Below are 57,671 nucleotides of genomic sequence, written 5' to 3'. Positions count from 1 at the left end.
CGTGCCGATTAGTGCGCCGCTGCCGCCGCATCGCTGGCGGTGCTACCACCGCCGCTCCCGCCGCCACCGGCCGGACGATTCCGCTTGGTGATCCAGATCAGCGGAATGATCAGCAGGAAGATGATGGCCGATATAAAGAAAATATCGTTCAGCCCCATCATCGCTGCCTGCGCGCTCAGATTGAAATCGAACAATCCGCGTGCCTGCGCCTCGTTGATATGCAATACCTGTTGGGATTGCTGCAGCGACTGCTGGAACGTCGGATTATAAATATTCGCCTGTTCCGTCAGTCTCTCGTGATGCAGTGCGATGCGATTGGTCCACTCATTGCCGGCGAGTGACGTACCCACCGCACCGCAGAACACGCGCACGAAATTCGTCAGCCCCGCGGCCGCTGGAATCTTGCTCGGAGGCAGGCCGCTCAAAGTGATTGCCGTCAATGGGATGAAGAACATCGCCATCGGAATGCCTTGGAGCAGCGTCGGTAATACGAGATGGTATGTGTCGATCTCGAGCACGTAGTTCGAGCGCATGAAGAAGACCACCGCGAAACCGGCAAATGCCGCGGTCGCCAGAATTCGCGCATCCATTTTGGGCAGAATCTTGCCGATGATCGGTGACATGATCAACGCGAATATCCCCAATGGCGCCGTGACGAGACCGGCGTCCACCGAGCGGTAATTCAGATACTGCTGCATCCATTGCGGCAATAGCACGAGATTGCCGAAGAACAGGCCATAGGCCACCCCCACTGCGGCCGTTCCGCCAAAGAAGTTACGTCCGGCAAACAGACGCAGGTCGACCACCGGGTTCTTGTCGGTCAACTCCCATACGACAAAGAAAGCAAAGCCGATGGCGGCACAGACGGCGAGCGCACAAATCACCGGCGACGAGAACCAGTCGAGATCCTTGCCCTTGTCGAGCATCACTTGCAGCGATGCCACCCAGGCTATCAGCAAGCCAAGTCCAACGAGGTCGATCGGCACCTTGCGCGTGGGCGTGTCCCGTTTCCGGTACAGCGCCCAGGTGACGCCCGCGGAAAAGATCCCGACGGGGATATTGATATAGAAGATCCAGGACCAGCTGTAGCTGTCGGTGATCCAGCCGCCGAGCGAGGGGCCGGCAATCGGCCCGACCACGGCGGTCATCCCCCATAGCGCGAGCGCCATCGAAGACTTCTCCTTGGGATAGGAGCTCAGCAGGATCGCCTGCGACATCGGGATCAGCGGCCCGGCAACGGCACCTTGCAAGACCCGCGCTGCCAGCAACACCGGCAGATTGGGCGCCAGGCCGCACAGCCAGGACGAGATGACGAACAGGATGATCGAGCTGACGAAGAGCTTCACCTGACCGAGGCGCTGCGTCAGCCAACCGGTCAGCGGGATCGAGACCGCGTTGGCGGCGGCGAACACCGTCACCACCCAGGTGCCTTCGTCGACCGACACGCCGAGATTGCCGGAGATCGTCGGAATGGCGACGTTCGCAATCGACGAGTCGAGCACGTTCATGAACGTGGCCAGCGCGACGGCAATCGTTGCCAGGACCAGTTTGCCGCCTGTAAAAGGCGTGGGTGCGGCGGGGGCGACTGGTGGGGCGCCGGCGCCGGCTGGGGGGGATGCGGGAGGAGATGCGCTCATAAATTGAGATAGACCACGGACCACGGAACGGCGTAAGTGTGACAGCTTTGCAGGGATGCTGCACGGGCACGGCGGCGATGCCCGGTCGGCGCGCAAGGATATCTATCCCATGTCATGACGACACGGTAGTGCAAGCGATCGATACGACGCTTTTAGGACAAACAGGGGAACATGAAAACAGGGAGGGGATGATGCGCCCGCGGAGGGGAGAGACGAACGACAGAACAGCAGCGACGAGAGGGGAAAATGCTTGGGCGGAAGAACCAGTCAGTCATCAGGCGCACAAGCGATTATTCGGTCCCAACGGGTCATGTGCGGCAATAATGCCGCACACGATCCATCGGCGACCTAGGGCAGACCCCGAGAGCGCGCTCTTAGGGTGGGCTGTCCGAGCGTACCGGGTTCAGGCCGGCGTGATGTTCGACGCTTGCTTACCCTTCGGGCCTTGCTTCACGTCGAAGTTGACCTTCTGGTTTTCCTGCAGCGACTTGAAGCCATCTGCACGAATTTCCGAGAAGTGTGCGAACAGATCTTCGCCACCGTCGTCAGGCGTAATGAAGCCAAAACCCTTCGCGTCGTTGAACCACTTAACAATACCGGTTGCCATGTTTCATCCAAGTTGTGCATTGAGACGGACAGCGCGGAACAGTCGAATGGAAAGCGCGCCGCCACAAAATGAGTACTGCGTGTGTATTGTTGGCAAATGTCTTTGAGCCGTCAATAAGAAAATGCGAAGGCTAGCCATCCGGGTAGTCGTGTTAGCGGCAGAAACTCTGAAATTCTTGTAGGACGATTCGTACAAACATCATGCCTTTCTTATGCAAATCGATGAATAAATTGAGATAAATATTTTTACGAATTGCGAAGCCACGCTTGTTTTCGGACATATCTTTTTTTCGTAAATGCAAAGCTGGCAGGGCCAAATTTCTCGTTTTGGACGGTGCGCGGTGTCGAAACCGCGGGTTTGGCGCGTCGGCGGAAAAAAATAAAGTCGCGCTGCGCCATTCGGTGTCAGCCAAGGTCGGTGCGCGATCATGTCACCGTGATGACCCGCAGCGATATTTATCTCGAATATCACGGTCAGCGTTCGGCGCGCGATTCACGACGCTTTAGGCGGACTCGACGCGCGTCTCGCCGTCGCCAGGGCGACGTTCGATCGTCGCAGTCAGTGCGGGCAGGCACAGTGCCAACGTCACGCTGCGCGCCGTGAGGAATACGATCAATGCGGCCCACAGCCCATGGTTGCCATAGCGCGGGTAGGCGATCCAGCAGGCCAGGCCGAACAGCAGCAGGGACAATGCCATCGAGCCCAGCATCGGTCGGGTCCGCGTGGCGCCGATAAAGACGCCGTCCAGCACGAAACCCAGCACCGACGCCAACGGCAGTACGTCGACCCAGACAAGGTAACGATACGCCGTCGTGCGCACGTCGGGATCGCTGGTCAGGCTGTCGACGATCGCCGCACCGGACAGATGGTAGGCGAGGCCGAAGAGCACGGCCGTGACGGAGGCCCACACCGCGCAGACGACGATGCTGCGACGGAAGACGGCGCGCTGCCTTGCCCCGACGGCGGCGCCGACGAGGACTTCGGCGGCCTGCGCGAACCCGTCGAGGGCATAGGCCATGAAGGTCTGGAAATGCAAGAGGATCGCGTTGGCGGCCAGCACGACGGCACCTTGTTGCGCACCGGCATGCGCAAACCAGCCGAACGCCACTTGCAGGCACAGCGTACGACCGAAGATGTCGCGGTTCAAGGCAAACATCCGTCGCCAGGCCAGCCAATAAAAGATCGCCGATGCGTCGGCCGTGTTTGCGCCGGTATCAGCGTCAGCGTCAGCGCCGGCCGGGGCAGGATCGCTCGCACGGTGAAGGATGTTTTCGGCGCGCCGATGCCGATCGGCCTTCCGATATGCGACGGCCGCTTTGATCGGGGGGCAGACGATGCCGAAAGCGCAGGCAAAGCCAACGATGTCCGCACAAGCCGTGGCGGCGCCGATGCCCGCCACGCCGGCGTGGAAAACGTAGACCGCCAGCAGCACGGCGATGAGGTTCACCGCGTTGACGATCGCTTGAAATAGCAAAGCGAGACGCATCCGCTGGAGGCCGAGCAGATAGCCGAGCACGACGTAATTGAGTAGCGCGAACGGCGCTGCCACGATGCGGGCGCGACTATAGACAAGCGCATCGTGTGACACGACATCGCCCGCATGCGCGGCCCCGAGTGCCCGAAGGCCATAGTGCAACAGCGGGGCATGCACGGCCCAGATGGCGAGGCCGAGCGCCGCCGCGAGCAACAGGCCACGCAACAGGATGACGTGAAGCGCCCATTGCGGATTGTCGCGCGCACGGCCGTGAGCCATGTCGGGCCGCGCACCGCCGGTCCCGGCCGTCACCGTGTTGGAAACCGCGGCTGCCACGCCATGCGCTTGGGCGATCAAGCCGGTTGTGGCCATCCGCAGGAAGCCGAAGCTCCAAAAAACGAAGCTGAAGAACAGGCCGCCCAAGGCCACGGCGCCTAAGGGGCCGCTACCGCCTAGGTGTCCTGCCACGGCGGTGTCCACGAGCCCCAGGATGGGCTGCGTCAGGTTCGCCAGCATGACGGGCAATGCCAGCGCCCACACGCGTCGATGCCATCCGGAACTGCTCAGCACGATATCGATCGACCCGGTCGTGCCGGCAGTCCGGGGCACGCTGCGTCATGGCGCAAGGCCGCGACGATATCGGCATGCGCCGCTCGGATCGCCGCTTCGAAACGGGGCAAATGCATGGCAAAACGCGACGTCGGCACGGCTATCGACAAGGCGTGCGGGCGTATGCCCGGGACATCGATGGCGATCGCGACGGCACAGACGCCTTCCGCATGTTCCTCGCGGTCGTAGGCCAGCCCGGTTCGACGGACATCGGCCAACGTCGCCAGCAACCCGTCGCGTTCGACGAGCGTATTCGGTGTCAAGCGCGGCACCAGGGGAGCGTCGGCGTCGTCCAATCCGAGAAGGCGGCAGGCCGCGCGGTCGTCGAGCAGCGCCAGCAAGGCCTTGCCATTGGCCATCGCGTGCAAGGGGCGCGGCTTTTCCGACGTCGGCACCACGCGCAACTCCTGCTGCGAGATGACGTGATCGACGAAGGTTACCTCACGGCCATCGCGGCAGGCGATATCGACCGATTCCCCCGTCAACAGGGCCAGACTTTCGAGATAGGGACGCACTTGCTCGGTGATGCGGGTCTGCGCGACCTGGGCCAAGGCCTGGATGCCCCACCCGAGTCGCACGCCGTCGGCGCCCGCTTCCAGCAGATGCTCGTGCGCGAGCGCATCGACGATGCGCTGCACCGTCGAGCGGGGGAGCTTGGTTTCCCGGGCCAGGTCGCCCAGACTGACGCCGTCGCGGCCCACGGCGCGCAGAATTGCGGCCGCGCGGGCAATGACCTGAATACCGCTTGCTTCCTTGTTCATCGATTATCGCTGTTTTGTCGTCTAAAGCGCGTTGCATTGTAATGCGATACACTGCTGTACCGCAAAGCAGTGCACTCACTTTTTCGCGTCCGAGCGGGCGGCCGCGGCAGGTGGTTCGATGCAGAACAAGAAAACCCTGGCACCCGACGGTGTCTTACATTTGCTGTTTCTCGGCGCGCTCGCCGCGCTTGCGCCGGTGGCGACCGATATGGCATTGCCGGCGATCGGCGACATCGCGCGCGGGTTGACAACGACGCCCAGTCGCGCTGGCCTGACCTTGGGACTCTTCATGTTCGGCTTTGCGGCGGGCCCGATCGTCTATGGACCGCTTGCCGATCGACGCGGCCGTCGCCCGGCGCTACTGGCCGGCTTGCTGCTTTTCTTCCTGGCGAGTCTAGCGTGCGCCGCCACGCCATCGATCTGGTTGCTGTTGCTCGCGCGCGTGGTGCAGGGCGCCGGTGCCGGCGCGGGCATGACACTGGCCTTCGCGATGGTCCGGGATCTGTTCGAGGGACAGGCGGCACAGAGCCGCATGGCGGTGATTACGATCGTCGCGAATGTCGCGCCCATCCTGTCGCCGGCGTTGGGAACCTTGCTGCTGGCCGGCATCGGCTGGCGCGGGATCTATCTGGTGATCCTTGGCTATGGCTGTCTGCTGACGCTGATCGCCTGGCGGGGTATCGGCGAAACCTTGCCGTCCTTGCGTGCCGCCCGCGTGTCGTCAACGGCGACGATGGACCGGGTGTCGGCGGGTTCTCAGCATGATGGCGATTCGGCCCGGGGCAAGGGACTATGGGCGAACTATCTGACGCTGGCGCGGCATCCGGATGCGCGTGCACACATGCTCGTCAATGGTTTGGGTTTTGCCTGGATGTTCGCCTATGTCAGTGCCTCGCCGCTCGTGCTGTTGGGGCGATTGCAGGTGTCCGGCACCGTTTACTCGGCGATGTTCGCATGCACGGGGCTCGGTATTGTCGTCGGCGCGACGCTGGGCGAGCGGCTGTCGCGTCGCGGCGTGCGCGGTTCGGCGTTGATCTTGACGGGGATCGTATTGGCCCTCGTCGCCTCGGGGGGCTTGCTGGCGATCGGCTTGTCGCATCACGAAAGCCTGCTCGACGTCATGCCGATGTTGGTGCTTGCCACCTTTGCCTTCGGCCTGGTCGCGCCCAACGCGGCGCATGGCGCATTGTCGCCGCTGCCGCATATCGCGGGTCAGGCAAGTGGCGTGATGACGTCGGTGCAGATGATTTGCGGGGCCGTATCCAGCGTCGTGGTCGTGACCCTGTTTCCCGCGCTGCAACTGCAGGCGCTGAGCTTGACGATGGGGCTTGCTGCATTGATTGCGCTGGCGGTGTATCTGCCGGGACGCATTCGCGGCGCGGCCGCGGCAACAGCGCAATCCTGAATGGAACCGCCATGAAAAAAGCCCGTCCGAGCTTTCACTCGGACGGGCTTCCCCCGTAACGCTGGAGCGTCAAACCACCTCAGGCGATCCCTCTCGGCGCAATCGACACGACCGTTCCGGTTCAACGGACGGTCGCTTGCAAGGTCCGCAACCCGTGCTGTCGCATGGCGCCACGCAATGCATGAGTGAGAACCCGTTCACGCACTGCCTCAGGCATCGCTTTTCGCCAAACCAAAGACGCTCGCTGGCGCGTCACGCACACCGCCTTACTGCATGACGATGCATCCTACAAGGCGCCAGTGGAACGGCGCCCTTGAACCCTTACTGACCGCCGCCGTACATCCGGCTGTTCACGCGTTGTTGCGCGTGCTGAATGTTCGACGGGTAATAAATATCGTTCTGAGCAGGGTTATAGCCTGCATTTTCCAACTGGATCAACTGCGTTTTGACATCCTGACGCGTGAGCGGACCATTATCCTGCGACTGTGCCATGACCAAAGCTGGTGCTGCCAGAAGACCCGTAACTGCCAAGATAGAAATCAGTTTGCTTTTCATCGAAACTCTCCCGTTGATGTAAGACGGCTAGCCCGGTAGGCTTGCCGCTTCGGAAACGGGCACCGACGGAACCCGATAAGGCGCCAGCGGTGTCTCGCTGCAATTAATTTGTTTCCTTGACTTTTATTTTAGGCTTCTTTAAGCGGATGTCACGATCCTTTCGGGTAAAAGACTATTGCGCGAGGAGGGCACAGTAGCGCGCGATATCGACATTGCCACCGCTGACGATGATGCCCACTCGCTTACCGGCCCATTGCGCTTTTTCCGCCAGCGCGGCGGCATAGCCCAGGCATCCAGTGGGTTCGACGATCAGCTTCATATAGCTGCCCAGGTCGCGCATCGCGGCGACCAGTTGCGCATCGCTCGCCGTCAGCACGTCGTCGACATTCTGGCGTACCAGCGCGAACGTGTATTGGCCCAGATGCTGGGTCTGCGCCCCGTCCGCAATCGTCTTCGGCGTCTCGATATGCACGATCTTGCCGGTGCGGAAGGACTGCTGGCCATCGTTGCCGGCTTCCGGCTCGACACCAAAGACCTTGCAGTCCGGCGCCAGTGCGCGCGCTGCCAGGGCACTGCCGGAGAGAAGGCCGCCCCCGCCCATGCAGACGAACAGCGCATCGAGCGGGCCCACCTCTTCGAACAGTTCTTTCGCGGCGGTGCCTTGGCCGCTGATGACGTCCGGATGATCGTATGGCGGAATCAAAGTCAGGTTTCGGGCGGCGGCCAATGTCCGGCCGATCGCTTCCCGATCCTCAGTGTAGCGATCGTAGAACACCACCTCCGCGCCATAGCCTTTTGTCGCCTGTACCTTGATCTCGGGCGCATCCTTCGGCATCACGATGGTGGCGGGTATGGCGAGCAGCTGCGCGGACAAGGCGACTGCCTGTGCGTGATTGCCCGACGAAAATGCGATCACGCCGTTCTTGCGTTGTTCTTCGTCGAAACGCGATAGCGCATTGAAGGCACCGCGAAACTTGAATGCGCCGATACGCTGCAGGTTTTCACACTTGAAAAAGAGCTGCATCCCGGAAGCATCGTTGAGGATGCGCGACGTCATGACCGGTGTGCGATGCGCATGGCCGGCGATGCGCGCGCTGGCGGCAACGACGTCGTCATACGTCGGGAGGGTAATCGGTGCGGATGCGGCGGAGTCGGACATGGCGGGCGTGGTTGGCAAGTGGAGTCGATTGCCGATTGTAGACGAGTCCGCGACCTTATTGAACGCCTGTCACTGCGCGGCCGGACGCGCCGCCATCGTCATGCCGCCGTCCGCATCACTCGCCTGTACATGGCAATATGCGGCCACTTGCGAAGCGGGCATGGCGCGCGCGTAGAGCCAGCCCTGACCCAGCGGCGGCGGATGCAGCTGTTGGAACCACAGCGCTTGTGGCGCATGTTCGATGCCCTCGACGATCAGATCGAGCTTCAATGCGGCGACCATCGCGGCGATCCGAGAAGCGACCACGCCGACTTTCTCGTCTTCCGGCAAGCCGCGGCAAAAGGACTTGTCGAGCTTGACCGCGGTCACCGGCAGCGCCGATAGGTAGGACAGACTCGAATATTGCGTGCCGAAGTCGTCGATATAAACGGCATGGCCGTTATCGCGCAGGCGCTTGATGCCACGCGCGAGTGCCGTATGCTCGGCGGTCGATCGTTCCGTGATCTCGAAGGCGACCGACGCCGGCGCGACCTGCGCCGCACTCAGGCGTTGCGCGACCCACGTCGGGAACGCGGACGTCAGGACATCGGTCGCCGAAATATTGATCGCCACCGTAAAGTCGGGATGCGCACGCAGGGTGTCGCCGAGTTCGTCCAATACCCGGATCACGACGTATCGCGATACCTCATGAATGAAGGCTTCGTCCTCGGCCAATTGGATAAAGAGGTCGGGATTGATTTGTCGTCCGTTCGTGTCGGACCACCGCAGCAGTGCTTCGGCGCCAACCCATCGGCCATCCGACAAGCGCACGACGGGCTGGTATTCGAGCGTCAGCTTTCCCTGCTTTAAGTCGCGGCGCATACGTCGCGCCATCGAGTTGGCACGGCGCATGACGGACCACAGGCCCAGCCCGATGCCGAAGCCCGCGACCGCCCCGAGGAATAGAAAGCCGAGCAGTTCAGGGCTCAGCCAACGTGCGCTCCACGTGGACGCGGCGCGCACGCGGGCCAGAATGCATTCATCGCCTGCAGCGGTGCAGCGGACCTCGTAGCGTCGATGGGCGATCCGCACCGGCATGCCGTCACGCAAATCGCGCTGCGCCGGAAGGACATCGCTGCCAGACGTCGCCAACAGAAAGCGATGATTGTCTTGAATGCCGACACCCAGATAGTCGAAGCGGGGATCGACGACGACGTCGTATGCCGGATAGTGAATCGTGATGGCGGCGGTGCCCTGCCGAATGACGATGGCTTTCGCGCCCTCGACGCCGGCCTCGTGCGTATTGAGCAGGAACTGCTGGCCCTTTTGATTGACGAAGTCGACCGGCGCCATGGTGATGTCGGCATCGGCACGGCCGCGGGTCGAGGTGCAGAGGATCTTGCCGTCACGTTCGCGTGCGGCACTTTTCAGGAAACGCGTCGTCAGCACGAGCTTGCGCAGACGGTCGATGTCGGCGTCGGAACAGATCGGCAGCGACGAACGATCGATCTCGGCCAATGTCTGGTCCGCTTCGACGCTGATTTCGCTGGCGCGGCGCACCCATAGTTGCGCCAGCAGCCCCGCCTCGGCGCGCTGTTGGGCGACGACAGTGGCCTGGCCAATACCAGTGCCGATGGCCGCGCCGGCCAACGTGCAGAATGCGACGATCAAAACAAGTGCGATCGTCGCAGGGGTACGCAAGAGCGTGCGGGGCATGCGGCAGGGCACTACGAATGATTTTAAAATCCGTGCGGACGGTCAGGGACCTCGCCCGACGCGCGGATCCCGACGGCCAGACGCGAGAACGGGAAGCCGCAACGTCGCTATCGCACGATCGCGGGATACAGGCGGATTCTACCTGTATCCCGCCATTTCACGGCGCAATCCGTAGGAATTTCCGGCCGCCGATTGCATCCGGCCGGCGATTGCCATCGGTTTCGGTCAGAAAAACGCCCTGTCGAGGCAGATTCGCCACAGTACGAGACGGCAACGCGCATGGTGAAGCGGAAGCAAGCATCCTATAATTACGCCAAGCGGCAAGGTATCGTGCGGTCCACAATCCGCGCGCCCGGCGCCAGCGTCTGAAGTCCGACGCGCCCGAGCGGCGCATCTCGGCGGTAAAAAAGGAGTGCGGGTGGCCATCAATTTGCTGAATGCGATGCAGGTTTTCGTTCGCGTGGTGGAAACCGGAAGTTTTACCAAGGCGGCAGACGCGCTACAGATGGAGGTCCCGAGAGTCACCCGGGCCGTGCAATCCCTCGAGGCGCATCTGAACACGCGGTTATTGAACCGCTCGACGCGTCACGTCAGCGTCACCGAGCACGGCAAGCGCTGTCTTGAGCATTGCAGAGCCGTCCTCGAGCATCTGCATACGCTCGAGGACGAGATGATCGATGCGGATGCGTCGCCGCGCGGCGTCTTGCGCGTCGATCTCCCCGCCATCCTGGCGCATCACATCGTGATCCCGGCCTTGCCCGACTTTCTCGCGCGCTATCCAGAACTGCGCGTCGAGTTGAGTACGACGGACCGCCGGGTGGACCTGATCAAGGAAGGGCTGGACTGCATAATCCGGACGGGCTTGCTGGACGACATCGATCTGGTCGCCAAACCGCTTGGCGCCTCGACGACGATCGTCTGTGCGGCGCCGTCGTATCTGGCCGAATATGGCACGCCGTTGACGCTGGCGGATCTTGCCCGGCATCGCGCGGTGAATTACCGCTCGGCGCAGACCGGCCGCATCCGCCGTTGGCCACTCGTCGACGACACTGGCACCGAAGTCATGATCGATATGCAGGATGCCGTCGTGGTCACGGACGCCAATGCCTTCCTGCAAAGCGCCTTGTCAGGTCTGGGACTGGTGATGACGTCGCTGTTCGCCACGCAAGCGCATTTGGAATCGGGCGCATTGCATGAGGTGCTCGCCGAGCATCGGCCGGCGCCGCGACAAATCTGGCTGTTGCGCGCGCCGGGGACGCCGTTGCGTAAAGTCGCGGCGTTTTCCGACTGGCTCGCGGAACGTTTTCTCACCATCCCGTCCTTGCAAGGGCAGGGGATGCCAGGCCGGCCCGACACCCACGGGTCCTCATCCGCGTAAGTCGGCGTGACGCTGCGCATCGTTTCGGTGCGATGACCCTACAGGCCGTTCGGTCGATGCGTGAACGATAGAAATGCCGGGCGTGTCTCACGGTTTCTGCGCACGTTGCGCGAAGACGGGAGACATCGCATGCGCATCACGCCTCAGGCGCCCCATACGCGGCCGTTGCGTTGGCCGGCGTCCGCCGCGTCGCGCGCCGAGGGCACCGCGGCCGCTGGTTCGTCTGCTTGCACGGGTCGCTTCTCCTCGTTTTTATGCGGCTCGTCGGGCATTGCGCCAACCCTGTCCTCCGCGCGGTCCTCCGTAGCGCGGTTGGATGCTCGCAATGTCAGGTCTGGCACTAGCGGCGCGGGCAGCGACTTGCCCGGTGTCGAACCCGCGCCACCCCTTTTGTACGGCGACGCGATTCAGTCAGTCTCCGATCATGTTCGGGTCGTCATCGGGCTGCGGGCGCCGAACCCGACCGCCACGCCGTTGTTGCGGCAGGGATATCCGGCAAAAAATTTCCATCTGAAGGCGAAGTCGAGCGCGGATGGCCCCACGGCGGGATTCGTTCCCGTTAAGGCCGAATATGCCAAGGTGGCAGTCGAGCATCGCGATGCCCACGCTCGGGCGGTAGTCGATGCGCTGCGTAGCGGTGCGCGCGCGATACCGCTGGTACTGACCGGGGGACAGATCGACACGTTGAAGCGGCGCGCGAAGATTGTCGAAGTGCGCCCCCGCCACTATGTCGCGGCCTATCACGGCAAGATGAAAGCGTTCAGCATCGATCGCAGGGGCCGCGTGTTGGACGAGCACGGGGCGGCTGTCGAGGTCTTGTCGAACCCGCAGACAGCGGAGCAATCGAGCGCGGCGCTCGCGATCGTGCCGCGTTCTGGCTTGCCCGCCGATGCCCCCGGGATGACAGCGCCGCCTCGCGCCATGCGTGCGATCGTGACGCTGCCGCCGGTGATGCCGGTAACGGTGGATTACGATCTCTTTACGCTGATCCCGCTGCGCGGACAGGCGGCCAACCAGCGGCCGGTGCCGTTGCGTGCGAAGATGCAAGAAGGGCAGCTCGCCTTGCCCGGGGGCGCGGTGCGTCGCTGGCGCGGCACCGGCGGGTTTTGTCTGATCGGCGTCGATCGGCGCGTGCGGCATGATCCGGCTGCCTCCGAAGATCCCGACATGGGCAATGTGCACCCCTTCGGTCGCAGAATCATCAGCATGTTGAACGATGCCATCCGGCGCAGCGGTTATCGCGGCGGCGATCTGGTCTGTCATAACGACGAGACCGGCAACCCGTTCAGCAACGGTTTCGATCCGCACGACTGCCCGATCTTTTTCGTCCCGGGCGAACCCCATCCCTTTCACCTGCCCTATGTGCCGGTCAGGCATGAAGGCAGAGGGGCGGTCGCCGTGTTCCTGACGCGGCATTTTGCGGGACAGCGTCTTCGGCGCTTCTACGACTGCCTGCGCGCACGGGGCTTTGTCCCAGAGACCAGTGCGCTGTTCGGCATCTAAGTTTTTTACGCGAGGGTAAAACCGACCATGACGGCAAAGGTGTTCTCGTCGCTCTCTCGACATCGTCTGGTCGTGGCGGACACGGTGGCGCTGATCGTGTTTTTCACGACGACCGGTCTTCTCAACGAGCGTTTTATCGCAGGGATGCGCTGGGATCAGGTCCTGCACGCGCGGCTCCTGGGCGCAGCCTTGATGGTGCCGGTCGGACGTCCCTATGGCCTATGGCGCGATTACGTGATGCGCCGGGCCGGCGTCGGCCGTCTTTCGCAGATCATGTGGGACAGCATTGCCTTAGTGACATTCCAAGTGCCGATCTATGCGCTGATCATCGCCGTGAATGGTGCGGCCGGACGAGGGCTATGGATGGGCACACTCGGGGCGACGGTGATGATGCTGGTGCTGGGGCGTCCCTATGGTGCGTTTCTCGCCATCGTTCGCCGCATGTTCGGGCTGCCCGCGGCCGTGGAAGGGGCGGTCCGACCGATGAGCCTTAATTCGTAGGCGCGCGCGCGTTCAACGGCTTGTGCCAGGCACGGAGACGAGACTGATATCGATGCCGGCGTCCTGCAGGCGGTGGGCGGCGGCGTCGGCAAGCGCGTCGTCGGTGATGATCTGGTCGAACTGCGCCAGCCCGGCAATCCGGTAGGTGCCGAAGGTGCCGTACTTGGAACTCGTCGTGACCAGGATCTTGCGCGACGCCGTTTCCATTGCCGCGCGCTTGACTTCGACCTTGGGCGCCGAGGGCGTAGTCAGGCCGCGCTGCAAGTCCCATGAGCTGCTGGACACGAAGGCGACGTCGCTGGCCAACTGACGCAATGTCGCCGCGGCCAGCGGCCCCACGCTGGATCGATTCGGATGATCGAGGACCCCGCCGATATGAATGACGTTCACGTGCGGCGCCTCGACCAAGGCCTCGACGACCGGGAAATCGTTGGTGATGACAGTCATGTCCTGGAGCGCGATGATATGCGGCACGATCGACAGCGTCGTCGTGCCGGCATCCAGATAGACGGTCATGCCAGCGTGCAGCAGCGTGGCGGCATGCGCCGCGATGGCCCGCTTTTGCGCAAGCTCGACGATGGCCTTGACCTGATGACTGGGTTCGGTGCTCAACTGGCTGGCGATGCGCACGCCGCCCGGTACCGAGTAAGCCCGTCCCTCCTGCTCCAACACGGAAATGTCGCGTCGCACCGTCATATGCGAGCATTGGAACATCTCGGTCAACTGATGGACGCTGAGGACGCCATGGCGCCGCAACTCCCGCAGAATCGATTCGCGGCGTTGATCCGGGATCAATACGGGCGGTGCGGTCTGAGGATCCATCTCGTTGCGCGGGCGGTCGGTGGCGTGTTCTTCGGACATCATGCTTCGGGGCGGTTTCGGGTGGCACGACGCGCGCGCGATTGGGTGCGTAAGCGGGAAGGTAAAACCCCATCCCGACGGTCGTTAGCGGTCCGCATCGTGTCCGCGGCGCTAGATTACGCGATGACGGCCTGAATGAGCAAGACGCCTGCCAGGCCCAGCAGCGATTGCAATGACAACATAACCGTCCACGTGCGCAGCGTCTGGCCCACCGACAACTGGAAATACTCCTTGAACAACCAGAATCCGGAGTCGTTGACGTGTGACAGCATGACCGCACCCGAGGCGGTGGCCAGGACCAGCAACTCGGGCGACATGCCGGGATGCAAGCCGACCAGCGGCGCCGCGATACCAGCCGCCGCCAACGTGGCGACCGTCGCCGAGCCGACGCAGATCCGCAGCAGCGCGGCGATCAACCAGGCCAGCACCAAGGGATCGAGCGACAACGTCGAGAGATGCGACACGATCAGGGTGTCAAGATGCACGGCGGTGAGCATATCCTTGAAACCGCCGCCGGCGCCGAGAATCAGCAGGATCGCCCCCAGCGGCGCCAATCCCTTGCTCGCCATCTTTTGCACTTCGGACAGGCTGTGTCCCGCCTTCAGGCCCAGTGCGAAGAAAGCGAAGATCACGGCGACCAGCAAGGACAGTATCGGATCGTTCAACGCCTGGAATACGGTATAGGCGGTCGAACCCTTTGCCGTCTGGCCCAGCCCGATCGTGCCGACCAGCATCAATGCGGGCGGCAGCAATACCGACATCACGGCCATCGGCAACGAGACGCGTTGGGCGCGCTCGTCCGCATCACGGGCGCCTACCGGCCCAGCGTTCAAGTCCGGTGCCGGGCCGAACCAGCGGCTGGCGAGCTTCGTGAACAAGGGGCCGCAAATGATGGCGCTCGGCACGGCGATCAGCAAGCCGTACGCGATGGTCAAGCCCGTGTTGGCGTGGTAGGTCACGACGGCGGCCATCGGTGCCGGGTGAGGGGGCAACAGCCCGTGCGCCGTATAGAGACCCGCACCGAGGGGCAGGCCGATGTAGAGCAAATGCGATTTGGTCCGCTTTGCAACGGTGTAGACGAGCGGCGCGAGCATGATGAAGCTGACGTCGAACAGGTGCGGCATGCCGATCAGCAAGGCCGCGGCACAGATCGCCCACGGGATCGTTTTCACCGGACGTTGACCGATGAAGGCATTGGCGATGCGGTCGGCCCCGCCCGAACCGAGCAGGATGCCACCCAGCAAGGTGCCCAGTCCGACGACCGGGCCGGTCTTCGCCAAGGCGCCGCCGAAACCCTTTGTAAAGGCGTCGACCACGGCCACCGGCGCGAGACCATGTGCCAAGCCCAGGCCGAGCGAGGTCAACATCAACGCCAAAAACGGATTCAATTTCAAGCGCGTGATCAATAGGATCAGCACTGCGATGGACAGAACCGCCAGGACCACCGAATACATATCATGCGTCATGCTCGTCTCTTTTCTCTGCCGCGTGCTGTTGTAAGCGTTTTCTTTCGCGCCCTTGAAATGGCCGGTCACTTGCGCGTCGACGTAATCCGCCTTGCGCGCAGGTGCCAGCCGCCTCGATCAGCGCGTTACTGTGCGCGCTTCGGGGCGATGCCGATTTGCCAGGCGTCGTGCAGCGCCGGGTCATAGCCTTCGATGTCGCCGATGCGAAGCAGCTCGCCGGCAGCCAAATCGCGCTTGGTGGTGGCATGTGCCGCGAGATAGAGCGGTGCGACATCGCTCGGCACGTCGGTACGCGGACACAAGACCGCCTGTACGCCTGTCACGTCATGATGGTGGCCGCCCATCGTCAACCGTGTGCCGGCCGGGATGGCTTCTTTGGTACGGCCGGCTAGCACGACACATTGCGACGGCTTGTCCGAACCCGATGCCCGACCATGCAGCACCGCGTTCAACAGCGAGATCGGCGTTTCCACGCCCATGAAGTGATACGGCAGATAGAGGCAGGCATAGCGACCATTGCGGCTTACCACGTGGCCCTTTTGCTGCAGCAACGCCCAGGTGGGACCGTCGGTCGTGCGAACCACCACGAACACGCCGCCGGCGAAACTCGCTTCGTCCGGCAGGCGCAGCACGTTGAAAACATCGATCACGCCGCCGCGACGCAGCACGCCACCGTCTTCCTGCAGCGCATAGATGTCCGCCAATTCCGCGGTGCGTGCGATTGGGTAGTGCATCAGCTCCGTGTCGGTGACCAGGCCGGTATTGGTGCCGACGACCGACATCTCGCAATAGTCTGCCGTTGCCGACGTCTTCAGGCCGTTCAAGGCGGCACGTCGCGCGGCGAGCGTGGCGGGAATATCGTCGCCCAATTTCAGCAAGCCGCCCAAATCCGGGGCGTCGATGACCTGATCCAACTGGGTGACCTTGCCCGATGCGGGATCGAATACCAGATCGTATTCGCTGGACTTGCCGGCGGCGACGATATCGAGTCCGAGTACGCGTGCCCAACTGACCCAGCCGATCAAATTGGCGGGTTGATCGCCATCGGCTGTCGTGTAGACCACGCCGTGTTGGCGGGCGAGATCGGACAGCGCGATGCCGGAGACCGCGTCGACTTCCTTACTCACCATCGCGATATGACGCTTCGCCTCGATGGCCGTGGCGGCCGTGCGATAACCGATCGCCGGATTGCCTGTGGCCTCGACGAGGATGTCATAGCGACGCGTATCCAACAACGTCACATCGGCGATCAGCACGATCGCATCCGCAGGCGCTGCGGCAACCGCATCGGCGTTTTCGCAGATCAGCAGCGACGATTGCGCGAATCCGAGCTCGATGCACAAGGCGCGCAGTCCCGTGACGTCCAGATCACACAAAATGGCCGGAACCAATTTCGGCATCAACCGCGTCTGGGCCAACAGCGTGCGAGAGAAACCGCCTTTGGCGCCGGTGAGTGCATAGCGCACCACGCGATCAGACTCGGCAGCGAACAGTAATTCGAAATTCATCGCATTCCCCACGGATGGTTTGGCGCCGCGCGACAGCTCGTCACAGCGCAATGCTGCGAATGTTATTTGGAATATCACCAGAAGGTCAATGAAATTCACACAAATTCACATCAAGGTAAACGCTAGGTCACGTGGGCATTTCGCCATATCATGGCCTGATAAATAGTATTTCGTGCTTAACTTTCGCCGAGACCGACAATGTCGATGTGAAATTTCGTGTAGCATTTCGCCTATACGTTGCGTGTCGATCAATGTCTGCCGCGCGCCACGCACAGATATTCACATTGATTCACGCCCCTATCTTATTTCCGCTGTCCTGATGACGGAGACTGTATGAGCAACGCCCCCCGTCCTTTGCTGGGATGTATCGCCGATGATTTCACCGGCGCCACGGACTTGGCCAATATCCTCGTACGAGGCGGCATGCGCACGGTCCAGACGATCGGCGTGCCTGAGGCGTCGCTGGCCAATGCGCTGGATGCCGATGCGATCGTCATCGCATTGAAATCGCGCACCGCGCCAGTGGCGCAGGCCATCGATGCCTCGCTGCGCGCCTTGGCGTGGCTGCGCGAACAGGGCTGCCGGCAGTTCTTCTTTAAGTATTGCTCCACGTTCGACTCGACCGATGCCGGCAATATTGGCCCAGTTGCGGAGGCCTTGATGGCGGCGCTCGGGACCGACTTTACGATCGCCTGCCCGGCGTTTCCAGCTGCGGGGCGGACCTTGTTTCGCGGTCATCTGTTTGTCATGGACACGCTGTTGAGCGAGTCCGGCATGGCGCACCACCCGTTGACGCCGATGCACGATGCGAATCTCGTCCGTGTGTTGCAGCGCCAGACCACGCGCAACGTGGGACTCGTGCGTCAGGACGTGGTCGCGAAGGGGGCCGCCGCGGTGCGCACGCAATACGCTGCGTTGCAAGCCGACGGCGTGGGCATGGCCATCGCCGATGCCATCGACGACGCCGATCTGATGACACTGGGCGAAGCCTGCGCGGCCATGCCGCTCGTGACGGGCGGCTCCGGCGTTGCAATGGGGCTGCCAGCAAATTTCCGCAAGGAAGGCTTGTTGCGCGAGGGCGATGCGGCATTGCTGCCCTTCGTCGACGCCCCGACGGTGGTGCTGGCGGGCAGTGCATCGCAGGCGACGCAACGACAGGTGGCCGCGTGGCTGGCGGCCGGTCATCCGGCGTACCGTCTCGATGCGATGTCGCTCTCGAAAGGCCAGCCGGTGATCGCGGCCGCGCTCGCCGTCGCGCGGGAAGCGATTGCCGCGGGCAAGGTCGCGCTCGTCTATGCGACCACGACACCGGACGATGTCAAGGCCGTGCAGGCCGCCCTCGGTGTCGAGGCGGCCGGGGCGATGATCGAGGATGCGCTCGGCAAGATCGCCAAGACCTTGCTCGATGAAGGCGTCGGACGATTTATCGTCGCCGGCGGCGAGACCTCGGGCGCGATCGTCAATGCCTTGGACGTCAAAGCGCTGCGTATCGGTGCGCAGATAGATCCGGGCGTGCCGCTAACGGCGACGTTGGGCGGCGGCCGAACCTTGTCGGTGGTGCTGAAATCCGGCAATTTCGGCAGCGACGACTTCTTCGAGAAAACGGTGCGATTGGTGGCTGCAGACGGCGCGAATACGGCAATCGCAGGGAGCGCGAAATGAGCCAGGAATCGCGCTTGCGCGAGGAAATATGCGATGCGGGCCTGAGCTTGTACAGCCGCGGGTATACGGTCGGAAGCGCCGGCAATATTAGTGCGCGCCTCGACGATGGCTGGCTGATCACGCCGACCGATGCCTGCCTCGGTCGCCTCGATCCGGTCGCCATCGCCAAGGTGTCGAGCGCGGGCGAATGGATTAGCGGCGACAAGCCATCGAAGACATTGCAATTACACCGCCAAGTCTATGATCGAAATCCCTCGGTCGGCGGCGTCGTGCATACCCATTCGACGCATCTCGTCGCATTGACGCTGGCGGGCGTGTGGCGCGCCGGCGATGACGCCACCGGTGGTGCGAGCGACATTCTGCCGCCGTTGACGCCGTATCAGGTGATGAAAGTGGGGCACATCCCGTTGATTCGCTATCGTCGGCCGGGCGCGCCCGAAGTGGCCGAGCAGGTCGCGCTGCTGGCGAATCAGGTACGCGGTGTGATGTTGGAGCGGCTGGGCCCGGTGATCTGGGAACAGTCGGTGCTGAAAGCCTGTTATGCGCTAGAGGAATTGGAAGAAACCGCCAAGCTCTGGCTGATGACCACGCCGAAGCCGGAGCCGCTCTCGGCGGAGGCCCTCGCCGAATTGAATCAGGTCTTTAACGCCAACTGGTAAGTCTGCCAAGTACGTTCGATCGCGCGCCTAAAAAAAGAAGCTAAAGCGCGATGCGCGTACTCTGTGCTATCTTGCGGCCCGCACGCATTCAGTGGCATCGATGATCTGGTGTCGCGAACAATGAATCAACGTGGTTGGCGTCATCCACGAACGATCATCTTCAGGATGCGTGTCTTCGCACGGAACGATGGCCGTCCTTTGCCGTTGTCTCAAAACGACGACAATTCAGCAGTCGGATGCTGCCTATTCCGCGCGGACGACGCATAATCAATGCGTCTGCAATAATCGGTAATGCTGGGGCGGCGCTTCGATACTGACCGGTGGTCGTTCGGACGCGTTGCATGCAACGCAAGAGCCACGGACCAGGCTCTCGGACAAGCTGACCCCTTGTGCGCACGCCGCCTTGCTTACCTTGACGAACCACGCATCGGGCTCTACACGTGGCAGAGAATCAAGTGTTTCATGCCTGCTCCGGCAGGCAGTCGATCGGTCCTTATCGGCAGCCGCATGTCCGGCGATCCATGGCCTGGGCAAGAGGCATCATGCTGACCTTGACGCTGACCTTGCCGTTGGCGTGTGCGCTGGCCGCACCTTCCGCCAATCAAACGTTCAATCCAAACGGTGCATCGAATAGTGTGTCGGTTGGGGCGCAGCGCAACGCCGCCATGACGCCGAACGTCGCATTTTTCTATGGCGCGAATCCCCCCGTGGGCGAGTTGCAATCGTTCGATGCAGTGGTCCTCGATTCCCGTACGACATTCGACCCACTGGCGCATCCGTTGCGCCACACTACGTGGATCGCGCACGTCGCGGGTACGGCGGCGAACCAGAACGTCCTGCAATCGATTCAATCCTTATGGCAACGCGGATTCCGCGGCTTCATGGTCGACAGCGGCGTCGGTGCCGACACCGTGACGCGCATCCACGCGCAATATCCGGATGCCAAGTTGATGGTCAGCGGCGACGATGCGGTGGCGCAGTCCGCTGCGTTTGCCGGATCGCTGTATGCCGTCGTGGGGCCATCCCTGTTGCTGCAGGCTGGCGCGGACGGCGCATTGACGCCGGTCGCCGATACGGTACGCACCCAACGTCTGGCCGCCGCGCATGCATTCACGGCTCAGACCGGCGTGCCGGTGATCGATATCGAATATTGCGACGCCGTCGATCGCGACTGCGCGCGTCGTGCGGCCAGGCAGGTGGTGGCGGCAGGCGGACTGCCCTATGTGACGGACCGCAGCGTCGACGTCGTCGGTATCGGCAAGATCGAAGTGATGCCGCGCAGAGTATTGGTGGTTCAGGACCGAAACACGCACGAGGCGCTGGATCTCGCCGTGCGCGTGCACAACATCGCCGGACCGCTGAACTATTTGGGATACACCGTCGAATACGCCGATCTCGATAAGCCGTTCCCGCAGGATATCAATCCGGATCGCTACGCCGGGATCGTCGTCTGGATCGATGATGAAAACGTGCCGAACGTACAGGCCTGGCGCGAATGGATCGGCAGCCGGATCGACGCGCATGTACCGATCGCTTTCTTGGGGCGCTTCGGCTTCGATCTGAACGATGGGGCCGGCCAGGCACTCGGTCTGCGCTCGGTGCAAGGGCCGTTCAGCGGTCCGGTCAACATTGTGCAAAGCGATCCGTTGGCGGGCTTCGAGATCAAACCGAATGTCGATCCGCGCGATATTCAGGGCGTGCGCATCATCGATCCCCAAGGGCAGACGCTGCTGCGCTTCAACGCGAACGGTCAGCAGGTCGACGAAATCGGCCTTATGCCATGGGGCGGCTATGCGCTCGCGCCGTACAAGGTCGTCTCGCTCAATGGCATCGAGTTGCAGCGCTGGGCGATCAACCCGATCAGCTTCTTGACCCGTGCCTTGCGGCTCGCACCGTTGCCCTCGCCGAGTCTGACGACGGAGAACGGTCTGCGGCTGTTCATGACGCACGTCGATGGCGACGGGTTCGCATCGCGCGCGGAGTTCCCGGGGCCGGACTACTCGGGCCAAGCGTTGTACGATCGCATTTTCTCGCGCTACAAAGTGCCGATGCTGCTGTCGGTGATCGAAGGGGAAGTCGGGCCCACGGGGCTGTATCCGAAGATCTCGCCGCGTCTCGAGCAAATTGCAAAGGCAATGTTCGCGTTGCCGAATGTGCAAATCGGTAGCCATACGTATTCGCATCCTTTCCAGTGGGACGAGGTCGACGCGGAAACCGGTGCGAAGACCGATGCCGGCGGTAGCGATGCGGCTTTCTCGCTGAACATCCCTGGCTATAAATTCGATCTGGATCGGGAAATCAGCGGCTCCATCGACTACATCAACACGCGTCTGGCGCCGCCCGGGAAGAAGGTAGAGGTCCTGCAATGGTCCGGCGATTGTCATCCGCCGGCACTTGCCATCCGCAAGGCCTATGAGGCCGGTGTCTACAACTTCAATGGCGGCGATACCGTTATCACCAAATCGGCGAACAGCTGGACGAATATCTCGCCGGTAGGCGTCGACAAGGGGCCGGGTGCCTATCAGGTCTATGCGCCGAACCAGGACGAGAACGTCTATACGAACGATTGGCAGGGCCCGTTCTATGGATTCTCCCGCGTGCTGGAAACCTTCGCGATTACCGACGCACCGCTGCGCTTCAAGCCGATCGACATCTACTACCATATGTACACCGGCACGAAGGAGGCATCCTTGCACGCTCTGGAGCAGATCTTCGACACCGTGTTGAAACAGCCGGTGTTGCCGGTCTACGTCACCGAATATATTCAGAAGGTGCTTGATTGGCGCACCTTCTCGGTGGCGCGTGACGTGCAGGCTGATGCGGGTAGCGGCTTGGCGGGGTGGCATTTCCGCGGTAACGGCGCGATTCGCGAAGTGCACTGGCAGCCGGGTGGCGCGCCCGATTTGCGCAACGCGTATAACGTCACCGGCTATGCACCGGGTCCGGATGGCATCTACGTGCATATCGAAGACGGCGATGCGCGTGTCGCGTTCGACGCGAGCGCCGCGGCGAGACCAACGCAGCCCTATATTTCATTCGCGCGCGGTTTCGTCAAGGATGCGGTGGTGCGTCCGAATGGCTTGCAATTTGCCTTTGCTGGTCACTACGCGCCCTACGTGCGATTCGAAAACGCCGGGCAGTGTTCGGTGACCGTCAACGGGCAGCGGCGCGACATGCACCGCGAGGTCGGCGTCGATGGCACGCCGGGCAGCGCTTTGCAAATCGATCTGCCGGCGCAGATGCCGGAGAAGATGCAGTACGACGCGATAGAGTTGCACTGTGGCCACTAAACGCTTGCGCATCGCGCCCACCTGGCTCGTCGGCGTCATGTCGGTCTCGGTGGTCGGCCTCCTGTACGTCGCGCATCCGCGCGGCGGCATCCAGGGGCGTCTGGCGACGATGAATGCCCCGTCGGCGCTGAGTATCGCCTACCTGGAGGCGCTTCTGCGTTCGAAGCCGACCGACATCGATCTGCTGACCTTCCTGGGCAACCAGTATTACAAGGTGGGGCGCGATGTCGAGGCGCGCAAGATCGCGAACCGCATGGCGGCGATGCCGGGCGACGAGATTCAGCGCGCGGCGATGCTGCTGAAACTCGACGTCGATGTTCGGACGGTGAATGCCTTGCCCGATGGCGACCCCGCGCGTGCCGCGCAGCTGGAGGTGGTGCGTTCGGAGTTGGTGGATGCCGCGCGTCTGCAGTGGTCGATCGCCGATACCCAGCGTCTCGCGGCCACGGCGGCATCGACGAATGCACAGCAAGTGGCAAAGCAGCTCTACGCGCGGCTCGAGAAGCAGGATCCGGCGAATGCGAAGCGGTGGAACGCCGAGGTCGTACGCTATGCGATGTATGACGCCGACTATCGTACCGCGGCCGACGGCTGGTTCCGCGCACAGCAGATGTCGAACGATATCAACGAGCAGCGTCGTTGTTTCATTGCCGGCATTCGCGTGCTGCAATCGGGCAATATGCTCGATGCGGCATTGACCGCTGCCGACCGGTATGGCGGCGCGTTCACGCACGACCGTCAAGTGCTGATCGTCTTGCTGAACCTGGCACGGGCGGCGCGCGCGACCGATCGCGTCGATCGCTATGCGAAGGCGCTGGCAGGTTATGCGCTGGCAGAGCCGGCCCCCGATGCAACCGTGTTGGCGGCGATGCCCGAGGTTCGATCGGACGATGCGGGGCGTCGTCTGATCGTCATGCCGGATGCCTGGTATGAAGCGCTCGGGCTCGATAAGCCGATCCAGCATCTGGCGGCCATCGACGAAAGCAAGCGCGCCACCGCGGCGGGCGGTCCGCGACGCGCCGCCTATCGCGGCGCGCGCGGCGTAAGTCCGCAGGGCGACGCGACGCAAGGCGAATTCGAGCAGGCGCCGGGCGCGGATCGTTTCGGAGGCGGCATCGTCCGGGTGCAATTCGTGATCGATCCGCGCAATCCGAATCGCATTCGTGCGGCGAAGGATACGTCGAGCGATGGGCCGGTGAAGCCGCAGGCGGCGTCGGCGGTGCCGGGCGCGACGCCCGCTCAGACGGGCGCGACCAAGCCGACCGCGGCGGCCGATGCCGCCCAAGCCGGTGCCGCGCACGAGGGCGATGTGCCGTCCTTGCTGTATCAGTCCTTCCTGGAGGCGGGGGATCTCGCCAGTGCGCAACGGATGGCCAGCGAGCAGTTGGCCAAGTCGCCGAACGATCCGGTATGGACGCGACGCCTGGCCCAAGTGTCCGAGTGGAACGGCGCGGCGAGCGTGGCCTTGCAGATGTGGACGGCGTATGCCGAACGCACGCAGGATACGGAGGGCTGGCAGAACGTCTTGCGACTCGCGCCGATGTTGAACGACGACAAGGCCTATCTGGCAGCGGTGACGCGCGCATCGAATTCGCGTCCCGACGATACGAAGTTGCTCGACGCGGTGACCTCGACCTATGAGCGCTTGGGGCGCCCCGACGACGGTATCGCCTACCTGAAGTCGCGGGTGAATGCCACGCGCGGGGCGACGTCGCTGGCGGCCGAGTCGCGGATGGCCACGTTGCAGACGCGTGCCGGGCGAGACGACGACGCAATGGCCACGTACCGCGACCTTATCCGCAAGGAGCCGGGTAATGTGGAGCATGCCTTGCGCATGGGCAATCTGCAGTATCGGCACGGCGACTATGCCGCGGCACTGAAGACGCTGACCGATGCGCGCGTGAGCGTGACGGACAAGAGCGACAATGCGGCCATCTACTGGCGCGCGGTAGCGGAGTTGGCGCGGCTGCAGCAGAAGGACGATATCGCGAACGATGCGTATCGGAACCTGCTGGCCACCGGCAAGGTCGTTCCGGACGACCTTGCCGCGATGACCTTCTTCTACGATCCATTCCCGATCGATGCGGCACGGACCGCCGAGGCGCAATATCGGCTGAATCATTCGACTACGGCGTTGCAGGCAGCCTTGCACTATTACACGGACGCGCGCGCGCTGGATTCGGCGAAGGCCTTGCTCGACAGCATCCCGCCCGCCGATCTCGCGTTGCAGGAGCAGGACCCGCAATTCCTGCGCGTGCGCTCCGATTACTATCGCGCGATCAATGCACCGGACAAGGCGCTTGCCGATCTGAGTCGCGCCATCAAACTGCCTGGCGCAACGCAGGACGTGCAGGTGTCCTGGCTGTGGTCGCTTGTCGACTACGGCACCAATGACGACATCCGTCGCGCGCTTGCCACCTGGCCGGATGGCGTACAGGCCGCACCGGCGTTGTGGGGGCCGTTTGCCGCGGCCCAATTACGTCTGAACCGTCCCGATGCCGCGCTGCGCTATCTGCGATTGCAGGCGGCGTCGCTGTCGCGCGATCCCTTGTGGCTGATGGCCTATGCGGAAGCGCTCGATCAGGCCGGGCATGACGAACAGGCCTGGACGCTGCGCCGCACCGTGTGGCGCGGCATGCAGGCGGCGGTGGAGAACGGCGGCGACGGTACCGGTCCGCTCGGCGTAGTCCGGACGGCCGACCCCAACGCGCGGCAGACATCGGGGCGCATCGCCGCGGAAGCCGAGGCACGTGAACAAATCGCGGGGCAACGTGCCTCGCTGGCCACGATCTTCGAGAGCGCCGACGCGTCGCGCGCTTTGCTGCGCGATGTACTTGACAGCGATGCGGGCCGGCGCGACACCGGTCAGGCGCGCGCGTCGATGATCGGCGATCCGCCGGGTCTGGCGCCGTTGCGCGAGGCCTTGCGCGGGACCAGCGATGCCCAGGTTGGCGCGAATGGCGCGCGGGGCGCCGACGGTACGCCAAGCGATAAGTTGACGTCCTCGGTCGCGAAGGACGTGGCATTGGCATGGGCCTTGTCGCACGAAGGCAATGGTATTGCCCGGCGCTGGCTGGCGCGCCAATACGCGGGCGCCTTGATGGTGCCGCGCGAGCAGGCGATGGTGATCGCGCTGGCCGATGACGATAAGCCGCGCATCGAACAACTGCTCGATCACGGTAAGGGCAGCCTGTCTGTGACGGGGGCGATCGATGCGTCCATCGCGCTCGATCGACCGCAGCAAGCGGAGGGGCTGGCCTATCGCGGCCTCGACGGCGCGACCGCCTCGGATGTGCTGCACAACCGTCTGCTCGATACGGCGATGAGCTGGCCCCAATCGGTGAGCACCGGTGTCGAGATTACGACGCAGCATCCGTTGAGCACGATCGCGCAAAGCGCGGCCGGCAGCGTCAAGATCGGCGACCACTATATGGTCGGCGTCGACAGCGTGCAGAAGTTCCAACGTTCCGCCGATAGTACGCAGTTGACGAATGTCCCCGGGCTCGACAGTACCGTGGACGTCTATCTCCGGCGGCAGACGCAGACGACGGCGATTCAGGCCACGGTGGGGCGTCGGAAGGGCGTCGAGACCGTCTATCCGATGTCGCTGTCGGGCGAGCTCAATCGCGGCGGCGCCGTGTCCGGAGAGGTTCGGATCGGGCGCGACCAGGCGGCGAACGAATCGCAGCTGCTGGCGGTGGGGGGCGTGAAGGACAACGTCTCCGTCAGCGCCCGCTGGAATGCGACGAACCGGATCTACGCGTCGGCGACGTTCGAAGCGGCGCGCTATTACAGTCAGGCCCGCAACAACGTCGGCAGCGGGACGAATGTCTCGGCGGAGCTGGGATATCGCGTGCGTACCACCTATCCTGACTATACGGTGCGGGTGATCGGCGTACGCGGCGATTATCACGCGAGCGGCACGCCCGACGGCCTGCTGAGCCGATTGATTCCAGCCGATGCGGGAACGCCGACAGCGGCGACGGTGATGCCGCAGAGCTATACGCAATACGGTGCCTTCATCGGTTTCGGCACCGATTCGCAGAACACGTATTCGCGCGCATGGCGGCCGTATGTCGATGTCGGCATCGTCCACGATTCGAATCAGGGCTGGGGTCCGCAGGCCAGTGCCGGCATCGGCGGATCGGTGCTTGGTGGCGACCGACTGGTGTTCTATGTATCGCGTCAGCAAGTTTCGGGCGTGGGTACGGCAGTGACACTGATGGGCGTCAACTACATCTATTTTTATTGATTCAAGAGCGACGTAAGTGACGATAAGCGAGGAAGGCGAGATCATGATGAAGAAACTGATGCAGCGCGGCGCGAAGGCCGCAACGGTGGCCGCGCTGGCCCTCGTGCTCGCCGCGTGCGGTACCGTGCGGCAGAGCGGCACGCCGGCAATCACGAGCACGGACCAGGTCGTCCTGGCATCGATGGCGAATTTCACGGAAACGCCGGATGCCGGGCGTAGCGCCGAATCCATCGCCGCCAATGCGCTGCGCGCCTCCGGCGTCGATGTGCGCCTGCCGCCGCTCGCCACCGCGAATGGCAGTGCCAGCGCGCTGTTCAGCTCGAGCTCGCGCGCCGATGTCGAGCGCACGATGACCTGGGCCCGTTCGCAGAAGGCCCGTTATGTGTTGAGCGGCGCGGTGGAAGAGTGGCGTTACAAGACCGGCGTCGATGGCGAACCGGTGGTAGGCGTCACGTTCGAACTGACCGATGTCGATTCGGGCAAGGTGGTGTGGAGCGCGACCGGAACGAAGAGCGGTTTCAGCCGTTCGAGCCTGTCGACCGTGGCAACGCGTTTGATTTTCAATACGCTGGCGCCGTTGACGCGTCATCGCTGATCGGCGAGCACGCGACCGGTGATACGACAGGATTCAAAGGAGTAGACGGCACATCATGGCAATTTCCAAGCCGCCTCGGGTGTCCAGGAAGGGTGACGACCACGTCGCAGATGCCACGGTCGGCGCTGCGTCCGGTGTCGGCACGGCTGCGGGCGCCTTCGAAGGTAGCGCACAGCGCAAGACCGCGGCGTACGGCAACGTAGGTCGGATCCGACGCATTATCGCGCCGGCCGCCGCGCGTCCGTTCGCGCTCGTGGAAAGCGCGATTTTCATGGTGATCGTCCTGGCGATCCTTGGTGTCCTGCGTCCGGCCGATCCGCTGGCGTTGACCAGCCCGTTTCCGTGGATATGGCTCGCGCCGCTGGTGCTTGCGCTGCGGTACGGGACGCTGATCGGCCTGTTGGGCGGTGGCATCATGCTGGCGGAGTGGGTCTTTATCGGCCATAACGGCGTGCGCAGCGGCGCCTTTCCGGTGGCATTTTTCGCCGGCGGATTTATCGAGATCATCGTCGTCGGCCATTTCGGCGACACGTGGGGCGCGCGGGCGATTCAGGCCAGTGCAAAAAACGATTACCTGGCAGATCGATTGGTCGCGCTGACGAACAATCATTACTTGCTGCGCTTGTCGCACGATCGTCTCGAAAAGGATTTGTTGTCGCAACCGACGACCTTGCGCGACTCGATCGTCGAACTGCGGCGCATGTCGGTGCAGGGCGGCTTGAAGGATCCGGGCGAAAGCGCCTTGGCCGCGGAGCATCTGCTGCGCTACATCGCGCCGATCTGCCGTCTCGAGCAAGCGGCTTTCTATCCGGTCAGAAATGGGCGTATCGGCGTGCAGGCGATGGCGATCTTCGGCGAGCCTTTCGATCTGGCGCCCAACGATGCGCTGATCACGCACGCGCTGGAAAACGGCGCGCTCGCCCATTTGAAGATGGAAGAGGGTGAGCTGCCGGACAGCCTTTATCTGGTGTGCGCGCCGCTGCTCGCGGCCGACGGCTCGACGCGCGGCATGCTGGTGATTCGCCGCATGCCCTTCCTGTCGCTGACCCTCGACAACCTGCAGTTGATTCAGGTCTTGTTAGGCTATTTCGGCGACGGCCTCGAATACGCGGAGCTGGTGCGGCACGTGATCGATATCGTGCCGGATTGCCCTGTCGAGTTCGCGCTCGAACTCAGCCGTCTCGGACGGATGGCGGGGCGCACCGGCGTGCATTCGTCGCTGGTATCGCTGACCTTCCCGCGCTCCGAATCCAGCGATTCGCTGTTCGAACACGTGTCGCGACGCCGTCGTGCGCTCGACGTATTCTGGGAAATCCAGACCGCCGAACATTCGATCGTCGTCAATTTGATGCCGGTCACCGATATCGGCGGCATCAATGGTTATCTCGCGCGGATCGAATCGAGTCTGCGCGCGCAGTTCGCGACCGATCTGGAAACGGCGCGCGTCGCCGTGCACACGCAGTTGCTGGGCGATCTGGACCCCGCGCTGGTATTGCAACGTATCCTGACTCTCAGCGGCGTCGATGACTGATCCCACGACTTCTGAAAACAGTGCTGCAGCGGCTGCGTCGTCGGACGCGGCAGCTGTCGGTACGGGCGAACGGACGGGCAATGACGTGCCGGACGGGGCGAACGTGCATCGTCTGCGACGTCTGTTGATCGCGCTGGTCGCCTTCGTCGTCACGGTGATCGCGCAGACCGGCGCCGTGCTCGCATTGAAGCAGGGCGGCGCCGATGCGACGGGCGCCGGGCCTTTTCTCATTTACCTTGCCTGGCAGTGCGTGGCCGGTTTTGCGGAAGCGGTGATGTTTCGCGAATGCCTGCCGTACGAATACCGTTTTCCGCGTAAGGCGACCTTGCTGCTGTTATGGCTCGCGTGCACGTTGGTGCCCTTGCTCGGTGGCTTCATCATCCTGTTCGCCTGCGGTTGGGCGAGATGGTTCCCCGGCACCGTACGGAGTCCGCAGATCGTCATCGTGCCGCGTCCGACATTCGTGTCGAATCTCGTGTCGCAGGTCACGCACGGCAGCGGCGCGCGGCTCCAGGCGCGCGTCTCGAACGTCGCGGTACCGGCGCCCGATCGGTTGTCTGCGTTGGTCGCCATCCAGCAGATGCCGACGCGCACCACCAGCCCCTTGTTGCGCGAGCTGCTGACCGACCCCTTGGAGGACGTGCGCCTGATCGCGTATGGCCGGATGGACCAAGCGGAAAACGAGATCATGCAGAAGATCTTCGCCGCTCGAAAGCAGATTGCCTACGCGGCAAACGATTCGCAGTTGCAGGCCTTGCATCGGCTGCTGGCGGAGCTTTACTTCGAGCTTGCGTATCAAAATATCGTGCAGGGCGCCGTGCAGACGCATGCGTTGCAGCAAGCGGACCAGCACGCGCAGGAGGCGCTTGCCATCCGGGGTGGCGATGCCGCCTTGTGGTTGCGGCGAGGACGTTTGGCGCTGGTCAATAGCAATCCGACACTGGCGCGTGAGTCGTTCGAGCAGGCCCGCAAATTGGGCTTCCCCGCCGATCGATTGGCGCCATGGATGGCCGAGGCGGCGTTTCTCAATGGCGATTACGATGCCGTGCACACATTGCTCGAGCCGTTGCGTTCGCATGCCGCGCTGCCTGTCTTCAAACCCGTGGTGGAGTACTGGTCCACATGAAACCACTCCCTGAACGCCGGTCCGCGGATTCGGACGTCTGTCTGTTGCTGGAAGGCACGTTTCCCTATGTCCGCGGCGGCGTGTCCAGTTGGGTCAACGAGATGATCCGATCGTTTCCGGACATCCGTTTCGCGATCGTCTTCATTGGCAGTCAGCGCTCCGACTACGGCGCGCCGGCGTATGAGTTACCGGAAAACGTCGTCCATATCGAGACGCACTTTCTGTACGCACCGGTGGCGGCCGATGCGGCCCGTCCTTTGGCGGTGGACGGGGACGCGGATGCGTTCGGACGTGCATCGGCCTTGCATGACGCGATGCGCGATCCGCGCGGCAGTCAGACGATCGGTAGCCTGATCGCGGAACTGATCCCGATGCTCGACGCGAATGGCGGTTTGAGCGAGGCGCAATTTCTCACCAGCCGCAGGGCGTGGGAGTCGATCGTCGATCGATACGAGCGTTTCTGCACGGATCCGTCCTTCACCGATTACTTCTGGACCGTGCGCACGATGCATCGGCCGCTTTGGCTGCTGGCCGATGTCGCGCGGACGGTCCCGAAGGCCAAGGTCTATCACACGGTGTCGACCGGCTATGCCGGTTTCCTCGGCGCCTTGCTGCATTACCGGACCGGGCGTCCGCTGTTGATCTCGGAACACGGCATCTACACGAAAGAGCGGAAGATCGATCTGCTGCAGAGCCAGTGGATTCGCGACAATCGCGGGCTGTTCGAGCGCGATATTTCGCGCGTCAGCTATTTCCGCGAACTATGGGTGCGCTTCTTCGAAGCGATCGGGCGCCTGGCCTACGATGCCTCGTCCGATATCGTCGCGCTTTATGAGATGAATCGGCTGCGGCAGGTCGCGGACGGTGCCCGTTCCGAGCGCACGCGCAGTATCCCGAACGGCATCGACGTCGAGCGTTTGGCGCCGCTCGTGGAGAGGCGGCAGAACGGCAAACGACACGTCGTCGGGCTGATTGGTCGAGTCGTGCCGATCAAGGATATCAAGACCTTCATTCGCGGCATCTTCATCGCCTCCCAATCGATGCCCGATGTCGAAGGGTGGATCATCGGGCCGGAGGAAGAGGATCCGGAGTACGCGAAAGAATGTCGGGCCTTGGTGGAAAGCCTCGGATTGAAGTCGCGCTTGAAGTTCATGGGGTTTCAGCGCATCGACGACATGATGCCGCAGATCGATTTGATCGCGCTGACGTCGATCAGCGAAGCGCTGCCCTTGGTGTTGCTCGAAGGGTTCGCGGCGGGCGTACCGGCCATCACGACCGACGTCGGCTCGTGTCGGCAACTGATCGAAGGGTCGGACGACGAGGATCGCGCATTGGGGTCGGCCGGAGACGTCGTGCAGATTGCCAATCCGGCGATGTTCGCGCAAGCGGCGGTCGCGCTGCTCGGCGATGAAAAACGCTGGTTGGAAGCGCAGCAGGCCGGCATGGCGCGGGTGCGCCGTTATTACACGAAGGGCCAAATGGTGGGCAGCTATCGGGAGCTGTACGACAAGCTGTCGCGAGCACCGTCGCTGACCTTTGCGCATGGCGACACTGCTTCGCGTGGTGGCAGCGACGGTTCGGGTAACAGCGCTGGCGGTGGGGCAAAGCGCCGCCGCTTTGGCTTGCCGTTCGGCGCCAAGGCGGCCGCAGACAAGACGATGGCGAAGGCGGCGATGCCCCCTGAGCGCCTGTCCGAGGGCACGGCGGATCCCCTGGCGGACTTGGGCGCCGGCGTCGCTGCCGTGCAGGCCTTCGTGGCCGCCGGTCATACGCGCTTGCCGAAGTCGGCGTCGATCGATGCCGGGAGCGGGGCGAACGCCGAGAATACCGTGAACGCCGCGAATGCCGTGAATGCAACGACATCGGGACAATGTCCGATGGGCTTCGGGGGCGCCGGCGGCGCACGCGAGGCGAGCGACCATTCGGGTGAGGTCGCGCGGATTGCCGCGCGCCTGAAGGCGATTTTCATGCCGGGCGGTCCAGTGGACACGTCGGTCGAGCCGGGGAGTGCACGCTAAATGGCCGGTATCGGATTCGAACTTCGCAAGATTTTGCGCCGGGAAACATTGGCCGGTGCCGCGCGCGCCTATGCCTATGCGGGCTTGATCAGCTCGGGGCCCCTGATTCTGTCGATCTTCGGCATTCTGATCATCGGCCTGCTCAGTATCGCCACCGTCATCCCGCAATTCGCCATCGTGCAATTCCAGGTGTCGGTGACCTACCTTATCGCGGTCAGTCTGATTCTGACGGGGCCGCTGCAGCTGTCGTTTACGCGCTTCATCTCAGATCGCTTGTTCGAGAAACGGCATGATCTCGTGCTGTCGAACTATAACGCGGTGGTGTTGGTCGCGGCGATCCTATCCGCGATCGTCGGCGTGGGCGCGATGATATTCAGCTTCCATGACACACCGCTGTCGTACCGGGTATTGATGGTCATCGGTTTCACCGTGGTCAGCAATATCTGGATCGCGGTGATCTTCCTGTCGAGCGTCAAGCAGTATCGTCAGATCCTTCTCGTCTTCTTCATCGGCTATAGCTGCGTGGTGGGCCTGGCCCTGGCCTTAAACCGATACGGCCTGGTTGGCCTGCTGGCAGGCTTCGTGATCGGCCATATCGTGCTGCTGGCGGGCTTGAACGCGCTGATCTATCGGGACTACCGCAGTCATCGTTTCATCTCGTTCGAGGTGTTCGATCGGAAGTTCACTTATCCCACATTGGCCTGGGTCGGCTTTCTGTTCAACCTCGGCGTGTGGATCGACAAGTTCATGTTCTGGTACTGGCCGGCCACCAGCAGTCCGGTGATCGGGCCGTTGCGGGCATCGGTGATTTACGACATTCCGATCTTCATCGCCTATGTCTGCGTGATGCCCGGCATGGCGGCCTTCCTGGTACGTATCGAAGCAGACTTCGTCGAGTTCTACGATGGCTTCTACGATGCGGTGCGTAACGGTGCCACGTATGCGCATATCCAGGACATGCGTAACATGATGGTGGCGAGCGTACGCGCCGGCTTGTATGAAATCATCAAGGTGCAACTGCTGGTCATGTTGCTGATCGCGGCGATCGGCGTGCCGTTGTTGAATGCATTGAATATCACGCCGCTCTATCTGCCGTTGTTGGTGGTGGACGTGGTCTCCGCAAGCCTGCAGGTGCTGCTGCTAGGCTTGCTGAATGTGTTCTTCTATCTGGATCGGCGTCGTACCGTTTTGTTTTTAACGGCGTTGTTCGCGGCATTGAATGGACTGCTGACGGGCGTGACGCTGCTCATCGGTCCCGATGCATTCGGGTATGGATTCGCCGCGGCCTTGCTGATCGTGGTGATGTTGTCGGTACGGATTTTGGATCGCCAGTTCAGCACGCTGGAGTACGAGACCTATATGCTGCATCGTTGAAGGCGACGATGGGTATGCCAGGCCGTGCTCAAGCGTCGCGCTGCGGTCCGCTTTGAGAGGGCTTGGGCATGGGGTTTTATCGGAATGGCGCATCTTTGGGTGCCGGTCGGCTTGCCAATCTGGCGATGGCGTTGCTGGCCATCTTTCTGCCGGCGAAATTCGCCGCGGCACAGAGCCACGCGCCCCTACCGTCGGTCGCGCTGTACTACGGCGCGACCCCGCCCATCGATGCGCTGAAACGCTTCGACATCGTCGTGCTCGATCCGGACGCGCAATTCGATCCGCGCACCGAGCGCGATGGGCATACCGCCTGGTATGCCTATGTGAGCGTGGGCGAAGTGCATCCGAACCGCAGCTACTACCAGGCCATTCCGAAGGCCTGGCGTCCCTCCGAGAACAAGGACTGGGCATCCGATGTCATCGACCAGACGGCGCCTGGCTGGCCGGCGTTCTTCGTCGATAAGGTGGTGGCACCGTTGTGGAAGAAGGGCTATCGCGGCTTCTTTCTCGACACGCTGGACTCGTTCCAACTGATCTCGAAGACGGACGCGCAACGTGCCGCGCAGAAGCAGGGGCTCGAGCGGGTCGTGCGCCTGCTCGCCTCGCGATATCCAAAGGCGAAACTGATCTTCAATCGTGGGTTCGAAATCCTGCCCGACGTCCATTCGTCGGTACAGATGGTCGCGTTTGAGTCGCTATATCAAGGGTGGAACGCGTCGAAGAAGGAGTATGTCGACGTCCCGCAAGCAGACCGCGACTGGCTGCTCGGGCAGGTGAATATAATCCAGGGTCAATATAAAATCCCTATTATCGCGATAGATTATTGCGCGCCTGACGATGTGAAATGTCGGAAAGAAACCGTAATAAAAATTACAGAGCACGGTTTTATTCCTTATGTCACCGATGCCGGCCTGAACGATGTGGGCCTGGGCAACGATCAAACCGCCGACAGCGCCCCGGGCGCGGCCGCAAAGCCTCGATAAAAGCGTGAAAAACCCCGCACTTAGCGCAATTGAAATCGTTCGTCCAAATTTATACTCAAGTTCGTCGGGTGTCGGCCGTTATCGAGTGGGTCACACCCCGGCGTGCAGCAGATTGTTGCTTGGCGACGGGCCGAGCGAAGTGGAATATCGGTACTTTTTGCTATACAGAATTATGTTGCGAAAAGAGTGCTTTATTTCGCTAAGTGCTTGGATATAATGCGCTCGATCTCAACGGTTGGAGTAAAGTACGTTGAGTCGTCCAGCGAAAGTGTGCGCTGTATGCAGGATGGCTGCGACCGGTAGGTAATAGTTGCCGGAGAGGTAGGCGCTGTAATGCGGTTGGTTGATTGGTGGCACCGAAAGGCTGCTTTATTCAGTTTTTACTTAATTTATTGGGGAATCCCAGATGTCGAAGTTTCTCAAGGCTTTTGCTCGTGACGAGCGCGGTGTCAGCGCAATGGAATACGCAGTGCTGGCAGGTATCGTCGTTTTGGCTCTGGCAGGCGTCGGTACGACGTTCAAGAGCCAAGTGAGCACGATGTTCAGCAAGCTGTTCTCGAACGCGACCACGACGCAAGGTAGCTAATCGCTGATTTATAGCGCACACGGCATCTTCCTCTTTTGGAGGAGGATGCCAACACGAGCACCCTGGGTTACGTCATGGCAATTCAAGTGATTTCATCGGGTCTCCGGGTTTTCGTGTTGGTCGTGTTGTGGTGGCTGGCGGTGTCCGATGTACGATATCGACGTCTGCCGAATGTCGGTGCCCTCATCATCGGCCTGACGTTCGCGGCGTTTGCCGCGCTGAACCACATTGGTTGGCATTACGTCGCGACGCATGTGCTTACGGGCATCGTGGCGCTGGCCATCTGTCTTGTTTTATTCGCGTTACGCATACTGGGCGGCGGTGACGCGAAGTTGTTGTCCGTCTTGTTTTTATGGTCCGGCCCGCTCCTCGCTGCGCCTATGCTGACCGTGATCTCGCTGACGGGGACCGTCGTGGGTGTGTTGAGTTATGCCACACGACGCCTCGAGCCAGGTAAGGGACGCGGTGTGGTTCGTGCGTTGGCGTTGTTTTCGGCCGCTCGCGGTGTGCCTTACGGTGTGGCGATAGCCGCCGGGGCTAGCTGCATGATACTGTGGCCGTGGATACTACCTTCGCTTCTGCCTCTGCTGACGCCGAAGCAGGTTCCGCTCCACTGACGCCCACGCTCAGGTTGTCATGTCGAACGTCATCAAGTTGTTGTTACTGCTGGTGGGATCGGTCCTCGTCTTGTTCATCGCGAAGACCGTCATCTCGCTGAGCACACGCGGTCCCGAGCAAGCACCTCCTGAGTCCAAGATCCGCGTCAGCGCGGCCGACCTGCCGCAAGGTCTGTTGTTGCGCGACGACGATCTGCAATGGAAAGGGGTCGCGGCGGACAAGATTCCCCCCGATGCGATCGTCTCCGGCGCTGCCGGCGCACCGGACCTGAAGGGTGCGCTGCTGCGTCACGCAGTGACCGCAGGGACCGTTCTTCACGCGACCGATGTAATCCTGCCGAACGCGCCCGGTTTTCTGGCCGCGACACTGAAGCCCGGTATGCTCGCGGTATCCGTTGCCGTCGATGACGTCTCCGGCAACGCCGGCTTGATCGAGCCGGGCGACTATGTCGATCTCATCTTGACGCAGCAGGCGCCGGACAACGGCACCGGAGGCAATGCGCGCTCTTTCGTCAGCGAAACCGTGTTGCAGCATGTGCGCGTGCTGGCGTCGGGCTCCGAATTGGAACGTCCCAAAAATGCGGACGGCAGCAACACGCAGCAGCGCTCCGCCCGCACGGTGACGTTGGAAGTCACGCCGCACATGAGTGAAGTGGTATCGGTGGCGGGTCGTCTGGGCAGCTTGTCGCTGGCCTTGCGGAGTTTCGCGACGACGACGCGAGACGCCGGCCCCGGCAGTGTCGGTGCTAGCGGATTGCAGGGCATCACGCAAGTCGGGCCATCTACCGATGCGTTGCCGCCGCCTGTGTGGTCCCGTGATGTGACGCGTGCATTGCAGGCCCCCGCGCCGGCACCGACGGGAGCGCCTCGGATGGCGCCAGTGCAGCGTCCTGTCGCGATCTATCGCGGTTCGACACGCGATACGGCGGCCGAGTCGGCTGCCGGGGCGGCACCGTCGGGCGGCACGGGTGCGCCGCCCTTGCCGCCCGGTATGATGGCCCCGCAAGCACAGTAGCGTGTTGGCGAAGTTGCCAACAATAAAGGGCGCGATGCGTCGTAATAAGATAGAGCGCAAGCGCAGCACCGCCGCAAAGATATCCATGCGGCTTCGCTGTCGGTTCGGCCAGTCCGGCAGCCTTGATCGTGACGGTTCCGCCGCCACGCCGCTTTTCGAGACGCCGGTCCGGCGTCGGTTAGTCTGGATGTCATTTCACATGAGCAAGTCTCGAATTACGCACCAGATGGTCCCGCATCGCTTGCTCGCGCTGGCCAGCGCGAGTTTGGCGTGCGTGTGGACGCTGCCGGTGTCGGCGGCGCCCGGCGTGTCGATCGTCGGTGGTCAGGGCGACGGCATGTCCGCCAAGGCGCCTGCGACGGCCGCGCCGGGCCGTGTCGCGATCAACAGTCCTGGCGTGGGCGGCAATGTCGCATCGTCGCCGCTGCTGCCGCTCGAAGTCGGCAAGGGCACGATGCTGACCTTGCCGGCACCGGCTGCGTCGGTCTTTATCGTCGACCCGGCGATTGCCGACGTTCAAGCACCGAGTCCGCGTAACCTGTTCGTGCTCGCCAAGAAGTGGGGCACGACGACGCTCTACGTGATGGCCGCCGACGGAAAGACGATTCTGCAGCGCACGGTGCAGGTCGGCCCCGCGCTCGACAGCGTGCGCGAGCTGGTCCGCAGCCGTTTCCCGTCGATGAACGTGCATATGGACGTGGCCGATGGCGCGCTGGTGCTGAGCGGCTCCGCCGCGGATGCATCCGATGCCGATGCCGTGGTGCAGGCCGTCAAGCAGTTCGTCAGCCCGACGACCAGTGTGATCAATCGCATGACCGTGACGCAGTCGCAACAGATTCAATTGCGTGTCCGCATCACCGAAGTCGATCGCAATGTCACGCAGCAGTTGGGTATCAACTGGAATGCGTTCGGCACGGCCGCCGGAAAGTTCATCGGCGGCATCTATAACGGTCGCTCGATCTACGATTTCTCGCAGACGGTGACGGGTCAAGCAGCCGGTGCCTATCCGGTGACGATCCAGGCCAACAATGTGTATTCCTTCATCGGCGGATTCAAAGTTGGCAGTACCGATATCGAAGGCGTGCTGGACGCGCTGAATCAGGAAGGCCTGATCAGCGTATTGGCCGAGCCGAATCTCGTCGCGCTGTCGGGTCAGACCGCGAGCTTTCTGGCCGGTGGCGAATATCCGGTGCCGGTTTCTGAGACAAATGGTGCGATCGGCGTGTCGTTCAAGCAGTACGGCGTCAAGCTGGATTTCACGCCGACCGTGCTCAACGACGGGCGCATCAGTTTGAAAGTGCGGCCGGAAGTCAGCCAGATCGATACGACCGTCGGCGTCACGTCGAATGCCATCACGATCCCGGGCTTGTCGGTACGTCGGGCGGATACGACGGTGGAACTGTCCAGCGGGCAGAGCTTTGCCATCGCGGGCCTGTTGCAGGCCATGTCGAGCGATACCGTCTCCCAGGTGCCGGGCCTCGGTGCGATTCCGATCCTGGGCAAATTGTTCCAGTCGAAGAAATATACGAATAACAAGTCCGAGCTGGTCATCACGGTGACGCCGTATATGGTGAAGCCGACCGATCCGGGCAAGTTGCGTTCGCCTCTGGATAGCCTGACAGGCATACGAAATGATGCCGAGTACAGCATGGGTCGGGCGAGTGGCGCGTCGCCGGATGACAATGCGCCGCGATTGCGCGGTAGTGCCGGCTATGTGTATTGAGGTGACGAGATGAAAAATGCAATGCGTTGGCAAGGCCGCTTGTCCGTCGCCGCGATCTTGCTTCTAGGCGCGTGCGCCGAGCCGCCGCTCGGCATGCACGATGCGTCCGTCATCGGCTATGACGGTAAGAACGCCATCGCGCCGGACTGTGACAGTCTGACGGAAGCGTCGGTGGTTGGATCAGCCACGGCCCGGCCGCGTCCTTCGATGGCGTGGGGATGTGCCACCTACACCAATCTGGCAGCGCAATTGGCCCGACCGGCCGATGTGGTCGCGCCGCATCCGCTGACCCCGGCCGATGCCGCCGTCGCCGCAAGCGCGGTGGCGCGCTACCAGCGTGGAGAGGTGATGAAGTTGCAAGACAATGCATTGAAGGCGGGAAGTTCCTGACCTGAGTCGTACGGCTGATGTTGCCGACGCCCGCCTCTGTGGTGGTGTCGAAGCAAGCAAGGCGGTATGTCGAGAAATAGGCGCGGTCATGACCGCGTCAACACGTGTTCTAAAAGATGAGCCCTGCTATTCCTGTCACCGTCAAACCCAGTGGCGCGCGTGTCGCGGACTTTGTCGCGTTCGTCGCCGACAAGGAGACGGAACAGGTCTTGCGGCGCTACGTGCTGGATCAGGCGCTTCCGCACGTGCATGTCGCCATCGGCTCGATCGACGAAGCGATTGCCTACCTTGCCAAGGTCGAGCGTTCGCCGTTGTTGCTGATGATCGATTTGCACGGCTCGGCCATGCCCTTGTCGGATCTGATGCGCTTGTCCGAAGTCTGTGAACCGTCGGTGCAAGTGGTGGCGCTCGGCGAACGCAACGATGTCGGCTTGTATCGCAGTCTGTTGAAGATCGGCTTGCGCGACTATCTCGTCAAGCCGCTGACCGTCGAGTTGCTGACGCGCACCTTCGATTTTTCCGAAGGGCGTGTGCGCGATGTGTCGTCGTCGCGGACCGGGAAAATCATCACGTTTACCGGCACGCGTGGCGGCGTGGGCGTCACGACGCTGGCGGTCGGGCTCGCGCGACATCTGTCCGGGCGGACCCATCGCCGCGTTGTCTATGTCGACCTGGATCTGCAGGGCGGCGGCGCGAGTTCGATGCTCGGGCTGAAAAGCAACGACGGGCTGGTCGACGTGCTGGAAAATGCGCATCGGCTCGATCCGCAGTATGTCGAGCGGACGTTGATGTCGAATCAAAGCCGCCTTTTCATGCTCAGCGCCGAGCTGGATATCAACAAGCATCCGGAGTTCGCGGCGCAGTCGCTGACGCGCGTTCTGGAGCTGCTGAGTAACAGCTTCCACTACGTGCTGATGGATGCCCCGCGGACGGTGACGCCCTTGATCGAAGAAGCGTTCGATCGATCGGCGCGGGTATACGTCGTGACGGACCGGACGGTTCATTCGACGCGTCAAGCGGTACGCCTGATGAAGCATATCGAGCAACGCGATCACAATCCGCAGACCTCGGTGCTGGTGAACAATCCCAACGGCGCGGTGGCGGGAAAAGTGGATGTCAGTGATCTGGATGCCGCGCTCGGACGTAATACGTTGCAGGAGTTCCGCTTCGAACAGAAGTCGCTGATGATCGCCGAGAATCTCGGGGAAAATCCGAAGGAAGCGGCAGCGAGCCAGTTCCATCATTCCATCACCACATTGGCGAACGATCTGACCGGCCAGCGTACGGCAAAGTCGGTGGGATGGATGGATAAGCTCAAAGGCAAAGTGAAGAGGTCGTGATGTTCGGACAAAAACGCGCGAGACCGATGACGTTGGAAACAATGGAGTCCACCAGCATGGCGGACGAAACGCTCGTTTCCGTTGAAGTCGATGCGTCGGCCAGCAACCTGGCGACCATGGCCATGCTTGAGCGGGTGGGATCGGCGGTGGCAATGACGCCGGCGATGGAAGCACAGCGCGTGATGCCGGCGGCGGCACCGACGCCGACGCATGCCGCATCGTCCTCGCAGCCGTCGCAGTCGTCGTCTTCGGCCGCGTCGGGCGGATCGTCGGCGCAGTCCGCGGCGGCCGCGACGTCCGCATCAGGCGCCGCGGTGCCGGCGCAGGCGCCCATCGAAGGGAATGCCGCACTGATTCGCTCGGAAGAGTACAAGGCCATTCGCCAGGGCGTCTTCATCTCGATGAATGCTTCGGCGGCGGTCGGACGGACACGCGAGCAGATGCAGCCGGTGGTCGATCAGCTCGTGGCGACGATCGCGCAGCGCGAGCAATTGAACATCACGATGACGGAGCAGCGCCAGATCGTTGGCGAACTGCTGAACGATATGTTCGGCCTCGGGCCGATCGAGCCCTTGCTCGCCGACGACGCCGTCACCGACATCATGGTGAACGGCCCGGACCAGATCTACGTGGAACGGGGCGGCAAGCTCGAGCTCAGTCCGTACAAATTTCGAGATAACGCGCACGTCGTGACCGTCGCGCAGCGGATTGCCGCCAACATCGGTCGGCGTGTCGACGAAAGCAGCCCGATGGTGGATGCGCGTCTGGCCGACGGCAGTCGGGTCAACGTGGTGCTGCCGCCTTTGGCGATTCACGGCGGCTGCATATCGATTCGGAAATTCTCGAAGCGCAATATCACGCTTTTCAGAATGGCCCAGCAGGGCAACCTGTCCGAGGCGATGGCCAATGTGTTGAAGCTGGCCAGTACCTGTCGTCTCAATGTGCTGATCTCCGGCGGTACCGGGTCGGGCAAGACGACCTTGCTCAATGCGCTGTCGCACTTCATAGGCTTGGGCGAACGTACGTTGACGATCGAAGATGCGGCGGAACTGCAATTAGTGCAGCCGCACGTCGTCAGTCTGGAAACGCGCCCTGAAAATACCGAAGGTCTCGGTGCGGTGAACCAGCGCGATCTGGTACGGAATGCCCTGCGGATGCGCCCGGACCGCATCATCTTGGGCGAAACGCGGGGTGCGGAAGCGTTCGACGTGCTGCAGGCCATGAACACCGGTCACGACGGCTCGATGACGACGATCCACGCGAACTCGCCGCGGGATGCGATCACGCGTCTTGAAAGTATGGTGATGATGGCCAACGGCAATCTGCCTTTGCTGTCGATCCGTCGCCAGATCGCCAGTGCCGTGCATATGATTCTGCAGGTCGAGCGGATGCGCGACGGTATGCGTCGCGTGACGCGCTTGACGGAGATCGTCGGCATGGAAGGCGACGTGATCATCACGCAGGATCTGTTCGCCTTCAAGTACGACGCATCGGCCTACAGCGAGGAAGTGAAGGGCACATTCGAATGTGCATCGATCCGCCCGGCGTTCACGCCGCGCGCAGCGTATTACGGACTTGAACAGGCGCTGATGGATGCGATGCGTGCCTCGTGACGCTCGATGGCATGATTCCGCTGCTGGCGGCCCTGTCGACGTTCATCATCGGGGTGATGGTGCTGCTATTGCAGGACCTGCGCAAGCAATTGCCGGATGCTCGGATTCGTCAACGGATCGAGGGCGAGTTCGGCCTGGAAAAAGAAAAATCGGGACGTAGCAGAAAGAAGAAGCCTGCCGAGGTGATGTTCACCATCGAACGTCCCGACGAAGGCCTCTGGACCAAGTACGTGACCCCCAAGCTGACGCGGCTCGCGGCCGTGTCTGGCAATAACGGCGTGAAGATCATTATCGCGGTCGCGGTGGGCGTGTTGCTGGAGTCGGTGATCGCATCGCAATTGATGCCGATTCCCGCATGGATTCGCGCGGTGTCCGTGGTTGTCGAGATGCCGCTGGCGGTGATCTGGACGTATCGGATGTTGGTCGAGCGGTTTCGCCGCCGCTTCCTGGAAGCCTTTCCCGATGCCATCGATACGATCCTGCGCGCGGTTCGTGCCGGGGTGCCGGTTACGCAAGTGATTGCCACGGTGGCCGACGAAGCGCCTGCGCCGTTGAATCGCGAATTTCGGATCATGGCCGACTCGCTGCAAGTGGGCCGGGATATTACCGACGTGCTGGAGACGGCCACGCGCCGTATCGAAATCGCCGATTTCGCCTTCTTCTGCGTGTGCCTGACGTTGCAGCGCGAGACCGGTGGCCAGCTCGGGGAGACCTTGGACAATCTGGCGAACATCGTGCGTACGCGCCGTGAAATCCGGCAAAAGACGAAGGCCTTGACCGGTGAAGCCCGTATCACGACCAAGATTCTGGTGGCCTTGCCGTTTGCGGTCATGGGCGGGATGTACTTCCTGAACAATGACTACCTGATGACCTTGTTCACGACGCAAGCCGGTCACAAGCTCCTGACCGTTGCGGCGATCGCGATGATTTTCGGCGTGATCGTCATTACCAAGATGTCCAAGCTGGATACGTCGCGATGAGAGCCGAAGTCGATACGCTGATCAATCTGTCGATCATGCTCGCGGGCTTTCTGGCGCTGGCGATTTGGTGGATGGTCAAGCATGGCAGTTCGCGCAGCCGTATCAGCGCGCGCGCTCGCCAGGCCGCATTCGATCAGCAGGACGAGAATGCGCTGGCAGTTCTCGAAGACGAGCACGCCGGCGGCACCGGTCGTCTGGGCGGCCTTTCCCGGCGTCTGGCGGCCTTCGGCGACAAGATGCCGTTGTTCGATGCCAAGACCCGCGCCAAGCTCCAAGGCACGGTGCTGCGGGCGGGTATGCGTAGCCGCCATGCCGTCTCGATGGTGCTGGCGATCAAGTTTTCCTTCGGCGTGATGGTGGCGGTCGCCACGATCATGATGGGTTCGAACCTACCCCTGGTGGGCAGTTTCCCGGCGGCGCGCGGCGTGGCGATGCTGGGCGCTTTCATGGTCGGGATGATTCTTCCGGAATACGTGCTGATGTGGATCGGGGCGCGAAGGATGAAGGCGATCAGCGGCTATCTTCCCGATGCGCTGGATTTGCTCGTGATCTGTACCAATGCCGGTAATAGCTTCGTGCTGAGTCTGCGCCGCGTGGCGGACGAGATGGCGTCGATTTGTCCGCCGCTCGCCGAGGAGTTCGCCTTGACGGCCGATGAGTTGAAACTTTCCGGCGATACCAGCACGGCGCTGCATGCGCTGGGAAAGCGTGTGGATCTGCCATCGATCAAGGCGCTGATCGGCACCTTGATTCAATCGATGCGCTATGGCACGCCGATCACCCAAGCGCTGCGCACGCTGTCGCGCACGGAGCGTCTCGCGCACGTGGTCAGCCTCGAAGAAAAAGCCGCAAAGCTCGCGCCAAAGATGGTGTTGCCGATGTTGGTGTTTATCCTCCCCGCGGTGGTCGTGATTTCGGCCGGCCCCGCGGTCATCCAGTTGCTTGCGTATTTGAATCCGTCATGAGCCAGAACCTTTTCTTCTTGCTGTCCGGCCTGCCGCGCAAGGTGCGTAAGCCGGTCTTGTCGCTGGCGTGCGGAGCGCTGCTGATCGCGATGAGTGCCTGTACGACGCAGATGACCGTGCATGCTTCCGGGACACCCTCGGGTCCGTTGAAGACCAAGGCCACGCCCGCTGAAGAGGTACGTTTGGCGAAAGTCGCCCTCGATCATGGCGATCTGGATATGGCCCGCACGATCTATGAACGCCTGATCGCCACCAACCCGGATTCGGTCGAAGGGCTGGTGGGTCTCGGCGACACCTTGTACGCGGTAGGCGACTTCACCCGCGCGGGGGTGCTGTACGACCGCGCGCATCAACTGGCGCCGGAGGCATTGGAGCCGATGATCAATCGCGGACGCATCGCGATTCGTGAGCGACGCTTCGACCAGGCAATTCAGATCTATCGTGAAGTGCTGGCGAAGTTGCCGAATAACTCGCTGGCCGCTGCCGGACTCGGCACGGCCTTGGATATGAGCGGCGACCATGCCGGCGCGCAAGCGGTGCTGCGCGAGGCAATGACGAAAAATCCAGGTGATCCGTATCTGGCCACGAATCTGGGCATGTCTTTGCTGAGTGGTGGCGATGTGAAAGCCGCGATCGCCGTCTTGCTGGACGTGACGCGCTTCCCGGCCGCACCGCCGCAAGCGCGTGAAGATCTGGCGTTGGCGTATGGCATGCTTGGCAACGACAAGATCGCCACCGAGTTGCTCGCGCAGCAGAACATGAACAACGATGACGTGAAAAACAATCTCAAATACTACGAGTACCTTCGCACGCATCGCGGTTATCAAACCATGACGCCGACCGGGTCGGCCGGCGTGATCTCGTCGCCGTTGACGCAGATGCACGGACAGCTGACCGAGACGCAGGATATCAAATGAAACGCATTTGTCGCGGTGTGGGCGCCGTGCCTGTGCTTCGCCGCCTCACGGGCAAGTTTGCCCGTGACGAGCGTGGCGTGACGGCGATCGAATTCGCGATCGCCGCGCCGTTCTTGATTTTGATCATGCTGGGCGCATTCGAAATCTGTTTCGACTTGATGATGGATGCGACGCTGCAGACCGCGACGCAGGAAGCGGGAAGAGCAGGGTTGACGACCGTGGTGCCGACCGGTAGCACGCGGGATGCGCAGGCGAAAGCGATTCTGACGCGCGTCATGGGCCCGTGGCTGAAACTGCCCGGCAGTTCGATGTCGTATTCGACCGTGTCTTATACGAGCTATGCGAACGCGGCAGCGGGCACCGGTGGCACGGCCAATAGCCAGGGTAATTATGGGGATGTGGCGGTGTACACGGTGACGTTGACCACGACGGGCATGACCGGAATACTCAAGGTATTCGGCCTCAACACGCTGACGTTCACGCGTAGCTTCATGGTGCAGAACGAGAAATGATGCGTCCTATTCCAACCTTGCGGCGGACGTCCGTCGCGCGTGTAGAGGCCCGTGCGCGTCGCGCCGGACGTGCCTCGCGTTTCGAGCGCGGTGCCGCCGCGCTCGAGCTCACGATCATCTTGCCGTTGGCCCTGATGCTGTTGCTCGGGTTCATCGATATCTACAACTACATGCGCACCCAGAGTACCGTCGAACACACGGCGTTCATGTTGGCCGATTCGCTGTCGATGATGACGCAGGTGTTCAACGATACCGGCACCACGAATTCGAACGCGCTCGGCTCCGTCTGGGTTGCCGCCAACCTTATCGCGAAGCCGCTTGCTTTGTCGACCAATGGCGGTGTGGTGATTACATCGGTCTGCGATAGTGCGACGTGTACTTCGACGACGGCCGATAGAACATCGGTCGCGACGGGGACGCCGAAGATCTGGTGGCAGGCGTCGGCGCCGTGGAATGTGTCGACGTCGGTGACGAAGGAGACATCGTCGGCGATTCTCCCGTCGTATTGGCCCTTCCGCAGTACCGATTCCGCATTGGTTGTCGAGGTGTTCTATGTGTACGACCCATTCCCTCTGGTAAGAGGATTCTGGCCGTCGGCACCCGGCAAGACAACGCTCTACAAGCGTGTCTATGTGCGCCCTCGCAACAACTACCCGCTGCCGTTGAAAGATAAGAGCTTGGAGTAAGGCATGAAATATTTCTCCACTCCTTGGCGCAGACGCGCGCGCGGGCAGGCGTCCGATGCGGTTTTCCGTCCGGCGTTTTCGGTCGACGATCGGGGCGCCGTCACGCTGATGTTCGCTGTGATGGGCGGCATGCTCGTTTGCGGCATGACCGTCATGATTTCGGTGATCGAAGTCGGCTGGGGGCAATCGCGCGCGCAGAACCAGATCGATGCGGCGAGCATTGCGATGGGGGTATCGACGTACCACACGTCGCTGACGGCTACGCAGTTGAAAGCCGACTATATGAATTACCTGAAGGCGAATAGTCAGAACGACGCCATCGATCCCACGATATTGCCCGCGAACGTCACCATCACGACCACCACGGGTACCGGCGGTGCCGTGACGTATTCGGTCAGTGTGAAGACCACGTTGAGCTTGATCGCGCCCGCCGCGATCGCCAGCGCGTTTGGCTTGAGTGGCAAGCCGGTTGTCGGGACTAGTACGACGACGGCCGGTGGCTCCACCGTCGATATGACGGTGGTGAATGCAGTACAACGCATCCCACAAAGTACGATCGAGCTCGTGATGGTGCTGGATAACACCGGTTCCATGGCGCAGGCCGCTGCCAGCGGGTCGTCCGCCAGCAAGATGGATGGCTTGAAGACGGCGGCAACCACGTTGATTAACAGTCTGTTGCCAACGAGTTCGACCAGCAGTACGACATCGACCGCGACCAATACCTATGTCGGTCTGGTTCCGTTCGCGAGTACCGTCAACGTCAAGGGCGCTTTATCGACCAGCGGTTCCTGGCTGTCGCAGACGTTCACCTATAACAGCACCGGCGTGAACATGGCGAACTGGGGCGGTTGTGTGGCCGAGCCGCGGACGGCATCGCCGAACAAATACCTGTACCCGCAGCCCTATACGCCAAGCTCGTCGACAAAGTTCACGCCGTATTACTACAACGTTCCGCCCGGCGGTCTGACGACGCGTGACTACTCGCGCTCGACCGGTAGGAACGGTAACGGCAGCAACGGCACGCTTTGTACCAATAACTACAGCACGTCGACTGTCTATGGCGTGCCGACAGGCGGAACGCTGACGTTCTCGAATGGCGTACCCAACTATTGCAGCAATCCTGGCGACGGTGGCGCCGGTAACGGTATTACGTATTTCTGGGATACCTCGTCCTCGTATAACCTCTACGATGAGTCGGTCTCGCAGAACACCGATTGCATTTCGCAGCCGGCTACTTTCCTGACGACGAATCCGAGCACGTTGAAGACGGCGGTCAACAATATGGTCTCGAGTGGCTCGACCATCATTCCGACCGGTATTTTGTGGGGCTGGCGCATGTTGTCGTCGACGTGGTCACAATCGGTGGCGGGCACGGGGAATGGTTGGGTCAGCACTGACACCAGTTTGCCGAAGTTGGAGACGACCACCGGGCTGCAGCGCGTGATGGTCGTGCTGACGGACGGTGAAAACGATGTGGGCGTGCAGTACTTGACGCCGAACGACCTCTACTTCAACGGCTTGTCCGGTGTGGGCGATGGGACCTTGACGGCGCCGACGGTCGTACGTTCCGATGGTACGACGTTGGCGAATGGACGAATGGACTCGGTCGAACTGCACAATAATACCTTGCAGTCGGGGGGCGTCGGTTGGCCGGACGATATCAATACGTTCCAGCTCGCGGCCTGTACGGCGATCAAGAACAGCGGCATTACGATTTACGCGATCACCTTCGGCACGGTGTCCGATGTCGCTGCGGCCACGATGCAGAGCTGCGCCACGACGGGTAACTACTATCATGCTCCGGACAATGCATCGCTGAACACGATCTTCAATCAGATCGCGGGCAACCTCGGTATCTTGCGACTGACGCAATAAATCGACGGGTGGCGTTGTTAGTGGTGTGCCAGCCAGCGCAACGCGACGTGACACCAGGGGTCTGAGGTGGCCAGGCTGAGGCCGCTCCAGACCAGCAGGCCTGCGCCGATCCAGGTCAGCCACGCGGTGCGATTCAATAGCGGCGCCAGCGCCACGGCGCTGGCCATGACGATCGGAATGCTGAACGCCACGGCGAGCGCGCAATAGAGCAGGGCGCTGAGGCCTGGTGCCGTCGCCTGGAGCGGGTGTGCGAACGGTGCGAGCGCCACGCCCGCACCGAGCAGCGCGTGGGCGGCAGCGGCCAGCGCGGCAACGTTGTCGATGCTGAGTGCGGCATCGACAGCCACGATGCGACGTGCCAGATACCATCGTGTGTGCGGTGCAGTCGCGGAAGGTCGCAGCGTTCGCGTTTTTCTATCCCGTTGGTCGACGACAAGTCGATAGCCGAGATAACACAGGTAGACGCCTGCCAATAGCGATAGATGTGGGAGCAACGTAAGCAATTGCGCAGCGCTCAACATCGTGACACGCAGCACGAATGCGCCTACGCAGGCGAGGAGCAATACCCGACGGCGTTCACCGGGTGGGATGGCGGCACAGATCGGGGCAATGCCGACGATATTGTTGAGCCCGAGTGTCAGGTCCAGTATCAGCAGTTGTACCACGCTGGCCCAATGCACGCCGCCGAGTGTGAATACCTCGGCGTGCAGCGGGAAAGTCATCATCGAATGGGTCGGCCTGGACGAAGTGTGTCAGCGAGTATGACCCAGGCGACGGTAAATGCAAATAGGCCCGGCACCCCTGGCGTCGTCAGGCATGAGGTGGCGCTGCATGGGCTAGCGGCGAGAGGCTGTGGTAATGCGTCCACGACGTGGCGCGCGTCCCTTACATTTTGTTACGTAGCGCGGTACGTCCCGTATAATTCGCGAATCGGCATGCTGCCGTTCGGGTTCGTTCATGACATCCGCGAAACGTTTTTTCTTATTCCCGGTTGGCCGGGGCAACGCGGGATAGCCCGCAGGAATGGCGCCATGCTGAAGTTTCTGAAATCGTTCGTTCGTGACGAGCGCGGCGTCAGCGCCATCGAATACACCTTGCTCGCGACTATCGCGGTCTTGGCCTTGGCCGGACTCGGCACGAACTATCGTACGGCAATCGGGAATCTGTTCTCGAATTTGTATTCCATCGTTAGCCGTAATTAAGCCGTTCCGGTCGGATTACTGCAGATTCACGAAACACCCGCCATCGACCAGCAACGATGCGCCGGTCACGTAACGCGCCATGTCCGATGCCAGGAAGACGATCGGACCGGCCAGGTCCTCCGGCTCGCCCAGACGTCCAAGCGGCGTACGCTGAATCATTCGTTCGCGTTTCTCCAGATCGCTTAAATCGTCTTTATTGATATCTGTCACAATCGTGCCCGGGAGTACCGCGTTGCAGCGGATCCCGTAGGGCCCGAGTGCGATCGCGCACGATTGCATCAGGGAAAGCAGACCCGCCTTCGTCGGCGTGTAATGGGTTTGCATGGCGCCGCCTACCAAGGCACTGATCGAACTGACGGCGATGATCGCACCGCCGCGACCTTGTGCTTTCATTTGCTTCGCCGCCGCTTGTACCGCGAAGTAGGCACCCGTCATATTGGTATCCACTGTCTTGAGGTAGACCTCGCGCGGCATATCGAGAAACGCGTGGAAGGGGCAGATGCCGGCATTGTTCACGAACACATCCACGCCGCCGAAAGCATCGACCGCGGCGGCTACCAGACGATCTCCGGTATCCAGATCGGCCGCGTCGGAGCCGACGTCGATCGCGTGAGAGCCGACCGCCGAGATAGCGTCGATCAGCGATGCGGCGGCGCGCCGTCCGCCTTCGCTGCCGCTATGACCGATCACGACCTTTGCCCCTTGTCGCGCGCATTCCAACGCCGCGGCGCGGCCGATACCGCGCGACGCGCCCGTAATGATGACGGTTTTGTCCTTCAGTAGCATGGCTTCTTCCTATTAAAGATATATTGCTTCGACGGGCCGCTTGGGGAAGCGCGACCCTTATCGATCATGCGTTCTACTGACGTTCAGCTCAGGTAGTTGCCGTAACCCACCATGCAGATCGACCCGAGAATGACCGCGATCCCGAATAGCAGTACGTTTTGTGTCCGCCGACTGGTGCCACGCCATTCGCGGAAAACCAGACCCCATAAGTTCGAAACAATAATAATGAACGACATATGCAGCACCCATGAGCTCGAGTCGTTGTGCAGACGACTTGCACCCATGCCATAAAAGAAGAACTGCAGGAACCAGAGTGTCCCGGCGCACGCGGCCAGCACGTAGTTCGCGACCAGCGGCGTGTTGCGATTGCGATAATCGGAAAAGCTCTTGTTGCGAACGTTGAGGAAAACGCACCAGATTGCATTGGTGGTCAGTCCGCCCCACATGATCACCATGAACGTGACATTGTTCTGGAAGAGACTGTTGGCGCCATGTGCCAGCGCGGCGTCGGCGAGCGGTTTCCCCGAGCTAATGCCGTAGCTGAAACACGCGCTCAACACGCCCGATACCACGGCGACGATCATACCCTTGACCAAGGCGAATTCCGCGACACTCTCGAACTTCGTTTCGTCGGGTACTTCCTTTTCCTTGATCGCACCAGCCCGACCGCAGAGCGCGATGCCCACGAGGGAGATCGCGACGCCGAAGAGGACCCATTGCCCACCACTCGAATGGAACATCGAGGTCAAGGTACCGTGCGTATCGGACGTGAAGAGATCTCGATACAAGGGTGGCATCAAGGCACCGAGTGCCGACGTCAAGCCGAGGACCACCGACATTCCCAGAGACAAGCCAAGGTATCGCATGGTCAGACCGAACGTCAGTCCGCCGATGCCCCACAGCACACCGAAAAGGTAGGTCCACAACAACGTGCCGCGATCGGCTTCGCGGATGATGTCGGTAAAATGCGGGACGGTGAGGGTTGCGGCGATATAGGGTACGACCAACCACGAAAACAGGCCACCGACGATCCAATAGCTTTCCCAGGACCAGCCTTTGACCTTCTTGTAGGGGATATAAAAGCTACCGGAGGCGGCCCCTCCGATAAAGTGCAGTAACACACCGAGAAAGATGATTTCCATTGCTCATCTCCAGGCGCGTGGACGCACGCAAGGCTGTAATGCAGATTTCTGAACCGGCATAGTGTCTCCTACTATTTTTTATGGGCAAATGCATCCGGCTTGGCCGGTATGCGAGGTTACGCATTTATCCAATGCATGCGCATCCCTTGCCCTGTTTTATGTCGGACGAGCGCTTGCCCGCCGATAAGTAGCACGAGTCTAAGCGAGTCGCGTCGCGCCTCGCCAATCACAAATCCGCCTTGACTGATTCGCTTTTGTTATCGGTAAGGCCGCAACGAGAACCGAAGCGCATGCACTTTCATTACGAGTGCCGCTTCGTCGAGGGCCTGTTTGAGCGAATCAGCGCGAGCCGCGATCGGTCAGGCCATACGCACGGACGGCGTTGTCAGCGAAGAATTTTGCACACGCGACAGGGCTGCGCCCGCGCATCAAATGCTTCGTCAGCGTTACCGTATCGTCGAACGTGGCCAAAGCCTTGCTATTCGGCCAATCGCTGCCGAATAGGATGCGGTCCTCGCCAAATTCGGCGGCAAGGAGGTCGAAGCGGGATTGATATCGTGTCGGATCGAGCACCGTCGTTCCGTCGATTTGTTGCGGAATTTCAGAGAGTTTTGCAAAGACGGTGGGGCGGCTCGCCAAGCTGCGCAGATCGTGCTCGTAAGCATCGCGTGCCGCGACGGGCACCTGTGCATTCGGCAAATGATCGACGATCACCGTTAGCATTGGAAGCGCATCGGTGATGTGTAATAGCGCCTTGATCAAGGCTGGGTCCGGATTTGCGCTGTCGAGCGCGAGACGATGTTCGGACAGTGCTCGCAGAGCGGTCATGCATTCGGGGCGCTGCATATCCTCCAAGAGGCTGCGCTCCCATAGATTGCCGTAGCGCAGGCCTAGCAGCGGTGTGTTATCGATGAGTTCGGTCAGTTGCCGTTCGAATCGACTATCGCGTAGATCGAGATTCCCGACGTATCCGGCAATGTCGACATCCTGTCCGACCGATGATGCCGTCGCCTCATGCAGCACGCGTGCAAGCCACTGATTATCGTCGAACCATGGGCTGGCTTCTACGACGATCGCCCGTGTGATGCCATGTGCGCTGGCCAGTGGACGATAGTGCTCCGGCAGGCTGGGTTCGTAGCGCACGTCGCCTGGCGCTGGCCAGGGGATACCTTGCGCACGCCGTGTATCGAATAGATGAATATGCGAATCGATGATCGGGCCATCGTAGAGGGGCATGCTTATCTCCGTTTAGCGTTGTTCGTTTCTTTTTATGATAAACGGGAATCGGCATCGCTCTAGCGTATGTGATCGGCGAACAGCGCGCTGACCCAGTCCACGAAGACTCTGACCTTGGTGTTGTACCGCCGGCTAGGCGGGTAGGCGACAAAGACGGGCATGGGATCCGTGCGCCAATCTTCGAGAACCGCCACGAGCGCACCCGCCTCGATCGCTGGACGCACCATGAAATCGAGAGCGTTGATCATGCCGAGCCCGTTCAGCACGCTGGCGAGATGCGCGTTGCTTTCGCTGACCGCGATATCGTGGCGTGGTTGTGCGAGCGTGATCTTTTCGGTGCCGGGCCGGAAGTGGATCGGCAGCATCAATCCGGTTGTCGCGGAGAAATAGCCCGCGATCGGAATATTGCGCGCGCCGATGTCGTCGGGATGACGCGGGATAGGGTGCTTCTTAAAAAATGCCGGACTGCCGCACAGGGTCCAAGCAAACGATCCGATCTGATGGAAAATCGAATTCGGGTCATCGCCGGAGCTTCGAATCGCGCAGTCGATGTTCTGCGATATCAGATCGACATTGCGATCGGTGACGCTCAAGCGGATCTGTATATCGGCATATCGAGCGACTCTGCTGCCTTGTTGAAAGCACCGGTCTCGACAACGCGGGTGAAGATTCGGATGGCTTGCAAATGGTCCATAGGCGCTGGCGGCGAGGGGAAGGGGGGCGAGCGATAATCAGGCTATCCTACCGCCGATTGTTCCTGGCTGTGTATAAATACACCGCATTCCCCTCATTTTTAATGCGCAACTAACAGGCAGTGTTAGTGTTTAGCATGTCATGCGACGCGCATTGAAAATATGCGCGTCGACAAGACTTTTCAAAGCGCTGGCAGTCTTTAATCTGCTTCGACTCGTACCAATAACTTACCGAAGTTGCGTCCTGACAGCATCCCGATAAAAGCCTCCGGTGCATTGTCTAGACCATCTACGATGTCTTCACGGTATTTGATCTCGCCTGCCGCCACGCGGGGACCGATTTCGCGTTGAAACGTGGAAAAGTAATCGTCGGTGAATTCGTAATTGATAAATCCGCGAACCTGCAGGCTTCGACGCAGTATTGCCGACATCACGGCGGGGAGCCGATCATGTCCGGCTGAAACGGGAGCGTTATATTCCGCGACGAGACCGCAGACGGGGACACGCGCGTATTGATTCAATAGCGGAAAAACGGCCTCCCAGATCGCGCCACCGACATTCTCGAAATAAACATCGATGCCTTTCGGGCAGGCAGCCTGGAGATCCGCAGCGAGGTTCGGGGAGCGGTGGTCGATCACGGCATCGAAGCCGAGCGTTTCCTTGACGTAGCGGCATTTGTCGGCGCCGCCGGCAATCCCGACGGCGCGCGCGCCATACAGTTTGGCCAGTTGCCCGACCAAGGAGCCGACCGGCCCCGATGCGGCGGCCACTACGACGGTGTCGCCGGCTTTCGGCTGACCGATGATCTTCAGTCCGCTATAGGCGGTGAATCCCGGCATGCCGAGAACACCGAGCGCGGTGGTTATCGCGGCGCCGTGGGTGTCGGCGTGGCGGACCGAATCGCCCGACAGGACGGCGTGGCTGCACCAACCTGTGGCGGCGAGCACCGTATCGCCCGTCGAGAAGCCGGCGTGCCGCGAGGCGAGGACCTCGCATAGCGTCTCGCCTGCCATGACGCCGCCGAGGGGGACCGGAGGCGCATAGGACTTCGCGTCGCTCATCCTGCCGCGCATATAGGGATCGAGCGACAGATAGCGGACGCGAAGGGAGACCTCTCCGTCATTCGGCTCCGGTAAGGTCGATTCTTCGAGTCGGAAATTGTCCGAGGTCGGTACGCCTTGGGGCCGACTGTTCAATACGATACGTCGCAATGCGGTCACGTGAAATCTCCGGTGGGCTATTTCTCAAAAAGGGTTGTCGTATGGCTAGAGTATTGCATGCGACGCGGTAACAAGTTTCCTTGGAGCATCGCGATACAAAGGGGAATCGATCATGCGATAAAAAATGCCCCGGCCGTGAAGCATCGATGTTTTTTGGGAAATTGTCGAAGTGCCTTTTCGCTATAATCGGCGACTAGATCAGGTAAGCATGATGCCCGGTCTGTTAAAGGCCGGCTTGGCCATGTCATGGGTATTTAACGTATGAAGCAACTCGTCGACCAGCAGCGCAGGATAGCGCTCCCAAGACTTAGCTCACGATGGTTTTTTGCACTTTATCTTGGCATATTGGCTTTGGCCGTTTATCTGCGGATAATCGGTTTATCTTCACGATCGTTATCGGTAGACGAAGCCTATAGCTACTGGTTTCAGCAGTTATCGTGGCACGATTTGTGGAAAGTCACGCCGTCGTACGAGACGCATCCACCGTTTTACTATTCGATCTTGAAGATCTGGTGCCGCATTTTCGGCATCACGGAATCGGCGATGCGATCGCTGTCTGTTCTGGTAAGTGTGCTCACGATAAGCGTCGTTGCACTCTGGCCGCGATTCGTCGAGAAGCGGCTGGAATGGGAATGGGTCGGGCTCGGAACGGCTTTGCTGCTAGCGTGCAATGCAGGCAGTGTGCAGTACGCGCAGCAAGCACGCCCCTACGCTTTGCTGACACTCGTGGTTACGCTGATGATGCTGACATCGGTATCGCTGCTGGGCGATCTGTTTAGCGCCACGGACGGCCGCGCGCTCGAGCGAAAGGTCATCCCAAAAGTCGTTTGTCTGGGCGTGTTCGGTGGACTGACCTTATGGTTTCATAACACCAGCGTATTCACGATACTCGCGAATTGGACCGGGTTGGGCTTTGCAGTGCTTTCGCGCTCCAAGGCAAAGCGACGCGACTTCTGCGTCGTCGTTATCGCCTTGCTCATCGCACTATTGGTATGGGCGCCGTGTGTTCCTATCTTGCTGCAGGAAACGAAGACCGTTGCCTCAAATTTCTGGCCGCAGATATGGGCCGGAATGTTTTTCTGGCCGATCGCTTTGGTCACCGGTGGCCCGTATGCCATGATTCCGGTATGCGTCGTTGCCGCTATCGGGGTGCGTCATGTGTACCGTGCCGAGAAGGCGTTTGTTTTCTATAGCGTTGTGGCGCTTGCGCTGCCCTTATTGATTGTATTTGTATTGTCCTATTTATTCAGGCCGATATTACTTCCCCGCATCTTTTTATGGATGGGCCCAGGCATTCTGCTCTTAGCGTGCTATGGCATAAAAAACGATGCATCGAAGATGATTTCGAAAGGCCTGGCGTTTACATTGTTGCTTACCTTGAGCGTCTATCAGACCGCGATGTTTTATCCATCGCAGCAACAGAATTACAAGATGCTTTTCCCAACGCTGCTAAGTCGCGTTGCGCCGAATGATATCGTTTTGGTCTATCCAAACGCCTTGGATGTCGGATTGAAATACTATCAGCGGTTTGCTTCGCCGCGCTTGGCATACACCGCACTGCCTCGGGCCTTTCCGGACCTCGGCGATGCCAGACCGTATTTAGGCGGGAATAGAGGCGAGCCCCAAGTCGTCGATGCGGATCGCCAATACATCGATCAATTAATTGCCGGGCGAAATAAAGTCTGGCTGGTGGGGTGGTCGCAAGGGATGCTTGCGGTACCGGACATCGTATTCGACGAGTTGAAAAAGCAGCGCGGCGCACCGGTGAATGTGATGGATTTTCACGACTTGGCCGTTACCGAGTTTGATACCGGATCGCATCATTGACGGGGCGTCCCTTTCTTCGAGCCTTCTCCAAAGGACGACTCCGGGATCGTACCTGGCAATAAAAACCCCGATCGGGAATATTTTGCTGCAATTTCGTCGAACACCCCATAAATATCCCGATCGGGAAAATATCTTGATTTCTCGATCTGTCTGACGGACAATTTCCCGATCGGGAATAGGGAGTTGCTGATGGCAGCCATACGAACGCCCCAAGATCTTGGGACAGCGGTGCGCGCGGCCCGCAAACAGCTTGGCTTGCGACAGCCCGAGTTGGCCTTGGCGGCGGGGGTCGGCATCCGATTTATCGTCGAGCTGGAAGCTGGAAAGCCGACGGTACGCTTTGAAAACGTCCTGCGCGTGATCGACGCATTGGGCGGAGAACTGGTGTTGCTGGGTTTGCAGCCTGCTGCGCGAAGTGACGCGGACGATGCGGGGCCTCGCCATGGCGCATGAACTGGACGTCTGCCTGTTTTCCGATCGTGTCGGCACTTTGCGTCTGGAAGACGGGCGCATGCGTTTTCGCTACTTGGCATCGTGGTTGACACGTCCAGGCGCCGTCGCCTTATCGGCCTCGCTCGCGCTGCAGGAAGGGGCGTTCGACGACAGGGAAACAAGGCCGTTTTTTGCGGGTCTTTTGCCTGAAGGGCAGATGCGACGACTGATCGCGCAGCAGTTTCAGGTATCGGGTCAAAACGATTTTGCCCTATTGGATCGGCTCGGCGGTGAGTGCGCCGGCGCCGTGACGTTTCTGCCCGAGGGGGCGACACCGATCGCGAATGCGCGCGAAGACGTTCAATGGCTCAGCGACGAAGACGTGGTCGCCGTCTTGGACGATCTGCCACGACGCCCGATGCTTGCAGGAGAGGATGGCCTACGTCTGTCTCTTGCCGGCGCGCAGGATAAATTGCCGGTGATCTTCGATGGCAAGCGCATTGGCTTGCCCCGCAATGGGACGCCAAGCTCGCACATACTGAAGCCGGCGATTCATGCCGTAGAGGAAAGCGTTATCAACGAAGGATTTTGCATGGCACTGGGTGCGCGCATGCAGTTGCACCCCGCATCGGTGCGCATCCATACCGTCTTGTCACGGACCTTTCTTCTGGTCGAGCGCTATGACCGCTTGTCAGGCCCGCACGCCACCCGGCAGCGCCTACACCAGGAAGACTTCTGTCAGGCCTTGGGAATCGTGCCTGAGATGAAGTATCAAAATGAAGGCGGCCCGGATCTCGCAGCGTGCTTCACGCTGTTACGCGGTGCGACACGGCCGAATGCGCCGCAGGTGCTGCGCTTGCTCGACTACGTCATTTTCAACACGTTGATCGGTAACCACGATGCGCATGGGAAGAACTTTTCTTTGCTCTACCATGGCAACTCGGCTGTTTTAGCGCCGCTTTACGATACCTTGTCGACCGGCGTGTATCCTCACTTGACGCCGAAGATGGCGATGAAGATCGGCGGGAAATATAAGTTTACCGAAGTCCATGCGCGACATTGGGAACAGTTCGCGGAAGACATCGGGCTTGCAAAAGCATTGACCAAGCGACGCATTGTCGCGATGGCAAAAACGCTATCGGAGCGGGCGCATCAGCTAAAGAACGATCCCGCGCACGATTTTATCGACAGTCCGATCGTCGAGCGCATTCTCGCGCTGATCGATCATCGCTGCGCATTGACCATTCGACGTTTGACTGACCCGCACGCCAGCGCCGCGCCAGAGACGCTCGATGCCGACGATATG

Annotated in this window: 46 protein-coding genes and 1 pseudogene (1 of these 47 cut by a window edge); 31 read left to right on the top strand and 16 right to left on the bottom strand. The window is 61.4% G+C overall.

All coding sequences use genetic code 11. The features are described 5' to 3' along the window. Positions 1–8: 8 nt before the first annotated feature. The 4 genes from ABEG21_RS24295 to ABEG21_RS24280 form a co-directional block, all read right to left on the bottom strand. Positions 9–1,637 carry a DHA2 family efflux MFS transporter permease subunit gene (locus tag ABEG21_RS24295; RefSeq protein ID WP_347558170.1) on the bottom strand — a complete coding sequence of 543 codons (1,629 nt, stop codon included), beginning with the start codon at positions 1,635–1,637 and terminating at the stop codon, positions 9–11. A 403-nt stretch (positions 1,638–2,040) separates the two neighbouring features. After that, complete coding sequence (locus tag ABEG21_RS24290; RefSeq protein WP_347558169.1) at positions 2,041–2,244, bottom strand: cold-shock protein; 204 nt, start codon at positions 2,242–2,244, stop codon at positions 2,041–2,043. A gap of 502 nt (positions 2,245–2,746) precedes the next feature. Next, the gene (locus tag ABEG21_RS24285) at positions 2,747–4,327 is read right to left on the bottom strand and encodes an MATE family efflux transporter (RefSeq protein WP_347558168.1); all 1,581 of its coding nucleotides are present in this window, start codon (positions 4,325–4,327) and stop codon (positions 2,747–2,749) included. Continuing rightward, positions 4,282–5,088, bottom strand: a complete 807-nt coding sequence (locus ABEG21_RS24280) for an IclR family transcriptional regulator (RefSeq protein WP_347558167.1) — start codon at positions 5,086–5,088, stop codon at positions 4,282–4,284. Before ABEG21_RS24280 ends, ABEG21_RS24285 begins: the two co-directional genes overlap by 46 nt. Positions 5,089–5,206: 118 nt before the next feature. Between ABEG21_RS24280 and ABEG21_RS24275 the strand changes: the two genes are divergently transcribed. Beyond that, positions 5,207–6,493 carry a multidrug effflux MFS transporter gene (locus ABEG21_RS24275; RefSeq protein ID WP_347558166.1) on the top strand — a complete coding sequence of 429 codons (1,287 nt, stop codon included), beginning with the start codon at positions 5,207–5,209 and terminating at the stop codon, positions 6,491–6,493. 321 nt (positions 6,494–6,814) lie between these two features. Here the strand turns inward: ABEG21_RS24275 and ABEG21_RS24270 are convergent, their stop codons facing one another. The 3 genes from ABEG21_RS24270 to ABEG21_RS24260 form a co-directional block, all read right to left on the bottom strand. Further along, a complete protein-coding gene (locus ABEG21_RS24270; protein ID WP_347558165.1) occupies positions 6,815–7,048 on the bottom strand; it encodes a DUF4148 domain-containing protein in 234 nt (77 codons plus the stop codon). Positions 7,049–7,220: 172 nt separating this feature from the next. Beyond that, positions 7,221–8,207: a threo-3-hydroxy-L-aspartate ammonia-lyase gene (locus ABEG21_RS24265; RefSeq protein ID WP_347558164.1), complete on the bottom strand. Its 987-nt coding sequence runs from the start codon at positions 8,205–8,207 to the stop codon at positions 7,221–7,223. Positions 8,208–8,276: 69 nt separating this feature from the next. Next, positions 8,277–9,902 carry an EAL domain-containing protein gene (locus ABEG21_RS24260; RefSeq protein ID WP_347558163.1) on the bottom strand — a complete coding sequence of 542 codons (1,626 nt, stop codon included), beginning with the start codon at positions 9,900–9,902 and terminating at the stop codon, positions 8,277–8,279. A 418-nt stretch (positions 9,903–10,320) separates the two neighbouring features. Between ABEG21_RS24260 and ABEG21_RS24255 the strand changes: the two genes are divergently transcribed. From ABEG21_RS24255 to alaE, 3 genes are all read left to right on the top strand, one after another. Beyond that, on the top strand, positions 10,321–11,280 hold the full coding sequence (locus ABEG21_RS24255; protein WP_347558162.1) for a LysR family transcriptional regulator: 960 nt from the start codon (positions 10,321–10,323) through the stop codon (positions 11,278–11,280). Positions 11,281–11,409: 129 nt separating this feature from the next. Next, positions 11,410–12,783, top strand: a complete 1,374-nt coding sequence (locus ABEG21_RS24250) for an anthrax toxin-like adenylyl cyclase domain-containing protein (RefSeq protein WP_347558161.1) — start codon at positions 11,410–11,412, stop codon at positions 12,781–12,783. Positions 12,784–12,810: 27 nt separating this feature from the next. Further along, positions 12,811–13,284, top strand: a complete 474-nt coding sequence (gene alaE, locus ABEG21_RS24245; RefSeq protein WP_347558160.1) for an L-alanine exporter AlaE — start codon at positions 12,811–12,813, stop codon at positions 13,282–13,284. A 12-nt stretch (positions 13,285–13,296) separates the two neighbouring features. On the opposite strand, the gene ABEG21_RS24240 is transcribed toward alaE, so the two are convergent. The 3 genes from ABEG21_RS24240 to ABEG21_RS24230 form a co-directional block, all read right to left on the bottom strand. Further along, the gene (locus tag ABEG21_RS24240; protein ID WP_347558159.1) at positions 13,297–14,148 is read right to left on the bottom strand and encodes a DeoR/GlpR family DNA-binding transcription regulator; all 852 of its coding nucleotides are present in this window, start codon (positions 14,146–14,148) and stop codon (positions 13,297–13,299) included. A gap of 113 nt (positions 14,149–14,261) precedes the next feature. Next, the gene (locus ABEG21_RS24235; protein ID WP_347558158.1) at positions 14,262–15,611 is read right to left on the bottom strand and encodes a gluconate:H+ symporter; all 1,350 of its coding nucleotides are present in this window, start codon (positions 15,609–15,611) and stop codon (positions 14,262–14,264) included. A gap of 125 nt (positions 15,612–15,736) precedes the next feature. Next, complete coding sequence (locus ABEG21_RS24230; RefSeq protein ID WP_347558157.1) at positions 15,737–17,119, bottom strand: homoserine dehydrogenase; 1,383 nt, start codon at positions 17,117–17,119, stop codon at positions 15,737–15,739. A 333-nt stretch (positions 17,120–17,452) separates the two neighbouring features. On the opposite strand from ABEG21_RS24230, the gene otnK reads away from it, so the two are divergent. From otnK to ABEG21_RS24115, 23 genes and pseudogenes are all read left to right on the top strand, one after another. Beyond that, positions 17,453–18,781, top strand: coding sequence for a 3-oxo-tetronate kinase (gene otnK, locus ABEG21_RS24225; protein ID WP_347558156.1), 1,329 nt, complete (start codon positions 17,453–17,455; stop codon positions 18,779–18,781). Next, positions 18,778–19,440, top strand: a complete 663-nt coding sequence (locus ABEG21_RS24220) for an aldolase (RefSeq protein ID WP_347558155.1) — start codon at positions 18,778–18,780, stop codon at positions 19,438–19,440. The genes otnK and ABEG21_RS24220 overlap by 4 nt, the downstream gene beginning before the upstream one ends. Before the next feature lie 542 nt (positions 19,441–19,982). Continuing rightward, positions 19,983–22,730, top strand: coding sequence for a sugar ABC transporter (locus ABEG21_RS24215; protein WP_347558154.1), 2,748 nt, complete (start codon positions 19,983–19,985; stop codon positions 22,728–22,730). Continuing rightward, entirely contained in the window at positions 22,720–26,982 is a 4,263-nt protein-coding gene (locus ABEG21_RS24210; RefSeq protein WP_347558153.1) for a tetratricopeptide repeat protein, read from the top strand. Before ABEG21_RS24215 ends, ABEG21_RS24210 begins: the two co-directional genes overlap by 11 nt. A 43-nt stretch (positions 26,983–27,025) precedes the next feature. Continuing rightward, positions 27,026–27,577: a penicillin-binding protein activator LpoB gene (locus ABEG21_RS24205; protein ID WP_347558152.1), complete on the top strand. Its 552-nt coding sequence runs from the start codon at positions 27,026–27,028 to the stop codon at positions 27,575–27,577. A 55-nt stretch (positions 27,578–27,632) separates the two neighbouring features. Further along, positions 27,633–29,108 carry a PelD GGDEF domain-containing protein gene (locus ABEG21_RS24200; protein ID WP_347558151.1) on the top strand — a complete coding sequence of 492 codons (1,476 nt, stop codon included), beginning with the start codon at positions 27,633–27,635 and terminating at the stop codon, positions 29,106–29,108. Continuing rightward, complete coding sequence (locus ABEG21_RS24195; RefSeq protein WP_347558150.1) at positions 29,101–30,234, top strand: hypothetical protein; 1,134 nt, start codon at positions 29,101–29,103, stop codon at positions 30,232–30,234. The genes ABEG21_RS24200 and ABEG21_RS24195 overlap by 8 nt, the downstream gene beginning before the upstream one ends. Then, positions 30,231–31,751 (top strand): annotated as a pseudogene (gene pelF / locus ABEG21_RS24190) (GT4 family glycosyltransferase PelF); the annotation flags it as partial. The gene ABEG21_RS24195 and the pseudogene pelF, both read left to right, overlap by 4 nt. Before the next feature lie 501 nt (positions 31,752–32,252). After that, positions 32,253–33,626: an exopolysaccharide Pel transporter PelG gene (pelG, locus tag ABEG21_RS24185; protein WP_347558149.1), complete on the top strand. Its 1,374-nt coding sequence runs from the start codon at positions 32,253–32,255 to the stop codon at positions 33,624–33,626. 68 nt (positions 33,627–33,694) lie between these two features. Continuing rightward, positions 33,695–34,609 carry an endo alpha-1,4 polygalactosaminidase gene (locus ABEG21_RS24180; protein WP_347558148.1) on the top strand — a complete coding sequence of 305 codons (915 nt, stop codon included), beginning with the start codon at positions 33,695–33,697 and terminating at the stop codon, positions 34,607–34,609. Between the two features lie 406 nt (positions 34,610–35,015). After that, positions 35,016–35,195, top strand: a complete 180-nt coding sequence (locus ABEG21_RS24175) for a Flp family type IVb pilin (protein WP_347558147.1) — start codon at positions 35,016–35,018, stop codon at positions 35,193–35,195. Positions 35,196–35,269: 74 nt separating this feature from the next. Further along, positions 35,270–35,812 (top strand): prepilin peptidase, encoded by a 543-nt coding sequence (locus ABEG21_RS24170; RefSeq protein ID WP_347558146.1) that lies wholly within the window; start codon positions 35,270–35,272, stop codon positions 35,810–35,812. A gap of 19 nt (positions 35,813–35,831) precedes the next feature. Then, positions 35,832–36,827 carry a Flp pilus assembly protein CpaB gene (cpaB, locus tag ABEG21_RS24165; RefSeq protein ID WP_347558145.1) on the top strand — a complete coding sequence of 332 codons (996 nt, stop codon included), beginning with the start codon at positions 35,832–35,834 and terminating at the stop codon, positions 36,825–36,827. 199 nt (positions 36,828–37,026) lie between these two features. Continuing rightward, positions 37,027–38,550 carry a type II and III secretion system protein family protein gene (locus ABEG21_RS24160; RefSeq protein ID WP_347558144.1) on the top strand — a complete coding sequence of 508 codons (1,524 nt, stop codon included), beginning with the start codon at positions 37,027–37,029 and terminating at the stop codon, positions 38,548–38,550. A gap of 9 nt (positions 38,551–38,559) precedes the next feature. After that, positions 38,560–38,940, top strand: coding sequence for a CpaD family pilus assembly lipoprotein (locus ABEG21_RS24155; protein WP_347558143.1), 381 nt, complete (start codon positions 38,560–38,562; stop codon positions 38,938–38,940). 116 nt (positions 38,941–39,056) lie between these two features. Continuing rightward, entirely contained in the window at positions 39,057–40,280 is a 1,224-nt protein-coding gene (locus tag ABEG21_RS24150; RefSeq protein WP_347558142.1) for an AAA family ATPase, read from the top strand. Between the two features lie 182 nt (positions 40,281–40,462). Beyond that, on the top strand, positions 40,463–41,893 hold the full coding sequence (locus ABEG21_RS24145) for a CpaF family protein (protein WP_347559081.1): 1,431 nt from the start codon (positions 40,463–40,465) through the stop codon (positions 41,891–41,893). Then, positions 41,890–42,873, top strand: coding sequence for a type II secretion system F family protein (locus ABEG21_RS24140; RefSeq protein WP_347558141.1), 984 nt, complete (start codon positions 41,890–41,892; stop codon positions 42,871–42,873). The genes ABEG21_RS24145 and ABEG21_RS24140 overlap by 4 nt, the downstream gene beginning before the upstream one ends. Continuing rightward, a complete protein-coding gene (locus ABEG21_RS24135) occupies positions 42,870–43,838 on the top strand; it encodes a type II secretion system F family protein (protein WP_347558140.1) in 969 nt (322 codons plus the stop codon). Before ABEG21_RS24140 ends, ABEG21_RS24135 begins: the two co-directional genes overlap by 4 nt. Continuing rightward, positions 43,835–44,755 carry a tetratricopeptide repeat protein gene (locus ABEG21_RS24130; RefSeq protein ID WP_347558139.1) on the top strand — a complete coding sequence of 307 codons (921 nt, stop codon included), beginning with the start codon at positions 43,835–43,837 and terminating at the stop codon, positions 44,753–44,755. Before ABEG21_RS24135 ends, ABEG21_RS24130 begins: the two co-directional genes overlap by 4 nt. After that, positions 44,752–45,267: a TadE/TadG family type IV pilus assembly protein gene (locus ABEG21_RS24125; protein ID WP_347558138.1), complete on the top strand. Its 516-nt coding sequence runs from the start codon at positions 44,752–44,754 to the stop codon at positions 45,265–45,267. The genes ABEG21_RS24130 and ABEG21_RS24125 overlap by 4 nt, the downstream gene beginning before the upstream one ends. Further along, positions 45,264–45,953 (top strand): TadE/TadG family type IV pilus assembly protein, encoded by a 690-nt coding sequence (locus tag ABEG21_RS24120; RefSeq protein WP_347558137.1) that lies wholly within the window; start codon positions 45,264–45,266, stop codon positions 45,951–45,953. The genes ABEG21_RS24125 and ABEG21_RS24120 overlap by 4 nt, the downstream gene beginning before the upstream one ends. 3 nt (positions 45,954–45,956) lie before the next feature. Next, entirely contained in the window at positions 45,957–47,828 is a 1,872-nt protein-coding gene (locus ABEG21_RS24115) for a VWA domain-containing protein (RefSeq protein ID WP_347558136.1), read from the top strand. Positions 47,829–47,845: 17 nt separating this feature from the next. Here ABEG21_RS24115 and ABEG21_RS24110 read toward each other — a convergent pair whose 3' ends face one another. Continuing rightward, entirely contained in the window at positions 47,846–48,553 is a 708-nt protein-coding gene (locus ABEG21_RS24110; RefSeq protein WP_347558135.1) for a hypothetical protein, read from the bottom strand. A gap of 306 nt (positions 48,554–48,859) precedes the next feature. Here ABEG21_RS24110 and ABEG21_RS24105 point away from each other — a divergent pair, with 306 nt between their 5' ends. Further along, positions 48,860–49,030: a Flp family type IVb pilin gene (locus ABEG21_RS24105; protein ID WP_347558134.1), complete on the top strand. Its 171-nt coding sequence runs from the start codon at positions 48,860–48,862 to the stop codon at positions 49,028–49,030. Between the two features lie 15 nt (positions 49,031–49,045). On the opposite strand, the gene ABEG21_RS24100 is transcribed toward ABEG21_RS24105, so the two are convergent. The 5 genes from ABEG21_RS24100 to ABEG21_RS24080 form a co-directional block, all read right to left on the bottom strand. Further along, the gene (locus ABEG21_RS24100) at positions 49,046–49,816 is read right to left on the bottom strand and encodes an SDR family NAD(P)-dependent oxidoreductase (protein ID WP_347558133.1); all 771 of its coding nucleotides are present in this window, start codon (positions 49,814–49,816) and stop codon (positions 49,046–49,048) included. An 83-nt stretch (positions 49,817–49,899) separates the two neighbouring features. Beyond that, a complete protein-coding gene (gene rhaT / locus ABEG21_RS24095) occupies positions 49,900–50,958 on the bottom strand; it encodes an L-rhamnose/proton symporter RhaT (RefSeq protein ID WP_347558132.1) in 1,059 nt (352 codons plus the stop codon). A 339-nt stretch (positions 50,959–51,297) separates the two neighbouring features. After that, a complete protein-coding gene (locus tag ABEG21_RS24090) occupies positions 51,298–52,194 on the bottom strand; it encodes an amidohydrolase family protein (RefSeq protein ID WP_347558131.1) in 897 nt (298 codons plus the stop codon). A 59-nt stretch (positions 52,195–52,253) separates the two neighbouring features. Further along, on the bottom strand, positions 52,254–52,787 hold the full coding sequence (locus ABEG21_RS24085) for a LysR substrate-binding domain-containing protein (protein ID WP_347558130.1): 534 nt from the start codon (positions 52,785–52,787) through the stop codon (positions 52,254–52,256). Positions 52,788–53,086: 299 nt separating this feature from the next. Next, positions 53,087–54,106, bottom strand: coding sequence for an NADP-dependent oxidoreductase (locus tag ABEG21_RS24080; protein WP_347558129.1), 1,020 nt, complete (start codon positions 54,104–54,106; stop codon positions 53,087–53,089). Positions 54,107–54,367: 261 nt separating this feature from the next. Here ABEG21_RS24080 and ABEG21_RS24075 point away from each other — a divergent pair, with 261 nt between their 5' ends. The 3 genes from ABEG21_RS24075 to ABEG21_RS24065 form a co-directional block, all read left to right on the top strand. Further along, complete coding sequence (locus ABEG21_RS24075) at positions 54,368–55,933, top strand: glycosyltransferase family 39 protein (RefSeq protein ID WP_347558128.1); 1,566 nt, start codon at positions 54,368–54,370, stop codon at positions 55,931–55,933. Between the two features lie 189 nt (positions 55,934–56,122). Beyond that, entirely contained in the window at positions 56,123–56,386 is a 264-nt protein-coding gene (locus ABEG21_RS24070; protein WP_347558127.1) for a helix-turn-helix transcriptional regulator, read from the top strand. Beyond that, a protein-coding gene (locus ABEG21_RS24065) for a type II toxin-antitoxin system HipA family toxin (RefSeq protein ID WP_347558126.1) crosses the window boundary here: on the top strand, positions 56,376–57,671 show its 5' portion. It continues 12 nt past the right edge of the window; the window shows 1,296 of its 1,308 coding nt (coding positions 1–1,296); the start codon lies at positions 56,376–56,378; the stop codon falls past the right edge of the window. The genes ABEG21_RS24070 and ABEG21_RS24065 overlap by 11 nt, the downstream gene beginning before the upstream one ends.

The sequence above is a fragment of the Robbsia sp. KACC 23696 genome (assembly GCF_039852015.1).
Taxonomy (GTDB): domain Bacteria; phylum Pseudomonadota; class Gammaproteobacteria; order Burkholderiales; family Burkholderiaceae; genus Robbsia.
Note: the sequence above shows the minus strand (reverse complement) of the source record. Positions and strands in the feature narration are given on the sequence as shown.

Bases quoted from the DNA above. Each gene is read 5' to 3' on its own strand.
- ABEG21_RS24200 (WP_347558151.1), top strand. From the start codon at position 27,633: ATGGCAATTTCCAAGCCGCCTCGGGTGTCCAGGAAGGGTGACGACCAC.
- otnK (WP_347558156.1), top strand. From the start codon at position 17,453: ATGAGCAACGCCCCCCGTCCTTTGCTGGGATGTATCGCCGATGATTTC.
- ABEG21_RS24240 (WP_347558159.1), bottom strand. From the start codon at position 14,148: ATGATGTCCGAAGAACACGCCACCGACCGCCCGCGCAACGAGATGGAT.
- ABEG21_RS24195 (WP_347558150.1), top strand. From the start codon at position 29,101: ATGACTGATCCCACGACTTCTGAAAACAGTGCTGCAGCGGCTGCGTCG.
- ABEG21_RS24180 (WP_347558148.1), top strand. From the start codon at position 33,695: ATGGGGTTTTATCGGAATGGCGCATCTTTGGGTGCCGGTCGGCTTGCC.
- ABEG21_RS24110 (WP_347558135.1), bottom strand. From the start codon at position 48,553: ATGATGACTTTCCCGCTGCACGCCGAGGTATTCACACTCGGCGGCGTG.
- pelG (WP_347558149.1), top strand. From the start codon at position 32,253: ATGGCCGGTATCGGATTCGAACTTCGCAAGATTTTGCGCCGGGAAACA.
- ABEG21_RS24160 (WP_347558144.1), top strand. From the start codon at position 37,027: ATGAGCAAGTCTCGAATTACGCACCAGATGGTCCCGCATCGCTTGCTC.
- cpaB (WP_347558145.1), top strand. From the start codon at position 35,832: ATGTCGAACGTCATCAAGTTGTTGTTACTGCTGGTGGGATCGGTCCTC.
- ABEG21_RS24220 (WP_347558155.1), top strand. From the start codon at position 18,778: ATGAGCCAGGAATCGCGCTTGCGCGAGGAAATATGCGATGCGGGCCTG.
- rhaT (WP_347558132.1), bottom strand. From the start codon at position 50,958: ATGGAAATCATCTTTCTCGGTGTGTTACTGCACTTTATCGGAGGGGCC.
- ABEG21_RS24130 (WP_347558139.1), top strand. From the start codon at position 43,835: ATGAGCCAGAACCTTTTCTTCTTGCTGTCCGGCCTGCCGCGCAAGGTG.
- ABEG21_RS24275 (WP_347558166.1), top strand. From the start codon at position 5,207: ATGCAGAACAAGAAAACCCTGGCACCCGACGGTGTCTTACATTTGCTG.
- ABEG21_RS24175 (WP_347558147.1), top strand. From the start codon at position 35,016: ATGTCGAAGTTTCTCAAGGCTTTTGCTCGTGACGAGCGCGGTGTCAGC.
- ABEG21_RS24075 (WP_347558128.1), top strand. From the start codon at position 54,368: ATGAAGCAACTCGTCGACCAGCAGCGCAGGATAGCGCTCCCAAGACTT.
- ABEG21_RS24235 (WP_347558158.1), bottom strand. From the start codon at position 15,611: ATGACGCATGATATGTATTCGGTGGTCCTGGCGGTTCTGTCCATCGCA.
- ABEG21_RS24280 (WP_347558167.1), bottom strand. From the start codon at position 5,088: ATGAACAAGGAAGCAAGCGGTATTCAGGTCATTGCCCGCGCGGCCGCA.
- ABEG21_RS24090 (WP_347558131.1), bottom strand. From the start codon at position 52,194: ATGCCCCTCTACGATGGCCCGATCATCGATTCGCATATTCATCTATTC.
- ABEG21_RS24250 (WP_347558161.1), top strand. From the start codon at position 11,410: ATGCGCATCACGCCTCAGGCGCCCCATACGCGGCCGTTGCGTTGGCCG.
- ABEG21_RS24125 (WP_347558138.1), top strand. From the start codon at position 44,752: ATGAAACGCATTTGTCGCGGTGTGGGCGCCGTGCCTGTGCTTCGCCGC.
- ABEG21_RS24120 (WP_347558137.1), top strand. From the start codon at position 45,264: ATGATGCGTCCTATTCCAACCTTGCGGCGGACGTCCGTCGCGCGTGTA.
- ABEG21_RS24260 (WP_347558163.1), bottom strand. From the start codon at position 9,902: ATGCCCCGCACGCTCTTGCGTACCCCTGCGACGATCGCACTTGTTTTG.
- ABEG21_RS24205 (WP_347558152.1), top strand. From the start codon at position 27,026: ATGATGAAGAAACTGATGCAGCGCGGCGCGAAGGCCGCAACGGTGGCC.
- alaE (WP_347558160.1), top strand. From the start codon at position 12,811: ATGACGGCAAAGGTGTTCTCGTCGCTCTCTCGACATCGTCTGGTCGTG.
- ABEG21_RS24295 (WP_347558170.1), bottom strand. From the start codon at position 1,637: ATGAGCGCATCTCCTCCCGCATCCCCCCCAGCCGGCGCCGGCGCCCCA.
- ABEG21_RS24145 (WP_347559081.1), top strand. From the start codon at position 40,463: ATGCCGGCGGCGGCACCGACGCCGACGCATGCCGCATCGTCCTCGCAG.
- ABEG21_RS24230 (WP_347558157.1), bottom strand. From the start codon at position 17,119: ATGAATTTCGAATTACTGTTCGCTGCCGAGTCTGATCGCGTGGTGCGC.
- ABEG21_RS24070 (WP_347558127.1), top strand. From the start codon at position 56,123: ATGGCAGCCATACGAACGCCCCAAGATCTTGGGACAGCGGTGCGCGCG.
- ABEG21_RS24115 (WP_347558136.1), top strand. From the start codon at position 45,957: ATGAAATATTTCTCCACTCCTTGGCGCAGACGCGCGCGCGGGCAGGCG.
- ABEG21_RS24265 (WP_347558164.1), bottom strand. From the start codon at position 8,207: ATGTCCGACTCCGCCGCATCCGCACCGATTACCCTCCCGACGTATGAC.
- ABEG21_RS24155 (WP_347558143.1), top strand. From the start codon at position 38,560: ATGAAAAATGCAATGCGTTGGCAAGGCCGCTTGTCCGTCGCCGCGATC.
- ABEG21_RS24100 (WP_347558133.1), bottom strand. From the start codon at position 49,816: ATGCTACTGAAGGACAAAACCGTCATCATTACGGGCGCGTCGCGCGGT.
- ABEG21_RS24290 (WP_347558169.1), bottom strand. From the start codon at position 2,244: ATGGCAACCGGTATTGTTAAGTGGTTCAACGACGCGAAGGGTTTTGGC.
- ABEG21_RS24135 (WP_347558140.1), top strand. From the start codon at position 42,870: ATGAGAGCCGAAGTCGATACGCTGATCAATCTGTCGATCATGCTCGCG.
- ABEG21_RS24215 (WP_347558154.1), top strand. From the start codon at position 19,983: ATGCTGACCTTGACGCTGACCTTGCCGTTGGCGTGTGCGCTGGCCGCA.
- ABEG21_RS24270 (WP_347558165.1), bottom strand. From the start codon at position 7,048: ATGAAAAGCAAACTGATTTCTATCTTGGCAGTTACGGGTCTTCTGGCA.
- ABEG21_RS24170 (WP_347558146.1), top strand. From the start codon at position 35,270: ATGGCAATTCAAGTGATTTCATCGGGTCTCCGGGTTTTCGTGTTGGTC.
- ABEG21_RS24105 (WP_347558134.1), top strand. From the start codon at position 48,860: ATGCTGAAGTTTCTGAAATCGTTCGTTCGTGACGAGCGCGGCGTCAGC.
- ABEG21_RS24150 (WP_347558142.1), top strand. From the start codon at position 39,057: ATGAGCCCTGCTATTCCTGTCACCGTCAAACCCAGTGGCGCGCGTGTC.